Source organism: Streptomyces sp. NPDC037301 (assembly GCF_055602785.1).
On record NZ_JBVJWD010000013.1, the window covers coordinates 84245 to 139068 of the forward strand.

General features: G+C 69.3%; 56 protein-coding genes, 1 tRNA gene and 4 pseudogenes (1 of these 61 cut by a window edge). 26 read left to right on the forward strand and 35 right to left on the reverse strand.

Annotated elements, in window-relative coordinates:
• Positions 1-103: 103 nt before the first annotated feature.
• A pseudogene (locus ACZ7IB_RS21595) lies at positions 104-775 on the reverse strand (ABC transporter ATP-binding protein); the annotation flags it as partial.
• The gene (locus ACZ7IB_RS21600; RefSeq protein WP_470914627.1) at positions 772-1866 is read right to left on the reverse strand and encodes an ABC transporter permease; all 1095 of its coding nucleotides are present in this window, start codon (positions 1864-1866) and stop codon (positions 772-774) included. The gene ACZ7IB_RS21600 and the pseudogene ACZ7IB_RS21595, both read right to left, overlap by 4 nt.
• Before the next feature lie 110 nt (positions 1867-1976).
• Between ACZ7IB_RS21600 and ACZ7IB_RS21605 the strand changes: the two genes are divergently transcribed.
• Positions 1977-3194, forward strand: a complete 1218-nt coding sequence (locus ACZ7IB_RS21605; RefSeq protein WP_470914630.1) for a sensor histidine kinase — start codon at positions 1977-1979, stop codon at positions 3192-3194.
• The gene (locus ACZ7IB_RS21610) at positions 3191-3823 is read left to right on the forward strand and encodes a response regulator (protein ID WP_470914634.1); all 633 of its coding nucleotides are present in this window, start codon (positions 3191-3193) and stop codon (positions 3821-3823) included. Before ACZ7IB_RS21605 ends, ACZ7IB_RS21610 begins: the two co-directional genes overlap by 4 nt.
• A 17-nt stretch (positions 3824-3840) precedes the next feature.
• Here ACZ7IB_RS21610 and ACZ7IB_RS21615 read toward each other — a convergent pair whose 3' ends face one another.
• On the reverse strand, positions 3841-4155 hold the full coding sequence (locus ACZ7IB_RS21615) for a DUF5955 family protein (RefSeq protein WP_470914637.1): 315 nt from the start codon (positions 4153-4155) through the stop codon (positions 3841-3843).
• Positions 4156-4392: 237 nt separating this feature from the next.
• Between ACZ7IB_RS21615 and ACZ7IB_RS21620 the strand changes: the two genes are divergently transcribed.
• Complete coding sequence (locus ACZ7IB_RS21620) at positions 4393-4998, forward strand: nucleotidyltransferase family protein (RefSeq protein ID WP_470914640.1); 606 nt, start codon at positions 4393-4395, stop codon at positions 4996-4998.
• Between the two features lie 234 nt (positions 4999-5232).
• A complete protein-coding gene (aceB, locus tag ACZ7IB_RS21625; protein ID WP_470914642.1) occupies positions 5233-6852 on the forward strand; it encodes a malate synthase A in 1620 nt (539 codons plus the stop codon).
• Positions 6853-7186: 334 nt separating this feature from the next.
• On the opposite strand, the gene ACZ7IB_RS21630 is transcribed toward aceB, so the two are convergent.
• Positions 7187-7507 carry an ATP-binding protein gene (locus ACZ7IB_RS21630; RefSeq protein ID WP_470914643.1) on the reverse strand — a complete coding sequence of 107 codons (321 nt, stop codon included), beginning with the start codon at positions 7505-7507 and terminating at the stop codon, positions 7187-7189.
• Between ACZ7IB_RS21630 and ACZ7IB_RS21635 the strand changes: the two are divergent.
• From ACZ7IB_RS21635 to ACZ7IB_RS21645, 3 genes and pseudogenes are all read left to right on the forward strand, one after another.
• Positions 7507-7923: pseudogene (locus ACZ7IB_RS21635) on the forward strand (DUF5753 domain-containing protein); the annotation flags it as partial. The gene ACZ7IB_RS21630 and the pseudogene ACZ7IB_RS21635 sit on opposite strands and share 1 nt — an antisense overlap.
• Positions 7920-8126 carry a DUF397 domain-containing protein gene (locus ACZ7IB_RS21640; protein ID WP_470914646.1) on the forward strand — a complete coding sequence of 69 codons (207 nt, stop codon included), beginning with the start codon at positions 7920-7922 and terminating at the stop codon, positions 8124-8126. The pseudogene ACZ7IB_RS21635 and the gene ACZ7IB_RS21640, both read left to right, overlap by 4 nt.
• Positions 8127-8237: 111 nt before the next feature.
• Positions 8238-8885 (forward strand): hypothetical protein, encoded by a 648-nt coding sequence (locus tag ACZ7IB_RS21645; RefSeq protein WP_470914649.1) that lies wholly within the window; start codon positions 8238-8240, stop codon positions 8883-8885.
• Here the strand turns inward: ACZ7IB_RS21645 and ACZ7IB_RS21650 are convergent.
• Entirely contained in the window at positions 8777-9283 is a 507-nt protein-coding gene (locus ACZ7IB_RS21650) for a cellulose binding domain-containing protein (protein ID WP_470914653.1), read from the reverse strand. The two genes, ACZ7IB_RS21645 and ACZ7IB_RS21650, sit on opposite strands and share 109 nt — an antisense overlap.
• Positions 9284-9638: 355 nt before the next feature.
• On the opposite strand from ACZ7IB_RS21650, the gene ACZ7IB_RS21655 reads away from it, so the two are divergent.
• From ACZ7IB_RS21655 to ACZ7IB_RS21675, 5 genes are all read left to right on the forward strand, one after another.
• A tRNA-OTHER gene (locus ACZ7IB_RS21655) sits at positions 9639-9714 on the forward strand.
• 104 nt (positions 9715-9818) lie between these two features.
• Positions 9819-10955: a leucine-rich repeat domain-containing protein gene (locus tag ACZ7IB_RS21660; protein WP_470914656.1), complete on the forward strand. Its 1137-nt coding sequence runs from the start codon at positions 9819-9821 to the stop codon at positions 10953-10955.
• 38 nt (positions 10956-10993) lie between these two features.
• Positions 10994-12706 (forward strand): ankyrin repeat domain-containing protein, encoded by a 1713-nt coding sequence (locus ACZ7IB_RS21665; RefSeq protein ID WP_470914658.1) that lies wholly within the window; start codon positions 10994-10996, stop codon positions 12704-12706.
• Entirely contained in the window at positions 12703-13941 is a 1239-nt protein-coding gene (locus tag ACZ7IB_RS21670) for an AAA family ATPase (protein WP_470914661.1), read from the forward strand. The genes ACZ7IB_RS21665 and ACZ7IB_RS21670 overlap by 4 nt, the downstream gene beginning before the upstream one ends.
• A gap of 55 nt (positions 13942-13996) precedes the next feature.
• Positions 13997-15154, forward strand: coding sequence for a vWA domain-containing protein (locus ACZ7IB_RS21675; RefSeq protein ID WP_470914982.1), 1158 nt, complete (start codon positions 13997-13999; stop codon positions 15152-15154).
• A gap of 243 nt (positions 15155-15397) precedes the next feature.
• Here the strand turns inward: ACZ7IB_RS21675 and ACZ7IB_RS21680 are convergent, their stop codons facing one another.
• Positions 15398-16237: an alpha/beta fold hydrolase gene (locus ACZ7IB_RS21680; RefSeq protein ID WP_470914984.1), complete on the reverse strand. Its 840-nt coding sequence runs from the start codon at positions 16235-16237 to the stop codon at positions 15398-15400.
• 203 nt (positions 16238-16440) lie between these two features.
• Positions 16441-17013: a RidA family protein gene (locus tag ACZ7IB_RS21685; protein WP_470914663.1), complete on the reverse strand. Its 573-nt coding sequence runs from the start codon at positions 17011-17013 to the stop codon at positions 16441-16443.
• A gap of 207 nt (positions 17014-17220) precedes the next feature.
• Between ACZ7IB_RS21685 and ACZ7IB_RS21690 the strand changes: the two genes are divergently transcribed.
• Positions 17221-18198, forward strand: a complete 978-nt coding sequence (locus ACZ7IB_RS21690; protein ID WP_470914666.1) for an Lrp/AsnC family transcriptional regulator — start codon at positions 17221-17223, stop codon at positions 18196-18198.
• A gap of 270 nt (positions 18199-18468) precedes the next feature.
• On the opposite strand, the gene ACZ7IB_RS21695 is transcribed toward ACZ7IB_RS21690, so the two are convergent.
• Positions 18469-19461 (reverse strand): fibronectin type III domain-containing protein, encoded by a 993-nt coding sequence (locus ACZ7IB_RS21695; protein WP_470914668.1) that lies wholly within the window; start codon positions 19459-19461, stop codon positions 18469-18471.
• Positions 19462-19573: 112 nt separating this feature from the next.
• Here ACZ7IB_RS21695 and ACZ7IB_RS21700 point away from each other — a divergent pair.
• Both ACZ7IB_RS21700 and ACZ7IB_RS21705 read left to right on the forward strand, forming a co-directional pair.
• Positions 19574-19795: pseudogene (locus tag ACZ7IB_RS21700) on the forward strand (amidohydrolase family protein); the annotation flags it as partial.
• Between the two features lie 40 nt (positions 19796-19835).
• Positions 19836-20447 carry a TIGR03086 family metal-binding protein gene (locus ACZ7IB_RS21705; protein WP_470914986.1) on the forward strand — a complete coding sequence of 204 codons (612 nt, stop codon included), beginning with the start codon at positions 19836-19838 and terminating at the stop codon, positions 20445-20447.
• Positions 20448-20539: 92 nt separating this feature from the next.
• Here ACZ7IB_RS21705 and ACZ7IB_RS21710 read toward each other — a convergent pair whose 3' ends face one another.
• Positions 20540-22669 carry a serine/threonine-protein kinase gene (locus ACZ7IB_RS21710; protein WP_470914672.1) on the reverse strand — a complete coding sequence of 710 codons (2130 nt, stop codon included), beginning with the start codon at positions 22667-22669 and terminating at the stop codon, positions 20540-20542.
• Between the two features lie 246 nt (positions 22670-22915).
• On the opposite strand from ACZ7IB_RS21710, the gene ACZ7IB_RS21715 reads away from it, so the two are divergent.
• Positions 22916-24130 carry an IS110 family RNA-guided transposase gene (locus ACZ7IB_RS21715; protein ID WP_470914673.1) on the forward strand — a complete coding sequence of 405 codons (1215 nt, stop codon included), beginning with the start codon at positions 22916-22918 and terminating at the stop codon, positions 24128-24130.
• Between the two features lie 18 nt (positions 24131-24148).
• Here the strand turns inward: ACZ7IB_RS21715 and ACZ7IB_RS21720 are convergent, their stop codons facing one another.
• On the reverse strand, positions 24149-24400 hold the full coding sequence (locus ACZ7IB_RS21720; RefSeq protein WP_470914676.1) for a DUF7660 family protein: 252 nt from the start codon (positions 24398-24400) through the stop codon (positions 24149-24151).
• Positions 24401-24535: 135 nt separating this feature from the next.
• Positions 24536-25219, reverse strand: coding sequence for an alpha/beta fold hydrolase (locus tag ACZ7IB_RS21725; RefSeq protein WP_470914678.1), 684 nt, complete (start codon positions 25217-25219; stop codon positions 24536-24538).
• A gap of 120 nt (positions 25220-25339) precedes the next feature.
• On the opposite strand from ACZ7IB_RS21725, the gene ACZ7IB_RS21730 reads away from it, so the two are divergent.
• Positions 25340-26119, forward strand: coding sequence for a chitosanase (locus tag ACZ7IB_RS21730; protein ID WP_470914988.1), 780 nt, complete (start codon positions 25340-25342; stop codon positions 26117-26119).
• 272 nt (positions 26120-26391) lie between these two features.
• Positions 26392-27270 (forward strand): chitosanase, encoded by an 879-nt coding sequence (locus ACZ7IB_RS21735; protein ID WP_470914680.1) that lies wholly within the window; start codon positions 26392-26394, stop codon positions 27268-27270.
• 93 nt (positions 27271-27363) lie between these two features.
• On the opposite strand, the gene ACZ7IB_RS21740 is transcribed toward ACZ7IB_RS21735, so the two are convergent.
• The 7 genes and pseudogenes from ACZ7IB_RS21740 to ACZ7IB_RS21770 form a co-directional block, all read right to left on the reverse strand.
• The gene (locus ACZ7IB_RS21740) at positions 27364-28812 is read right to left on the reverse strand and encodes a nucleobase:cation symporter-2 family protein (protein ID WP_470914683.1); all 1449 of its coding nucleotides are present in this window, start codon (positions 28810-28812) and stop codon (positions 27364-27366) included.
• A gap of 248 nt (positions 28813-29060) precedes the next feature.
• Positions 29061-30458, reverse strand: a complete 1398-nt coding sequence (locus tag ACZ7IB_RS21745; RefSeq protein WP_470914685.1) for an 8-oxoguanine deaminase — start codon at positions 30456-30458, stop codon at positions 29061-29063.
• Positions 30459-30499: 41 nt separating this feature from the next.
• A pseudogene (locus tag ACZ7IB_RS21750) lies at positions 30500-30907 on the reverse strand (solute carrier family 23 protein); the annotation flags it as partial.
• A gap of 62 nt (positions 30908-30969) precedes the next feature.
• Entirely contained in the window at positions 30970-31926 is a 957-nt protein-coding gene (pucL, locus tag ACZ7IB_RS21755; protein ID WP_470914689.1) for a factor-independent urate hydroxylase, read from the reverse strand.
• A 7-nt stretch (positions 31927-31933) separates the two neighbouring features.
• On the reverse strand, positions 31934-32323 hold the full coding sequence (gene uraH / locus ACZ7IB_RS21760) for a hydroxyisourate hydrolase (RefSeq protein ID WP_093895922.1): 390 nt from the start codon (positions 32321-32323) through the stop codon (positions 31934-31936).
• Positions 32323-32835, reverse strand: coding sequence for a 2-oxo-4-hydroxy-4-carboxy-5-ureidoimidazoline decarboxylase (gene uraD, locus ACZ7IB_RS21765; protein WP_470914691.1), 513 nt, complete (start codon positions 32833-32835; stop codon positions 32323-32325). Before uraD ends, uraH begins: the two co-directional genes overlap by 1 nt.
• 87 nt (positions 32836-32922) lie before the next feature.
• Positions 32923-33243, reverse strand: coding sequence for a hypothetical protein (locus tag ACZ7IB_RS21770; RefSeq protein ID WP_470914692.1), 321 nt, complete (start codon positions 33241-33243; stop codon positions 32923-32925).
• A gap of 3 nt (positions 33244-33246) precedes the next feature.
• On the opposite strand from ACZ7IB_RS21770, the gene ACZ7IB_RS21775 reads away from it, so the two are divergent.
• From ACZ7IB_RS21775 to ACZ7IB_RS21800, 6 genes are all read left to right on the forward strand, one after another.
• Complete coding sequence (locus ACZ7IB_RS21775; RefSeq protein WP_470914695.1) at positions 33247-33369, forward strand: hypothetical protein; 123 nt, start codon at positions 33247-33249, stop codon at positions 33367-33369.
• A 9-nt stretch (positions 33370-33378) separates the two neighbouring features.
• Positions 33379-33552 carry a hypothetical protein gene (locus ACZ7IB_RS21780; RefSeq protein ID WP_470914697.1) on the forward strand — a complete coding sequence of 58 codons (174 nt, stop codon included), beginning with the start codon at positions 33379-33381 and terminating at the stop codon, positions 33550-33552.
• Positions 33553-34170: 618 nt separating this feature from the next.
• Positions 34171-34749, forward strand: coding sequence for a hypothetical protein (locus tag ACZ7IB_RS21785; RefSeq protein ID WP_470914700.1), 579 nt, complete (start codon positions 34171-34173; stop codon positions 34747-34749).
• A 613-nt stretch (positions 34750-35362) separates the two neighbouring features.
• Positions 35363-35725: a hypothetical protein gene (locus ACZ7IB_RS21790; protein ID WP_470914704.1), complete on the forward strand. Its 363-nt coding sequence runs from the start codon at positions 35363-35365 to the stop codon at positions 35723-35725.
• Positions 35726-35993: 268 nt separating this feature from the next.
• On the forward strand, positions 35994-36203 hold the full coding sequence (locus tag ACZ7IB_RS21795) for a hypothetical protein (RefSeq protein WP_470914706.1): 210 nt from the start codon (positions 35994-35996) through the stop codon (positions 36201-36203).
• 700 nt (positions 36204-36903) lie between these two features.
• Positions 36904-37140 (forward strand): helix-turn-helix transcriptional regulator, encoded by a 237-nt coding sequence (locus ACZ7IB_RS21800; protein WP_470914708.1) that lies wholly within the window; start codon positions 36904-36906, stop codon positions 37138-37140.
• 288 nt (positions 37141-37428) lie between these two features.
• Here the strand turns inward: ACZ7IB_RS21800 and ACZ7IB_RS21805 are convergent, their stop codons facing one another.
• From ACZ7IB_RS21805 to ACZ7IB_RS21830, 6 genes are all read right to left on the reverse strand, one after another.
• Positions 37429-38241 (reverse strand): exonuclease/endonuclease/phosphatase family protein, encoded by an 813-nt coding sequence (locus ACZ7IB_RS21805; RefSeq protein WP_470914710.1) that lies wholly within the window; start codon positions 38239-38241, stop codon positions 37429-37431.
• Positions 38242-38404: 163 nt separating this feature from the next.
• The gene (locus tag ACZ7IB_RS21810; RefSeq protein WP_470914713.1) at positions 38405-38572 is read right to left on the reverse strand and encodes a hypothetical protein; all 168 of its coding nucleotides are present in this window, start codon (positions 38570-38572) and stop codon (positions 38405-38407) included.
• A gap of 339 nt (positions 38573-38911) precedes the next feature.
• Positions 38912-39364: a hypothetical protein gene (locus ACZ7IB_RS21815; protein ID WP_470914715.1), complete on the reverse strand. Its 453-nt coding sequence runs from the start codon at positions 39362-39364 to the stop codon at positions 38912-38914.
• Between the two features lie 87 nt (positions 39365-39451).
• Entirely contained in the window at positions 39452-40294 is an 843-nt protein-coding gene (locus ACZ7IB_RS21820) for a helix-turn-helix domain-containing protein (protein WP_470914718.1), read from the reverse strand.
• Positions 40291-40827, reverse strand: coding sequence for a DUF6879 family protein (locus ACZ7IB_RS21825; RefSeq protein WP_470914721.1), 537 nt, complete (start codon positions 40825-40827; stop codon positions 40291-40293). Before ACZ7IB_RS21825 ends, ACZ7IB_RS21820 begins: the two co-directional genes overlap by 4 nt.
• Position 40828: 1 nt before the next feature.
• Positions 40829-41032 (reverse strand): hypothetical protein, encoded by a 204-nt coding sequence (locus tag ACZ7IB_RS21830; protein WP_470914722.1) that lies wholly within the window; start codon positions 41030-41032, stop codon positions 40829-40831.
• A gap of 204 nt (positions 41033-41236) precedes the next feature.
• Between ACZ7IB_RS21830 and ACZ7IB_RS21835 the strand changes: the two genes are divergently transcribed.
• Positions 41237-41437, forward strand: coding sequence for a hypothetical protein (locus ACZ7IB_RS21835; RefSeq protein WP_470914723.1), 201 nt, complete (start codon positions 41237-41239; stop codon positions 41435-41437).
• A gap of 410 nt (positions 41438-41847) precedes the next feature.
• On the opposite strand, the gene ACZ7IB_RS21840 is transcribed toward ACZ7IB_RS21835, so the two are convergent.
• The 11 genes from ACZ7IB_RS21840 to ACZ7IB_RS21890 all read right to left on the reverse strand — a co-directional run bounded on the left by ACZ7IB_RS21840 (position 41848) and on the right by ACZ7IB_RS21890 (position 52189).
• Positions 41848-42105: a hypothetical protein gene (locus ACZ7IB_RS21840; RefSeq protein WP_470914724.1), complete on the reverse strand. Its 258-nt coding sequence runs from the start codon at positions 42103-42105 to the stop codon at positions 41848-41850.
• Entirely contained in the window at positions 42102-42332 is a 231-nt protein-coding gene (locus ACZ7IB_RS21845; protein ID WP_470914725.1) for a holin, read from the reverse strand. Before ACZ7IB_RS21845 ends, ACZ7IB_RS21840 begins: the two co-directional genes overlap by 4 nt.
• 13 nt (positions 42333-42345) lie before the next feature.
• The gene (locus tag ACZ7IB_RS21850; RefSeq protein ID WP_470914726.1) at positions 42346-43209 is read right to left on the reverse strand and encodes a peptidoglycan-binding protein; all 864 of its coding nucleotides are present in this window, start codon (positions 43207-43209) and stop codon (positions 42346-42348) included.
• The gene (locus tag ACZ7IB_RS21855; RefSeq protein WP_470914728.1) at positions 43209-43508 is read right to left on the reverse strand and encodes a hypothetical protein; all 300 of its coding nucleotides are present in this window, start codon (positions 43506-43508) and stop codon (positions 43209-43211) included. Before ACZ7IB_RS21855 ends, ACZ7IB_RS21850 begins: the two co-directional genes overlap by 1 nt.
• 11 nt (positions 43509-43519) lie before the next feature.
• Positions 43520-43798: a hypothetical protein gene (locus ACZ7IB_RS21860; protein ID WP_470914729.1), complete on the reverse strand. Its 279-nt coding sequence runs from the start codon at positions 43796-43798 to the stop codon at positions 43520-43522.
• Between the two features lie 640 nt (positions 43799-44438).
• Positions 44439-45167, reverse strand: coding sequence for a glycine-rich domain-containing protein (locus tag ACZ7IB_RS21865; RefSeq protein WP_470914731.1), 729 nt, complete (start codon positions 45165-45167; stop codon positions 44439-44441).
• A 48-nt stretch (positions 45168-45215) separates the two neighbouring features.
• The gene (locus ACZ7IB_RS21870) at positions 45216-45698 is read right to left on the reverse strand and encodes a hypothetical protein (protein WP_470914733.1); all 483 of its coding nucleotides are present in this window, start codon (positions 45696-45698) and stop codon (positions 45216-45218) included.
• Positions 45699-45702: 4 nt separating this feature from the next.
• Entirely contained in the window at positions 45703-46707 is a 1005-nt protein-coding gene (locus ACZ7IB_RS21875) for a hypothetical protein (protein WP_470914736.1), read from the reverse strand.
• 60 nt (positions 46708-46767) lie between these two features.
• Positions 46768-48204, reverse strand: a complete 1437-nt coding sequence (locus ACZ7IB_RS21880; protein ID WP_470914739.1) for a hypothetical protein — start codon at positions 48202-48204, stop codon at positions 46768-46770.
• The gene (locus ACZ7IB_RS21885) at positions 48204-51407 is read right to left on the reverse strand and encodes a hypothetical protein (protein ID WP_470914741.1); all 3204 of its coding nucleotides are present in this window, start codon (positions 51405-51407) and stop codon (positions 48204-48206) included. The genes ACZ7IB_RS21880 and ACZ7IB_RS21885 overlap by 1 nt, the downstream gene beginning before the upstream one ends.
• 284 nt (positions 51408-51691) lie before the next feature.
• Positions 51692-52189: a hypothetical protein gene (locus tag ACZ7IB_RS21890; protein WP_470914743.1), complete on the reverse strand. Its 498-nt coding sequence runs from the start codon at positions 52187-52189 to the stop codon at positions 51692-51694.
• Between the two features lie 716 nt (positions 52190-52905).
• Between ACZ7IB_RS21890 and ACZ7IB_RS21895 the strand changes: the two genes are divergently transcribed.
• A protein-coding gene (locus tag ACZ7IB_RS21895; RefSeq protein ID WP_470914746.1) for an NACHT domain-containing protein crosses the window boundary here: on the forward strand, positions 52906-54824 show its 5' portion. It continues 256 nt past the right edge of the window; 1919 of the gene's 2175 nt are visible here — the first part of the coding sequence; it begins with the start codon at positions 52906-52908; its stop codon lies beyond the right edge, outside the window.

The following is a 54824-nucleotide window of genomic DNA, read 5'->3' on the forward strand; positions in this document are numbered from 1 at the left end:
ACAAGACGTCCTGCCTGGACGTGCACCCGCGCGCGCCCGCGGGGGGGGGGGGGCCCCCCCCCCCCCCCCCCCCCCCCCCCCCCCCCCCCCCCCCCCAGGCCGGTGCGGGCACCGTCAGACGGCCGTCGTCCATCGTGACCGTGCGGTCCACCCGGTCCAGATGGGCCCGGTCGTGCGTGACCATCACGGTCGCCGTCGACCGCTCCGTCGTCAGCCTGACCAGCAGCTCGAGCACTGCCGCACCCCGCTCGTGGTCGAGTGCGCTGGTCGGTTCGTCGACGAGCAGCACCGCCGGGTCGTTCATCAGAGCCCGGGCGATGTTGATCCGCTGACGCTGTCCCCCCGACAGCTGATGGGGTCTGCGGTCGGCCTTGTCCGCGAGGCCGACCGCGTCCAGCAGCTCCAGCGCCCGGCCGCGGGCTCCGCGTACGGCGCCGCCCGACAGATGGGTCATCACCTGGAGCTGTTCGGCCGCGGTGAGGGACGGCAGCAGGTTGGGCTGCTGGAAGACGATGCCGATGCGTTCGCGGCGCATGGCCGCCTTCTCCGCACGGCCGAGGCCCGCGGTGTCCGTACCGGCGACGACGACCTGTCCCTCGTCCGGGGTGACCAGGGTCGCGGCCACCGCCAGAAGACTGGACTTGCCGGAGCCGGACGGTCCGACGACCGCGGTGAGCGAACCGGCGGGCACATCCAGCGAGACGCGGTCCAGGGCGGTGAGCCGGCCGTCGCCGTCGGGGTAGGTGAGGGTGACATCGGCGAGGGTGAGGGTCATCGGGCACTCCCGAGTGCGGTGAGCGGGTCGACGGCGGTGATCCGCCGGATGGACAGGGCCGCCCCGGCGGCGCCGAGGACGATCATCACGGCCGCCGGGACCAGGACGGTCGCCGCGTCGAGGACGAACGGCACGGCCCCTCCGCTGACCAGCGCACCGATGCCCGAGGCGAGCGCGGTGCCCACCCCCGTACCGATGGCGAGCATCACGACGGCCTGCCCGAGTGCGTCGCGCAGCAGATACGAGGTGGAGGCGCCGAGCGCCTTGAGGACGGCGACATCACCGCTGCGCTGGATCGTCCAGACGGTGAAGAAGGCGCCGATGACCAGGGCGGAGATGGCGAAGAGGAAGCCGCGCATCATCTGGAGCGAGCCGTTCTCGGCCTGGTAGGAGCCGATCGCGGTGAGCGACTCATCGAGGGAGAGCGTGCTGGTGCCCGCCGCCTTGTCGCCTGCGGCGAGGTCGGCGCCGGCGGTGGTGGTCAGGGCGATCACCGTGGCGTGCTGCGCCCGGCCGTCGCCGTCCGCCCCGAATCGCTGCCAGTCGTCGAGCGAGGTCCACACGACCGGCGTATGGCTGTACGAGGCATCTCCCGCGACCGCCACGACGGACACCTCGGTGCCGCCCAGCCGCAGCCGGTCTCCGGCCCCGGCGCCCAGGTCGTCGGCGGCCTGTTCGGACAGCACCACCTTCCCCGTGCCGACCCGCGCGCCACCGATGGGTGCCAGGCCCCCGTCCGGCTCGACGCCGAACGCCGATACGGCGGCCGTGTGCTCCCCCTCGACGGTGGCGGCGTTGAGGGTGCGGATGCCGAGCGGCTCCGCGCCGCTCACGCCGGGCCGCTCCGCCCACTTTTGCCAGGTGCTCTCCCCGACGGTCGAGTTGGTGAAGGACACCGACTGCCCGTCGGGCGGGGCGGCGAACGCGAGGTGGTCCGCGTTGAGCCCTGTGACGGCCGAGGTGTTCTCCCGGGCCAGACCGGCCGTCAGGCCGGACAGCAAGCCCACGAGCAGCGTGATCAGCACCACGACCGTGCCCATGAGCGCGAACCGCCCCTTGGCGAACCTGAGATCTCTCCATGCGACGAACATGCTCCCAGTCTCGGTACGCCGGCCTTCGGAGACATCGCTCGGCGGTGGGGCCTGACATCAACCTTTCGATTGACCGGGCGGGGGCGCCGTCCGTCTACGCTGGACGAATCATGAATTCCCGTGCCCACCCTCCGGTCGCCGCCGCGCTGCGGCTGTGCCTGCACGCGCTGCTCGTGGGGCTGCTCGCGCTTGCGGCGGTACAAGCCGTCCGTGACGGCGCCCCGCACACCGCCGCCGTCATCGTGGTCACCTGTGTGATGGCCGCCGTGTACGCGGCGGGCGCGCTCATCCCCGCCGTACAGCCGCACAGCCGAGCGGCCGCCCCGTGGCTGGCGCTGCTGGGCGCCGTCTGGCTGGTGCTGCTCGCCCTGTCGCCCGACGCCCTGTGGGTGGCGTTCCCGCTCTACTTCCTGCAGCTGCATCTGCTGCCGACGCGCTGGGCCCTGCCGGCCGTCGCGGTCACCGCTGCCGCCGCCATCGCCGGCTTCGTGCTGCACGGCCAGGCCGTCACGCCCGGCACCTTCATCGGTCCGGTGCTCGGCGCGGCGGTCGCGGTCGCGACGGTTCTCGGGTACGAAGCGCTGTTCCGGGAGAACGAACGGCGCCGCGAGCTCATCGAGGAGCTGATGTCGACCCGGGCGGAGCTGGCCGAGGCGGAACGCACCGCGGGCACGCTGGCCGAACGTGAGCGGCTGGCCCGCGAGATCCACGACACCCTGGCGCAGGGCCTGTCCAGCATCCAGCTGCTGCTGCGCGCCGCCGAGCGCACCCTGTCCGCCGATGCCCCCGCCACCGCGCACGTCCGCCGGGCCCGCGAGGCCGCGCAGGACAATCTCGCCGAGGCCCGCCGCTTCGTACGCGCCCTGTCGCCGCCCGATCTGGAGAACGGCTCCCTGGCGGCCGCACTGGAACGCCTCTCGTCCCGCACCACGGGCCCCGGCCTCACGGTGCAGTTCGCGGTCAGCGGCTCACCGGTGGAGCTGCCCACCCCGTACGAGGTGGCATTGCTGCGTACCGCCCAGTCGGCGCTGGCCAACACGGTGCGGCACTCCGGGGCGCAGCGGGCGGAGATCACTCTCAGCTTCATGGACACCTCGGTGTCGCTGGACGTCGTCGACGACGGCCGCGGCTTCACCCCGGGGCGCGGGCCGGCCGTGACGGACGCCGACACCGGAGGCTTCGGACTGCCGGCGATGCGGTCGCGGGCCCGTTCGCTGGGCGGCACGCTCAGTGTCGAGTCGGCGCCCGGTCAGGGCACGGCGGTCGCCCTCACCCTTCCGCTTCCCGTTCCGCTCCCCGACAGCCGGCCAGGACAGGACGCCGCATGACCACCCCCATCAGGCTGCTGCTCGCCGACGACCACCCGGTGGTACGGGCGGGGCTACGGGCCGTGCTCGACTCCGAACCCGACTTCTGTGTGGTCGCCGAGGCGGCCACCGCCGAGCGGGCCGTCGCGCTCGCCGCGACCGGCGAGTTCGACGTCGTCCTCATGGACCTCCAGTTCGGCACGGGCATGCACGGCTCCCGGGCCACCGCGGCCATCACGGCACAACCGGACGGGCCCCGGGTCCTGATCCTCACCACGTACGACACGGACGCCGACATCCTGGCCGCGGTCGAGGCGGGCGCCGCCGGCTATCTGCTGAAGGACGCCCCGCCGGAGGAACTGGCGGCGGCGGTACGCACCGCGGCGGCCGGCCGGTCGGCGCTCGCCCCGGCCGTCGCCCACCGGCTGATGGACCGCATGCGGGCTCCGGCCGAGGCGCTGACCAAGCGCGAGCTGGAAGTCCTGCAGCTGGTCGGCGAGGGCCTGTCGAACCTGCAGATCAGCAAGCGGCTCTTTCTGAGCCAGGCGACGGTGAAGTCCCACCTGGTGCACATCTACGCCAAACTGGGCGTGGACTCCCGTACCTCTGCGGTCGCGGCGGCGACGGCCCGTCGGCTGATCCGCCGCTGATTCCCGGCCGCCGTACGTCAGCGGCGCGGCGGCTCGCCGAAGAGATCCACGGCGACCCGTACGTCCCTGAGCGCGGAGGCCAGTGCGCTGACCGAACCAATCGCCCCCGCGATCAGCAGCAGCGAACGGCGCAGGCGCGGAATCGCGGGTGCGCCACTGACAGCCATCGCATCCAGCGCGGCCAGCTCGTCCTCGGCGATCCCCCGGTCCCGGAACTCCGCGGGGTGCCCCGCCAGCTCTCGGCGGAGTCGGGAGACGGCCGTACGCAGCTCCGTCACCCTCGGATCCTCACCACTGCCGGTCACCCGCGTCTGCCCCACGCTTCGCAACAAAGCACTCCCCCTCGCACATCCTCGTGCCAGTGTTCCGACCGGGTCCCGGACCGCGGCCAAGTGTCCGGGGATGCCCGCAAGTTAACGCCATGACAGGTGTCGAGCGCCACTCCGCAGACAGAATTCAGGGTGTCCCGAAAGGGTGACGTGCATGTGGCTCCGGGGACGGCACCGCCCGTCCGTACCCTCCTGGGGCCCGCTTGCGCGAGGAGGGCACATCTGAGGTATCCAGTCCGCATGACTCGGACAACACAGACCCCGGTGGTCGCCGGGCTGCTGCTCGCCGCGGGCGGCGGACGACGACTCGGCGGGAAGCCCAAGGCACTGCTCGAACACCGCGGCCGGCCGCTGGTGGAGCACGCGGTACGCATGCTGCGGGAGGGCGGCTGCGACCGCGTCCATGTGGTCCTGGGCGCCGCGGCGGAAGAGGTGGGAGCACGCGCCGACCTCGCCGGCTGCACGGTGACCGTCAACCCCGAGTGGACCGAGGGCATGGGCTCGTCGCTGAGGGCGGGGCTCGGGGCGCTCTCCGGTACGGGAGCGGACGCGGCGCTCGTCCTCCTGGTCGACCAGCCGGGCATCGGCGCGGACGCGGTGGCACGGGTGCGATCGGCGTACCGCTCCCGGACGAGTCTCGTGGCCGCCTCGTACGACGGTGAACGCGGCCATCCGGTGCTGTTCGGGGCCGACCGGTGGGCGGGCATCGCGGCGGAAGCGGTGGGCGACCAGGGCGCTCGGGCGTATCTGCGGACGCACCGCGATGCGATCACGCTCGTCGAGTGTTCCGATGTGGCTCAGGCGTACGACATCGACACGGTGGAGGACCTCAAGCACCTTGAGTGAACCTACTGGCACCCGGCGCCGGCACCGCCCCGCTTCTGTCGACCCGGAGAATCTCGACATCAACAAACCATTGAACTTCCACCATGAGGAAACTACTATCCACTGGTCAGAAGCCCTCTGCACCCCGGACGGCGCCCCCGGCCGTATCCCGGAGCCCTGGCACGCCGTGCCGTTTCAGGCGACCCGGCGGCCGTGAGAAGCCGCCCGCACCGCCCGCTGAAGGAGTGACAGCTCATGTCCGCACCAGCGCCGTCCCCGCTGGCCATCGTCGATGCCGAGCCCCTGCCCCGGCAGGATGAGGTCCTGACCCCCGCGGCCCTCGCGTTCGTGGCCGAGCTGCACCGGCAGTTCACGCCCCGCCGTGACGAACTGCTCGCCCGCCGGGGCGAGCGCCGCGCCGAGATCGCCCGTACCTCCACGCTGGACTTCCTGCCCGAGACGGCGGCGATCCGCGCGGACGACTCCTGGAAGGTCGCGCCGGCCCCGGCCGCGCTGAACGACCGCCGGGTGGAGATCACCGGTCCGACCGACCGCAAGATGACCATCAACGCCCTGAACTCGGGCGCCAGGGTCTGGCTCGCCGACTTCGAGGACGCGTCCGCCCCCACATGGGAGAACGTCGTCCTCGGCCAGCTCAATCTGATCGACGCCTACACCCGCAACATCGATTTCACCGACCCGAAGTCCGGCAAGTCGTACGCCCTGAAGCCCGCCGACGAGCTCGCCACGGTCGTCACCCGCCCCCGCGGCTGGCAACTGAACGAGCGTCACCTCCAGCTCGACGGCGCCCCGGTGCCAGGTGCGCTGGTCGACTTCGGCCTCTACTTCTTCCACAACGCCCAGCGGCTCATCGATCTCGGCAAGGGCCCGTACTTCTACCTCCCGAAGACGGAGTCGCACCTGGAGGCCCGCCTCTGGAACGACATCTTCGTCTTCGCCCAGGACTACGTCGGCATCCCGCAGGGCACGGTCCGCGCGACCGTCCTGATCGAGACGATCACTGCCGCTTACGAGATGGAGGAGATCCTGTACGAGCTCCGCGACCACGCCTCGGGGCTGAACGCGGGCCGTTGGGACTATCTCTTCTCCATCGTCAAGAACTTCCGCGACGGCGGTTCCAAGTTCGTCCTGCCGGACCGCAACGCGGTGACGATGACCGCCCCGTTCATGCGCGCGTACACCGAACTCCTCGTCCGCACCTGCCACAAGCGCGGCGCGCACGCCATCGGCGGCATGGCGGCCTTCATCCCGTCCCGCCGTGACGCCGCGGTCAACAAGGTCGCCTTCGAGAAGGTCAAGGCCGACAAGGACCGCGAGGCCCACGACGGCTTCGACGGCTCCTGGGTCGCCCACCCGGACCTGGTCCCGATCGCCATGGCCTCCTTCGACGCGGTCCTCGGCGAGAAGCCGAACCAGAAGGACCGCCTGCGCGAGGACGTCTCGGTGGCGGCGGGCGACCTGATCGCCATCGACACCCTGGACGCCAAGCCCACGTACGACGGTCTGCGCAACGCCGTCGCGGTCGGCATCCGCTACATCGAGGCCTGGCTGCGCGGCATGGGCGCCGTCGCCATCTTCAACCTCATGGAGGACGCGGCCACCGCGGAGATCTCGCGCTCGCAGATCTGGCAGTGGATCAACGCGGACGTGGTCTTCGAGAACGGCGAACACGCCACGGCCGACCTGGCCCGCAAGGTCGCGGCCGAGGAACTCGCAGCGATCCGCGAGGAGATCGGCGAGGAGGCGTTCACCTCCGGCAAGTGGCAGCAGGCCCACGACCTGCTGCTCCAGGTCTCCCTGGACCAGGACTACGCGGACTTCCTGACGCTGCCGGCGTACGAGCAGTTGGGCTGAGGCGGACGGGGAGGCGCCGTACCCCCGCGTGTCACCGCGCTGGGGTACGGCGCCTCCGGCATGCGGGCAGGTCGGCGGCGACCATGCCTGCCGACCCGAGGGCCGAAGTGCCTCTGCGCCCAAGCCGAAGGAATCGCCCCGCTGCCGCTTGGCACCACGTCGTCACTCACGGTCTCCCCAGTCTCTCGGCACTCCCCACCTGTTTGACATGGGTGGAAGACACAGACAAGGGCACGAACCGGCCGGAGCCGCATGGGCGGATCTGCTCCTCCGGCGCCGTCCGACGCGATGAGGACCTCGACCGTCGCGAACGAGAGAAGAGAACCCACGTCGCTCAAGCCGGTCGTAACGGCGCGGGTTCAAGGCTGATTTCCGCCCATACGCACTTGCCCGGAGCTCCGGGTCGGGGCGCCACGCTCCAGCGGTCCGCCAGCTGGGACACGAGGTACAGCCCGCGGCCGGACTCCTCGTCGGGCGTCGGGACGAGTGACTCTCCCGATGACGGCAGACGCTCGGTACGGGTATCCGTCACCTCGACCCGCAGCGTGTTCAGCATGTTCCCGCATGACTCGGTGAGCCGCAGGTGGAAGTCCCGTCCCGGTACCAGGCCGTGACGCACCGCGTTCGATGCCAGTTCGGCAGCGATGAGGGTCAACGATCGAGCAGCGGGTCTCGGCCAGGCAGGCGCGGCAGGAGATCTTCAACCGCTGGCCGGCGCCGCTGCTCAGCTTCGTGATGGAGGAGTATGTGCTCACGCGCGGGCTCGGCGGCAGGGCGGTGCGCCGGGGGCAGCTCGAACAACTCCTGCTGATCGGGCAGAAGCGCAACGTGGAGCTCCAGGTCATGCCCTCGGACCGCGAGGACAACGCCGGTGTCGACGGGCCGTTCACCGTCATCACCCGGCAGAACAGCGACCAGATCGGCTACCTCGAAGTGCAGGGCAAGAGCACACTGGTGACCGGGCGGGAAGAGGTCCGCACGCTGTCGGCCCGCTATGGGATCATCCGATCGCAGGCTCTCACTCCGTGCGAGTCTCTGGCCTTCATCGAAAAGTTGCTGGGAGAGGTATGAACGTCGAAGTGACCACGGATTCCGTCGCCGCGCTGCACTGGTTCAAGAGCAGCTACAGCGGCGCCGAGGGTGGCGACTGCCTTGAGGTCGCGACGCGCCCCGGCATCGTCCACGTCCGTGACTCCAAGGACAGGAACGGCCCGGTCCTCTCCCTGACTCCGCGCGGCTGGGCCGTCTTCGTCGCGTTCTCCGCCCGGAGCTGACGCGCCGACAGCCGGCCGTCCGGTGAACGGGCGGCCGGCCTGTACGCGTTTGTACCCGAACGCGACCGTCCCCGCTTCGTCCACGTATCAACAAGGGAGCACGCACCCCACATGCCGGTGCACTCGCTGGCCCACTCACCGCTCTCCCCCACCGCCGTGCGGGAGTTGCTGGCCATGCCCACCATGACAGCAGTCTCCGAAGAACAGTTCATCGACTACAGCGAGACGGAACTCGGCTGGGAGTTCACCGATCTCGTCTGCGATGCGGTCCGCACCCGGCACAACCACGTCCTCTGGTACGAGGGCGCCCCGCTGGGCGACCCGGAGGCCACGCTGGTGCTGACCTTCGGTGAGGTGTATCCGGTCAACCCGGACGATCCCGAGGAGCGTGATCACGACTGGCTCAGCGAGCTCGTCGAGGACTGGGCCGAGCTGCCGGGCTGGACGCACCTGGAGACGCCCACGGAAACGCAGTGCGAAGACGTGCTCGCACGGGCGGCTGGCGTCCTGGCCGACGAGCTCGGTCCGCCCCTTCGTACGTTGCGGTCGGACGACTGGCTCAGCCTGGGACCGCACCTGCTGTGCCGGATATGGCGCATGGGCAACCACGGCGTCGTGCTCGCCCCGCGGGAGGACGGCGGCCCCTACGGCTACCTGACCCATCTCGTCCTGGCGGTCCATCCCTGGCCTGCCGAAGTGGAGTTGCCGACCGCCGACGCGGACTGTCTCCGATGGGTACGGGACCACATCGTGTTGTGATCGCACCCGTCGTACGCCACGGGGAAGTCACCAGCCGTGGCCGCCGTCCAGGACAGCGACGCGGTGCGGGCGGTGACATCGGTCCGCTTCAGCCCGCTCGGCGCGCCCAGCGGCACACCCGCGGAGCCGTCGCACTTGTCGCCGTTGATCCGGCAGCCGGTCGGCGCGGTGATCGGGCCGGTGGCCACGAACCAGAAGCTGTACGGCTCGGTGGTGCTGTGCGCGGCGACCGTACCGTTGTAGTGGGCTTTGACCGCGGTGATGTGGCTGCCCCGATTGGTGACGGTGCCGTTGTAGGAGGTGTCGATCGCGACCCCGGCCGGCAGGTCGAACTCGACGCTCCCGCCGGTGACGGCGGTGTCGGTGTCGTTGTGCAGGACGTAAGTCCCTTCCGCCACGACCGGTTTTCGGCCGAGGTGAAGGTGGCCGTCGGCTTGCCCGCCGCGTGTGCGGGTGCGGTCTGTAAGGACAGCAGTGCGAGCAGGAGTCCGAGGACGGCGACGAGGGCGGTCGCCGTTCTTCTTCCGAAGGTCATGTGCTCGAACATGGTTCTCCCTTGAGGCAGGGACCGATGGAGCACAGGGGAAACCAAATGGTCTGGACCAACTCGCCAATAGGGACAGACCATTTGCGGGCCCGGGCGCACAGGGACCGGTGGCTTCGTGCCAGCCGGCGGTGAAGCGAGGACTCAGGGGATCAATGCGGGTACTGGTGTGCGAATTAGATGCCGCTGCGGTTAGGATCACGCGCGGCAAGGCTGTAGCGCAGAGGTCGTCGCGCCCTCGCATCAAGCTGGAGGACGTCGGTTCGAATCCGACCGGTCTTGCCACCTTTTCGTGGAGGAGATTCGATGGCGTCGGTTCGTCCCGAGCGGGCGGAGAACGCGGTCGCCCTCTCCTGGCCGGGTACCGACGGGGGACCTGGGGAGTAGTGATGTTGCAGCCGATGCCCGTGCGCTGTCCCGCGATCGAGCACCCGGACATTCCGCTCGCCGACGTGGCCCTGCTGGATCCGCTGCTGGAGCGACTGGGAGCGGCGCACCCTGTCGAGGCCGACGAGAGCTTCGCGCTCGGCGCGCTGCGGGCGGACGGGCGGGTCGATCTCTGCAAGCAGGGACTGGGAGTGGCAGGTGCGGTCCGGGTGATGCCCGCCGTTGCCCGCTCCCCGCACGCCGCGCATGTACTGCTCGGCACCAACTCGCTGGGCGACGAGGGGGCGCGGGCCGTCGCCGACGCACTGGGCCGGGGCGGTCACGGGCTGCGGACGGTCTATCTCGGCTGCAATCGCATCGGAACCGACGGGGTCACCGCGCTCGCCGGTGCGCTGAGCGAGGACGACACCGTCAGGGCGTTGTGGCTGAAACGCAATCCCGTCGGTGACGCCGGTGTCCGGGCGCTCGACCCGATGCTCCGCCGCAACACCGTTCTGCGCACCCTCGACCTGGTGAACAGCGGACTCACCGCCGACGGCCTCACGACGCTGCTGGCCGTGCTGAGTCAGCGGTCCCTGCCCGTGGAGAGGCTGTTCCTCGGGGGCAACGGCCTCGGCGCCGAGTCCGCCCCGCTGCTGGCCGCGCTGATCCGGGACGCGGGGGTGCGGGAGTTGTACCTTCCGGCCAACCACCTCGGTGACGCGGGGGCCGCCGCGCTCGCGGCCGCCGCCGACCCCGCCCGCCCGGTCCGGCTCGGCCTCGGCGGCAACGGGATCGGGCCCGCCGGGGCGCGCGCCCTGGCCGACGCGCTCGGCGGGATCGAGGCGCTCGATCTGGGGCGGCCGCCTTCGGAGCGAAGCCTCGGGGCCCGGTCCAATGTCACCGGTGACATCGGAGCCGATGCGCTGGCAGGGGCGTTGCGCGGCAGTCCCCTGCGGCGGCTGGAGCTGTGCCACACCGGGCTCACCGGGCGGGGTGCGAAGACCCTCCTCGCGGCCGTCGACGCCGACTCCCGTCTGGAGTACGTGGGGTTGGGCCCCGGGCTTCCCCGCAAGGTGAAGCGGTCCTTCGCGGCGCGGCTGCGCCCGGACGGCGGCGCCCATGCGGACCTGCGCGCGGTCAGGAGCGTCTACCGGTGAGTCCGGACGCGGTAGCCGGGTTCCTCGAGCCTGACGAGATGGCGAGCCGACGGCAGGTCCGCAGGTACGCGGTGCCCCAGTGGATGATCGAGGAGTCCGCCGGGCGGCGGGCGGCCGGGGACTGGCATGGTGCCTGCGCGGCGGCTCGGTTCAATGTGACATTCGACCTGTCGGAGGTCTCCGCGCAGTACGGTCCGGACGTGGCCGGAGCGCTCGAGTCCGATCTCCTTCATCTGGTGCCCGACCTGGTGCGCTGGCATCTGCCGCGAGTACTGGGCGGACGCTCGACGCTCGCCACCGACCGGACCGTGGTCCTCGCGGGTTACGGAGTCACGGCGGACGGGCCCGGGGCGACGGCGCCGTACCTGTACCTGCGCACTCCTCCGATGGTCGACGGACCGCAGCGAATCCCGCTCCGGTTCGGGGCGGTGCGACATGGCGCGGCACCCGGTGTCTTCCGCTGGCACGTCGAGGACTGGCGGGCTTGCCGATACCTGTGGGACGCGCGCCGTGCCGACGGACTGCGGGCACGCGCCGGCGGTGCGGACCGGTTGCCGTTCCTCCAGGCCGACGGCACACCTCGCGGGGCGGACGAACTGCCCGACAGGGACCCGGGCACCGGTGATCCGGTGGCCCGTGCCGAGTGGGTGACACTGCTGTACCAACAAGGCCAAGTGACCGAGTCGCTGACGGCGGTCGGCATCGACTTGGATCCGTCCATGCCCGAAGTACCTTCGTGGTACCGGGCGACGCCGGAAACGATCCTGGCCCGGCTGGCGCTCGATGTTCCCCGGCTGGAGTCGGAGGCCGGACGGTACGCGGAGCTGAGCACGGCGGAGCGTTTTCGGATCGGCGAGGACTGGCGCGCCTGCGTCCTGCTGGAGTTCACGGGCAGCGACAGAAGGCCGCGGATCAGGCTCGTCGAGCGGGAGGCGGCCGGAGACGCGGCCTTCCTGCCCCAGGCGCTCCGGCAGCCGCTGCCGGATCTCGACCTGCTGCGGGTCGGCGGTGTGGCACCCGCGCAACTGCATCCGCTGGTCGCCGGGTCCCTCTTTCCCGGCCTCGGCACGGCAGTGGGTCCGCCGGGGCCGACGCCTCCCGCGCCGGTACGGGTCAGGTGCCGTGGTGAGTGGCATGAGGTCGTCTTCCGCGACGGGAAGCTCGACTCCCCGCACAGCCCGCAGGAGCGACAGCGCGAGAACGCGCTGCGGGCCTTCGGCGGCGCCGTCACCGGCTGCTTCGCCGTGGAGCACGCCTGCACCTCCGGTACGGGCCGGCTTCCCAAGGCCCTGCGGGCACAACGACGGGATCTCTTTCTGCGCGCCCAGCACGGCGACACCCCGGGGGTCCTGGAACTCCTGGACGCGGGCGTCGACCCCCGGGTGCGGGACGGCGGCCGGCGCAGCCTGCTCCATGTGCTGCACCTCCTCGACCACGAGCCCCTGCTGCCCCGGCTCCTGACAGCCGGACTCGATCTGGAGGCCCGGGACCACCGGGACCGCACCCCGCTCTGCGTGGCGGTCGGCGATGGCGGTTCGGCGGCACTCGTGACGGCGCTGATCGACGCAGGGGCACGGATCGACGTCGTCGACCGGATGGAACTCTCGCTGGACCAGCTGATCCGCAAGTACCGGCGGACGGACCTGGACTTCCTCAGGGAACGGGTGGAGAAGGAGCATCCGGACATCGGGGCCGACTGGTGGGACGAGTGGGAAGAAGAGAAGGACGACGAAGACGAAGAGGACGGGTGAGTACCATCGCCCCCAGCACACCGGGACAGCCACCCGCACCGCCGCCTCCGGCCGCCGCTCGTGGGCCCCTGGACGCCGCCGACGAGCTCAATCGCAGGCTGCGAACATCGCGCACCGAAGCCGCCACCAATCCTCAACTAGAGGCACTGGCACTGGCAGTGACGGCCAATCAGCCGGTACTGCTCTGGGGTGAGCCGGGCATCGGCAAGTCGGCCGGCATGGAGCAGCTCGCTGCCGGGCTCGGCCTCCCGCTGGAAACGGTCATCGCAAGTGTGCACGAACCCTCCGACTTCGCCGGTCTGCCCGTCGTCGGCGACGATCCGGCCGTGACCGGGGTGCCGATGGCCCCGCCGGACTGGGCGGTCCGGCTCGCGCGCACGGGCCGGGGACTGCTGTTCTTCGACGAGTTGTCCTCTGCTCCGCCGGCCGTGCAGGCGGCGCTGCTGCGCGTCGTGCTCGAACGGCGGGTGGGCAGCCTGACGTTGCCGGAGTCCGTGCGCATCGTGGCGGCGGCGAATCCGCCGTCGAGCGCGGCGGACGGCTGGCACCTCAGCCCACCGCTCGCCAACCGTTTCGTACACCTCCAGTGGACGCACGATCCGCGCACCGTGGCGCGGGGCATGGCCGGTACGTGGCCGAAGGCCGCGGTGCCGGTCGTCGACGCCGCCAGGGTCGCGGGCTCGGCGGCACGGGCCCGGGGTGCGATCTCCGGCTTCCTGACCGCACGCCCCGGCCTCGTCCATCACATTCCGGCCGACGCGGAGAGCCGGGGCCGGGCCTGGCCGTCCCCGCGGACCTGGGACATGGCGCTGCGGCTGCTCGCCACCGGGTACGCGACGGGCGCCGGGCGGGAGGCGATGGCGGCCGCGTTGACCGGGGCCGTGGGGGACGGTGCGGGCATCGAGCTGCTGTCCTACCTGGAGAACCTCGACCTGCCCGACCCCGACCGCGTACTGGCGAACCCCGCCGCGTTCGCCCTGCCCGAACGCGGCGACCGGCAGCTGGCCTTCCTCATCGCGGTCGTCGCGGCCGTCCAGGGCGACCTCACCCGCTCCCGCTGGGAGGCCGGCTGGGCGGTGCTGGCGAAGGCCGTGGACGCGGGTGTGCCCGATGTGGCGGCCAGGGCGGCGGTGGACCTGGCGGCGATGCGGGACGCCGACTGGCCGGTGCCCGAGGGCATCGACGCCTTCGTGGAGCTGCTGCAGCTGTCCGGCGCGCTGCCGCAGAGCAGCTGAGGCGGGCACGTCGGTGCCGGAACCGGAAGCCGCCCCTGAACGGCCCCAGCTGGACATGACGAAGCTGCTCGCCGCCCGCTACCGGGCGGCGACCGACCGGCCCTACCTGGCCTCGGCGCTGTACGCCCTGTCGGTGGTGGCGAGCGCTGAGGTGCCGACGATGGGCGTGGACCGGCACTGGCGTTGCTATGTGTCGCCCGCCTTCGTCGACGCGACACCGGTGGCGGAGCTCGCGGCGGTGTGGGTGCACGAGGTGGCGCATCTGCTGCGCGACCACCACGGGCGGGCGGAGCGGCTGCCCGCCGCCGACCAGCGCGACCCGCACCGCGTCAACGTCGCCCAGGACTGCGAGATCAACGACGATCTCATCGCCGACGGCCTGTCCCTGCCGGCCGGCCGGATGGAGCCGCGGCTCTTCGGCCTGCCGAACGGGCAGCTCTTCGAGGCGTATCTCCCCGGTCTGCCGCCGGGCCCGCCCCCGCACAACTGCGGGTCGGGCGCCCATGGACAACCGGTGCCCTGGGAGCTGACCGGGGCCGACGGGCCGACACGTCTCGGCCCGGTCGAGGCGGATGCGCTGCGGCGCCACACCGCGGAGGCCATGCGCGCTCATCGGCGCAGCCGGGGCAGCCTCCCCGCGGGCTGGCAGCGCTGGGCGGACCAGGTCCTGGAGCCCACGGTCGACTGGCGGCAGGCGCTCGCGGGCGCGGTACGGGAGGCCGCCGCGTGGGCCGCCGGGGCGATCGACTACACCTACCGCCGCCCGTCCCGCCGCAGCGCGGCGCTCCGCGGCGTCGTCCTGCCCAGCCTGCGCCGACCGTTGCCCCGTGTCGCCGTCGTCATCGACACCTCGGGGTCGATGGGTGATGACGAGCTCGCCGCGGCGCTGGCGGAGGTCACCGGAGTGCTGCGGGAGGTGGGCATCCGGGGCAACCGCGTCACCGTGCTGGCCTGCGACGCCGATGTACAGAGCGTGTCCCGGGTGACGGCCGCCGAGCAGATCACGCTGAGCGGGGGCGGCGGCACCGACATGCGGGTGGGCATCACCGCCGCCCTCGCGGCGCGGGACCGTCCGAACATCGTCGTCGTCCTCACCGACGGCTGTACGCCCTGGCCTGACGAGGCCCCCTCGTGCCGGCTCGTCGCGGCACTCATCGGCCCGGACGCCCCGCAGCCCCCGAGGTGGGTGGAGACCGTGCGCGTCACCGACTGATCCGGGCCACAAGAGCTACCCGCGCCGCAGCCCGAGCGTCACGTCACCCCCTGTCGGCCGCCAGTGATCGGACCGGATCAGACCCATGTCTGGAAGGCAGGACGTCTCTGGAAGGCAGGACGTCACGTGTCTCCGGAAACTGAAGATCTCAGTAGGCCGAATGACATGCGAGGTCGAAGCATCGAGCCAACGGCAGACGGCCCGTCCGTAAGTGGACGGGCCGCCGCAATTGATCGAATACGTTCAGCGTGTACCGCGATCGGCTGCCTTGATCAGCCTTTCGACCGTGTCGGGTTGGCTGACCATGACGGAGTGAGACGCCCCGGGAACCTCGACCGTCCGGCGAGTACCAGCGCGCTGGTACTCGAAGCGCTGCAGCGCCGGAGGAATGGCCTTGTCCGCACCCGCGACGAGCCCCCAGGAGGGAATATCGTGCCAGGCGGCGGCCTGAGTGACGTCAGTGAGGTGAGCTGCACTGGCCGGCCTCTGAGCAGCCTGCATGACATTGGTGACCGACCGGGGAAGGTCCGCGGCGAATGCGCTCCGGAACTTGTCGGCCTTGAGGTAGATGTCGGTACCGGTCGTCCCGTCCGGGTTCGAGAAGGGCACCTCGTTGATCGCGTCCGGGATCTCGCTGCCCGGGTACTTGCTGAGGAGGTCGATGACCTTGTCGCCCTTGTCGGGCACGAAGGCCGCAACGTAGACCAGAGCCTTGACGTTGGGATTGTCGACCGCAGCGTTGGTGATGACCGCGCCGCCGTACGAATGGCCGACGAGGATGACCGGGCCCTTGACGGACTTCAGGACGCTCGCCAGGTAGGGCGCATCGGTGGACTGGCCACGAAGCGGGTTGGCAGGCGCGACTACCGGGTAGCCGTCGCGCTGGAGCCGCTTGATGACACCGTTCCAACTCGATGACGCGTCAGCAAAACCACCGTGGACGAGTACAACCGTCGGCTTGGCGGTGTCCGTGTGGCCGGGCGCCGGGTTCGCGGAAGCTGTCGTCGCCAGAACGGCAACCACCACGGTGGCTGTGGCACCAGCCGCGACCAACCCGCGACGTAGGGTCTTCTTCCTGTACATGGCCAGGGCCTTCTTTTCTATGAGGTTGCTCTGCCCGGCTGACGCTGTGAGTGCTGCGCAGCGTGGACGTGCGGCATGGAGCCGGAGCATGAATTCATTGAGGTGCGCGCAGATTTCGGGATGGAACACCGGGAGAGAACGGCCTCTGAAACAACAGAGGGCCGCACAGGGGTTGTGATGGCCCTCCCGGTCAACGCTGCGGCTCAGCGCACCGCGACCGCTTCGATTTCGAGGAGGACACCAGGCCGGGCGAGGCGCTCGACGCCGATCGCGGCGCTGGTGGTCTTGATGCCGGCATCGTCCAGCCGGTCGATGACCTGGTCGAAGTGCTTGAAGAACAGATCCTCGTCCGTCACCGAGTAACGCAGCTGCGTGATCTGGTTCGGCTGATACCCGGCGTCCTTGACGTATTTCTCCACCTGGTCGAAGACCCGGTCGATCTGCTTCTCCATGTCCCACGCGTAGAGGTAGGTGTTGCCTTCCTTCGCCGTCTGCCCCGCCACGAACAGGATGCCCAGCGGATCGCGCACCTCGGAGGTCTGGTAGAGGGCGGTTCTGCCGTCGAACTTCCACGGCTCGCCCAGCTTCCGCCGCTTGTCCTGCCCGTCCGCCGTGCTCGCGGACTGCGCGGGAACCTCTGCGGAGACCCTGGTGGAGGTCTTCCCCTCCGGCCGTGCCGTCTCGGTGGCGCCCGCCTGGACGCCCCACGTCAGACCGGCGAACGCCATCGCGCTGACGAGAGCGAGGGTGACCGTCACCTTGCGGTTCTTCTCCATAACGTTGCCTCTTTCCGGCGGGTGCCGTCTGGTGGTGTACGGACGCCAGTGAAGACCACCACCTGGTCCAGGAGGCCCAGGCCGGGTTCCGGAGGCCCGTACGTGCAGGATTTCGCCGCCCACGTCCACCTGCCGTCGGATAATCGTCACCGCGGGCACATCCGCCGCGATCTATACGGACCAAAGCCAATCCGGGGGACGGCAACGATGGATGAGACGGACAAGCTGGTGGTCTCGGCGCTGCTGGCCAACGGGCGCGCCTCCTGGACGACGATCGCTCAGGCTCTGGATCTCAGCGAGAGCACTGTCCGCAGGCGGGGCAGCCGACTGCTGGATTCCGGGCTCCTCGCGGTCACCGCCCTGGAGAACCCTTACCGCGCCTGGGGTGGCTGGCCCCTCATCCTTGTCCTGCGCACCCGTCCCGACCGGACCCTGCGCTTAGCCCACTATCTCGCCCGCATGTACCCGGTGAAGACCGTATGGGTGCTCGACAACAACGAGATCTTCGCCCTGGTCCACCCTCGCAACCGCGATGAGCGCAACGAACTGACCCTGCGCCACCAACCGATCACCGGTGATCTCCTCGATCTGCGGGCCCTGCCCGTCCTGCGCGCCTACACCCTGGCCGGACCGCCGCAGCCACCACTGCTCACCGCCGCCCAGACCCGCACAGTCCGTCACCCTTACGGTGATCCGAGTCTTGCACCCGGACCCCGTCTCGACGCCGACGAACACCACCTCGCCGAAGCCCTCGCCGTAGACGGCCGCATGAGCCTCGCCCGGCTCGCATCGTGCACGCACACCTCCGCTGCGACCGCCCAGCGTCGGCTTCACCGGCTGAGACTGACCGGCGGGGCCGAAATCGCCACCGTCGTCGACCGCTGCCAGGTCGGCCTGGAGATCCAGGCACTGTTTTTCATCCAGAGCGACCCCGTATCCCTGCCCGACGCCGTCAAACAGCTCACGGCCCGCACGCCGGTCCACCTCGCCACCGCAGTGACCGGCCCTGACAACCTCATCGCCGCCGTCGCCGTACCCCACACCGACGACGTCTACCGCCTCCTGGCCGAAGAGCTCCCCTACCTGCCCGGCTACCGGCACGCCCGCGTCCACCTCGTCACCGCATTCATCAAGGAAAGCGGCATGATCTTCCACGATGGACGCTGGCAGCCCGTCGAACCATGAACCACGACCGACGGCAGACTCCACGCCATCCGGACGCAGGTCGAACCGTCACGCCCGTGTCCCAGCGACACGAGAGCAACGGGACAGGGCGCTCGCAGGAAAACGCCGACAGCACCCGTTCATGGGGCGCGTGCAGGTTTCACATGCTGTCCTGGGCGCCGAAGAGCAGCACGGTCGGGGCGTCGGGGGACGGCGGCGGGACCTCGGCGACGATGACCGGCGCAGTGTCGGGGAGGGATCGGCTCCTCGCACGCCGTGTCTGTAAGGCCGTCAGTCGCCGAGGACGACCGTGCGCTGGGCGGAGAAGTCCCCCCACTTCCCGTCCGGCAGCTTGGCGCGGATCTTCATCGAATAGCGGGTGCCGCGAGGGTCGCTGACGGTGAGCCGGTAACTCGCCCGGCCTGTGGGCGGGGTGGAACCCCACACGATCGTGGTGGTCAGCCGGCCGTCCATGAAGAGCTGGTACGCCGGGATCTCGCCGCCCGTCTCGGGCTGCTTCCAGTTCAGGTCGATGGCGTACTCCTTGCCCTGGACGTGGTTACTGATCCGCAGGTCGGTGGGAGCGGTACCGGCCGGTGCGCCCGGCGCCGACGCGGTGGTGAGGTCGAGGGCGTTGCTGTCGGACGAGGAGGTGTCGGCGGCGTCGCGGGCGCGGACGGTGAAGGTGTAGACGGTGCCGGGGCGCAGTCCGGTCAGATGCGCCGTGGTCTGTGTGCCGGGCACGCTGTGGATCCGGGAGTCCTCCTGGTAGATGTCGTACGAGGTGACGCCGACGTCGTCCGTCGAGCCGCCCCAGGAGAGGTCTGCCGCCCGGCTGCCGTCCGCCGTGCCGCGCAGTTTCACCGGGCGGGTCGGCGGCTCGCGGTCGGCGGGGGTCGGGGCGGGTGTGATGACGTTTGCGGCGGCGCTCGGCGCGGAGAGGTTCCCGGCGGCGTCACGGGCGCGGACGGTGAAGGTGTAGGCGGTCGAGGCGGTCAGCCCGTCGACGTCGATCATCACCTTGGTCGCCGCGACGGATTTGACCTGCTTGCCCTTGCGGTAGACCTCGTAACCGGTGACCGCCTTGTTGTCGGTGGCCGGCTCCCACATGACGTGCACGGAGGTGGCGCTGCTGGCCTGTGCTGTCACATGGCCCGGTGTCGTGGGTTTCTGGGTGTCCGCTTCCGGGGCGGAGCCGCAGGCGGTGAGCGCGGCGAGGAGCAGGGCGGCGGAGCAGGCCGACGCGGCGGTTGCGTGGGGGCGTTGCACGGTCGTGCCTTCCATCCGGCAGCAATGGTCCAGACCTGTATCGCATGGCGCGGGGGTCGCCGACAAGAGGGTGGAGCGGAACCTTCCGCAATGTGCCGGTGTGCGCAGGTGATCGTGGGCCGTTGGCGGGACGGTCGCCGGCGAGATGGACTGGCTGGTACGGGCCGGGCTGCCGGCCCGGGCAGCGCTCGGCGCGGCGTCCTGGACGGCGAGGGCCTGGCTCGGTCTGCCGGGGCTCGTGGACGGCGCACCCGCCGACGTCGTCGCGTACGCCACCGAGCCGACCCTGGACCCTGCCGCGCTGGATCACCCGAGCCGGATCGTGCTCCGGGGACGCGTCGTGCGATGAGCGATGAGTTCTGGGCGCCGGCGCAGTCCACACTGTATGGATACGCACACGGAGACGACCACCCACGATTCCCACGATCGATCTGGAACCCGCGGCCCGGCAGATCGCCGGCCTGCTCGACGGCATCGCCGAACAGCAGCTGGCAGGCCCGACGCCCTGTCCCGACTACGCGGTACGGGAGCTGCTCGCCCACGTGGTCGGGCTGACCACGGCCTTCCGCGACGCGGCGCGCAAGGACTTCGGACCGACGACCGACACCGCCCCCGACGCCGCACTTCCGATCCTGCGTGACAGCTGGCGCGAAGCGCTGCCGCCGTTGCTGGACGAGCTGGTGACGGCCTGGCGCGATCCTGCCGCCCGGCAGGGCATGACCAGGGCGGGCGGCGTCGACATGCCGGGCGAGGTGGCCGCAGTGATCGCGCTGGACGAGCTGGTGATCCACGGCTGGGACCTGGCGCATTCGACCGGCCAGAAGTACGAGGCGGACGAGGCGAGCCTGCGCGTCTCGCTGGCCATGCTGACCCCCAGCGACACTGTCCCCCGGTCCGAGCGCATCTTCGGTCCGCCGGTTCCGGTCCCGGCCGACGCACCCCTGGTCGACCGGGCCGTCGCCATGAGCGGCCGCCGCCCGGACTGGCAGCCGGGCGACTGAGCGGCGGGCAGCTGAGGCCGCTGGGCCGGGGCGAAACGGGGCGGCCCGAGGCGCTGGGCCGGGACGGCTGGTGGCCGGACCCGGCCCCCGGGTCAGCTCAGCATGCGCGCCGCCTCACGTGCCTGCTCACGCAGTCGTTCGTCGGCCGGGGCCATCCCCGATTCCAGGCCCGAGGCCGTCACCCTGAGGTCCCGCTCGGCAAGAGCCGTCAGGCGGCGGCGGTGGTCTTCGGTGAGGGCGGTGCGGCCGAGGGCGACGAGCGCCTCCAGCGCGGTCACGGCGTCGGCGTCCTCCTCGGCGGAGTCCAGGACCAGACCGGCCAGACGGGGGCCGTCGAGGGATTCGGGCGCGATCGCGTGCAGCGCGAGCACGGCGGCCGGCGTCTGCAGCCGGTCCGTCAGCAAGCCTTCCAGCGCGGGAACCAACGGCCGGGCCGCGTCGCCGATGCGGGCCGCCGTCCGTGCGGCACGGGTGAACGTCCAGCGCATCCAGACCGGTTCGACCTCGGCGAACACACCGGCCAGCACCGGCACCGCCTCTTCCGCGTCACCGGTGATCCGCCACAGGGCTGCGGCGATCTCGACGTCGCTGTCCAGCCGGGGTACGTTGCGGTCCTCCTCGGGCGCGCTGAGCGCGGACCGCAGGGCGGGCACCAGCCCGGCCGCCTCGGGGCCCAGCTCGGCGGCAAGTCCTGCGGCCTCCCGCGCGCCATGGCCGCCGCGGCCCAGCTCGGCGGCAACCGCCGCCAGCAGGGGGCCGGTCTCCCCGGTCAGTCGGCGCACGGCCTGTGCCGCAGCGAGCCGGCCGTCCTCCGGTCCGGAGCGGGCCGCGGTGGTCAGGAGTTCTGCCGTCGCCGCGCGGTGTTCCGGTGGGCAGACCGCGGCCAGCGCCTTCGGCACCACCTTCGGGAATCTGGGCAGCGCGGAGCGCAGTTCGGGCAGGGCGGCGGACGCCCTGCTCCCCCAGGCACCGAGCAGGGCCGTGAGCCGGATGGGCTCGTTGCCGTCCAGGTCGTCCGCGCCCAGCCGGGTACGGATCGCGTCCAGCAGTGCGGAGTCGTACGGGAACGAGGTGTCGGCCGTCCCTCCGATCAGGAAGCCGCACGCCGCACCGAGCGCGCGCGGGCGCTGCCCCAGGTCACGGGCCAGGAGGGGCGCGGCCAGGTCCGGGTCCACGGCGACGAGCGCCTCAAGGGCCCGGTCCGCCGGATCACCCGGTCCTGCGGCGAGCCGGGCCAGCACCGGAGCGGCAGCCACGGCATGTGTGCCCAGCTTCTGGAGGAGCGAGTACACCGCCGGTACGGAGGCCGGGTCGGCGGCCAGCGCCGCCACGGGGGCGACCAGCCGTTCCGGCGCGCTGCGCGAAAGCTGACAGGCGGTCTCGGCCGCCCACAACGCCTCGGTACGCACTTCGGGCACCGCACTGCGCAGTGCGGCATCGAGCAGGGTGTATGCCGCCTCGCGGTCCTTGTCGGTGTCGCGGAGCAGCAGTGTTTCGACGACATACTGCAGCGGTTCTTTGCGCTCCAGGTCGAGTCGGTCCCGGACGAGCTCGTCCGCGGGGAGGAGGGACAGCATCGCCTCGTGGTGCGCGGAGCTCCACGGCAGTCCGGCGTCCACACAGGCCAGCAGTGCCGCGATCCTCACCTCGCCGGGCTCGTCCGTGCCCATGGCTTCGGTTGCCGCAGCGGCCGTTCCCGCCGGATCCAGATGCGCCATGGCCCCGAGGAGTTCGGCCCGAACGAGGGGGTCCGTCTCCACCATCCGGCGCGGCCGGAGTACCGGCAATACCTGGCCTGCCGCCCCTGTCATCGCGGCGGCCCACACCGCGGCCCGCCGCAGCCCGGACTCCTCGGCGTCGACCGACGCGAGAATCAGGGGCAGTTGACCGACGACGGCCGACCGGCAGGCGGCTTCGTCCGTGTCGCCGTGGTCCGCCCCGCCCTCCGCTATCCCGCCGAGCAGCACCAGCAGGTCCTCCGTGCGGTACCCGGCCCCGGCGAGCTGTGCGATGTACGGCACGGCACGGGCCGTGGCCTCGTAGACCGAACCCTGATGCAGGATGCTGCCGTACAGCTCGGAGATCGCCTCGGACGCCGCATCCGCGTCGTCCCCCGCCAGTGCCCGCAGGCAGTCGGGCACGTCGGCGGCGCTTCCGTAGGCGTGCTGCAGTTCGGCCCACGGCTGGGCGTCGACATCGGCGAAGAACAGTGCGAGTTCCATGCAGCGGATCATGGCACCCGGCACTGACATTGATGCTGATACTCAGGTTCCGGTGGCCGTGGCTCGGGCACTGACTGACGCCCTGCTGGGCTGTCCTCAAGTTGTTCTGTCCGGCCGCCGGGACCTGTTCTCATGGCTCCGGCCGGGCGGAACATGACCTGATAGGAGCTTGGTCAGAAGCCCCCTCAATGTCCTGTCTGCGCCACCCGGCCGGCGCCCACCTTCGGCTGGGAAGGCAGTATCAGCATGACATCAGAGGTTGAGGAAGGCGCCGCGGACCAGGTCGTGTTCGGCGGGGTCGACTCCCATGCCGACACCATTCACGTCGCAGTGATCAGCGACAACGGCGGCCACCTCGCGGACGCCGAGTTCGCCACCGCCGCCGCCGGATATGCCGCCGCCCTGGCCTTCCTGAACGCCCACGGCCGCGTGAGGGCGATCGGTGTGGAAGGCACCTCGTCCTACGGGGCCGGCTTCACCCGTGCTGCGGTCTCGCGCGGGCAGCATGTCGTTGAGGTCAACCGTCCCGACCGGGCCGAACGCCGTCGCATCGGCAAGTCCGACCCCATCGACGCCTACGCCGCCGCCCGCGCCGCCCTGTCCGGACGGGCCTCCAGCGCTCCCAAGGACGACACCGTCGCCGGGATACGCGCCCTGCACAACGCCGCCCGCTCCGCCGTCAAGGCCCGCACCGCCGCCCTGAACCAGGTCGGCAGCATCCTCGTCACCGCCCCCGAGGCCATCCGCGCCCGATACGGGCAGCTCAAAGGGAGTGACCGCACCGACGCCCTGGCCCGGCTGCGGCCGGCCGGGGACGCCGTCCACACCGCGGTCCTCACCGCACTGAAGAGTCTCGCCCGGCGCATCAAGGAACTGACCGCCGAGCACCAGGCCCTGGTCAAGGCCCTGGACAACGTGGTGAGCGTCCACAACCCCGGCCTGCGAGCCGCCTACGGAGTCGGCCCCGACACCGCCGCCCAGCTCCTGGTCACCGCGGGCGGCAATCCCGAACGCATGCGGACCGAGGCGTCCTTCGCCGCCCTCTGTGGAGCCGCACCCGTCCCGGCCTCCAGCGGCAGAACCAACCGGCACCGTCTCTCACGCGGAGGCGACCGGGCAGCCAACGCCGCCCTCTACCGCATCGCCCTCGTCCGCATGTCCAGCGACCCCCGCACACGCGACTACGTGGCACGACAGACCGCCGCCGGCCGCACGAAGAAGGAGATCATCCGGCTGCTGAAACGGGCCGTTGCCCGGGAGATCTTCCGCTGCCTGACCACCACGGTCGCCGTCCCCGCCATTGCCGACCTGCGGCCGCTGCGGCAGTCCAAGAACATCACCCTCACCGCCGTCGCCCGTCACTTCGGCGTCTGGCCCGCCACCATCTCCACCCTCGAACGCGGAATCCGCCGAGACGACAACCTCACCCACGCCTACCGCGACTGGCTCCACGCGGCCTGACCGTTAGACGCGAACACTTCACTCATAGACAGTGGCGGCCTGAAGCGCTCTGGCCAGGAAGGTCCAGTCCCCGCCTTCTGGGAGCTCCTTCCCAACCTTCTGGTACCAGCCCGGCGAGTCATGCATCCATGCCGCAAGAGCCTCAAGGAAGCGGTCGAGGCTCTGGTTCTCCCATTCGTGTCCCCTGCGGAGGTAGTCCTGACGCAGTTCTCGAACGAAGGAGACCAGTTCGTCGCGGCTGCGGACTTCGTCGTCGGGAGTCAGTGACATGCAGCGAAAGTACCTTGCGCCTCGTGCCTCAGAACGCTTGACGAGCAATAGGAGCATCAACGCCCCGGCCGCGGGCGGAGCCGAAGGGCAGCACACGCGGCGGGGCCGGGCGGTGGGCCGACAGCCGCAGGTCTTTCAGCTGGTGAAGAACTCCGTGATCTGCTGTGCGACCTGGTCGGGGTGGATCTCATGCACCTGGTGACCGCCCCCGATCGTGATCAGCCGGCAGTCCGGGATCAGCGAGGCCATGTCCTGCAGGCGCCCCTGGGGCATGGTGGACTCCGGGCCGCCGGCGATCATCAGCGTCGGCGCGACGATCTCGCCGAGGCCGGCCGCCCACTCGGGGTCGGGGTCGGCCATCTCGGCCCGGACGGGAGCGACGACAGCCCAGTCGTAGTCCACCGGCCTCTCCGGTTCGGCGGCCGGCTTCAGCTCGCTCGGGAACGGCGGCGGGGTCTCCACCAGCACCAGCCGCTCCACCCGGTCCGCGTGCTCCTGGGCGAGCAGATGGGCGACGACACCGCCCATCGAGTGGCCGACCAGGCCCACCCGGTCGAGCTCGCACTCGTCGAGGAAGCCGAGGACGTCGTCCCGCATCAGCTCGACGGAGTACTCGTCCGGCCAGTCGCTCTCGCCATGACCCCGCAGGTCGATGGCGTACACCCGCCACTGGTCGCCGAGCAGACTCCCGGCCGCCTCCCAGCTCGCGGCGGAGCCGCCGAGGCCGTGCAGCAGGACCACGGGCGAGCCGAAGGGGTCGCCCCAGGTCCGATACGCCAGCCGTACATCGCCGACATCCACAACAGACTGATCTTCCATACCCATGACGCTACAGCCGAATGAGCGAAGACATTTCCCCGCCGGCTCCCCGCGGCCTGGCAGGATTGAGGGGTGAACGTCGTTCCCCGCCCGCTGCTCATCGCTGTCGCCACTGCTGTCATGGCCGTCTCCGTGCTCTCCGGCTGCTCGGCGGCCGGGTCCGCCGAGGGCGGGCCGGAAGCCGGGCTCGACGATCCGGCGAAGAAGGAAATCGCCATGCAGCTGGTCTCCAGCGCGGAGAACTCCTCGCTCGACTGGAAGGCCCAGTACAAGTACATCGAGGACATCGACGACGACCGCGGCTACACCGCGGGCATCATCGGCTTCTGTTCCGGCACCGGCGACATGCTGAAGGTCGTCGAGGGGTACGCGGCGGCGCGTCCCGGCAATCCGTTGCAACGGTTCCTCCCTGCCCTGCGCGCCGTACGGGGCAGCGATGCGCACGACGGGCTCGGCCGCCCGTTCACCGAGGCCTGGGCCGAGGCGGCCGCCGACCCCGCCTTCCGGTCGGCGCAGGACGCCGAGCGCGACCGGTCGTACTTCGACCCGGCTGTCGCCCGGGCCGAGGCGGACGGACTCGGCGCCCTGGGGCAGTTCATCTACTACGACGCCTATGTGATGCACGGTTACGGCGACACGGACGGCACGGTCGGCTTCCGTACGATCCGCCGCGAGGCGATCGCCGCGGCTGCGCCACCGGCGCGCGGCGGGGACGAGGCGGCCTATCTGAACGCCTTCCTCGATGCCCGTGTCGCGGCGATGCGTAAGGAGCCCTCGCACTCCGACACCAGCCGGATCGAGACGGCCCAGCGGGTGTTCGTGAGCGAGGGCAGATTCGGGCTGGAGACACCGCTGCGGTGGCGGGTGTACGGCGACAGTTACCGGATCGACGCCCGTTAAACCCTTGATCGACGGGCGCGGGAAGCGTCCGCCCCGCTGACTGCGTACGCCGGTGCACATGCGGGCGTCTGGATCCACGCGGCCTGTCTCGACTGCTGAGGCCGGCACACCTCGGCCCCGCACCGCGCCTCCCGCGCAGTGCGGGGCCTTCCCGTGTCCTGGCGCCGCGCTCCCAACTCCCTTGTGTCGAAGGGGTATACGGCGGTCACTCCACTCTGATAGGAAAGCTTCCTAACAGACTGATGGAACGACGAACTCCCTTTGGAGGACTGGTGCACACTCCCCACGCACGCACCGCACGTCGCAACACCCGCTCCACACGCATCGCGGTCATCGCGGTCGGGCTGACCCTCACGGCGATACCCGTCACCGCCTACGCCGGTTCTCCCACGCACCCGGCGATACATCAGCAGACAGCGGTGGTTCAGCACGCCGCCGCCGCGACCGGGCTCGACGATCCGGCGAAGAAGGAGATCGCCATGCAACTGGTCTCCAGCGCCGAGAACTCCTCCCTCAACTGGAAGTCCCAGTACAAGTACATCGAGGACATCGACGACGACCGCGGCTACACCGCGGGCATCATCGGCTTCTGTTCCGGTACGGGCGACATGCTCGACCTCGTCGAGCTGTACACCGAGCGCAAGCCCGACAACGTCCTCGCCAAGTACCTCCCCGCGCTGCGGAAGGTCAACGGCACCCCCTCGCACAGCGGTCTCGACCCGAACTTCACCAAGGACTGGGGGAAGGCCGCCTCCGACTCCGCGTTCAAGAAGGCGCAGGACGACGAGCGGGACCGGGTGTACTTCAACCCGGCCGTCAAGCAGGGCAAGGCCGACGGCATCGGCACGCTGGGCCAGTTCGCGTACTACGACGCCATCGTCATGCACGGCGACGGCGGCGACAGCACCAGCTTCAGCTCCATCCGCAAGCGGGCCCTGGCGAAGGCGAAGCCGCCGGCCCAGGGCGGCAACGAGGTCACGTATCTCAACGCCTTCCTGGACGCCCGGGTCTGGGCCATGCAGCAGGAGGAGGCCCACTCGGACACCAGCCGGGTGGACACCGCTCAGCGGGTCTTCCTGAAGAAGGGCAATCTGAACCTGGATCCGCCGCTCGACTGGAAGGTGTACGGCGACAGCTACCACATCGGCTGACGCACACCCGGGTCACGGCTGTGGCGCGTACGACAGCACCCGTCGGGGTCTCCGTACGCGCCGCAGCGCCCTACCGGCCGAAGCCGGCTTCGGTCAGTGTGCGGCCACCGCAGCCGCCGGGCTCTGCCCCTGCTGCGACGGATCCGGATCCGGCTTCCTGCCGAGGTGGTTGAAGGCCAGGTTGAGTACGATCGCCACGACGCATCCGGTCGAGATCCCTGAGTCGAGCACGACGAGCGCGTCCTTCGGGAACGCGTGGTAGAAGTCGGGTGCGGCGATCGGGATCAGGCCGATGCCCACGGCCGCTGCCACGATCAGCGCGTTCTCGCCCTTCTCCAACGCGGCGGTCGCCAGTGTCTGGATGCCGCTCGCGGCAACCGAACCGAAGAGCACGATGCCCGCGCCGCCGAGGACGGGCAGCGGGACGAGCGCGATGACGGATGCGGCCACGGGGACCAGCCCGAGCACTATCAGGATGCCGCCCCCCGCGGCCACCACGAAGCGGCTGCGGACCTTGGTCATCGCGACCAGCCCGATGTTCTGGGCGAAGGCACTGCACATGAAGCCGTTGAAGAGCGGACTGATGGCACTGCCCAGGGTGTCGGCGCGCAGGCCGCCCTCGATGGTCCGCTCGTCGGCCGGACGGTCGACGATCCTGCCGAGAGCCAGCATGTCCGCGGTGGACTCGGTCATACAGACCAGCATCACGATGCACATGGATACGATCGCGGCGACCTCGAACTGCGGTGCCCCGAAGTGGAACGGCGTCGGGAAGCCGACCAGGTCGGCGTCCTTGATGGCGCCGAAGTCGGTGATGCCGACCGGGATCGCGATCAGCGTGCCGACGACCAGTCCGAGCAGAATGGCGATCTGCTGGAGGAAGCCGCGCAGCAGTTTGCGCAGAGAGAGGACGATCACCAGCGTGACCGCCGCCATGGTGATGTTGGTCGTCGAGCCGTAGTCGCCGGCCGTGGCGTTGCCGCCCTGGGACCAGTTGAAGGCGACCGGCAGCAGCGAGACGCCGATCAGCGTGATCACGGTGCCGGTGACGACGGGCGGGAAGAAGCGGACCAGCTTGCAGAAGTACGGGGCGAGCAGGAAGCCGAGCAGGCCGGCGACGATTATCGCGCCGAAGATGACAGCGATGCCGTCGTGTCCGCGGTCCTTTCCTATCGCCACCATCGGGGTCACCCCGGCGAACGAGACACCGTTGACGAACGGCAGCCGGGCGCCGATGCGCCAGAAGCCGAGGGTCTGGAGCAGGGTGGCCAGGCCCGCGGTGAAGAGGCTCGCCCCCATCAGAAAGGCGGTCTCCTTGGGGGTGAGGCCCACGGCGGGTCCCAGAATCATCGGCGGGGCCACCACACCCGCGTACATCGCGGCCACGTGCTGGAGGCCGCTGGTGAACATCCTCAGCGGGGGAAGTGTCTCGTCGACCGGGTGTTTCCGGTCCACCGAGGCCGAATCGCGGTCGGGGTCGAGGTGGGGGTCGGCATCGGGTGCTGCGACTGCGTCGTTGCGAAACCTGGGCGTAGCTGCCACGGCGGTTCCTCCGGTCGGGTGCACGTCTGCGGCGACGTGGGTGTCAGGGAGGTGGTGCAAGTGGTGCATTTGATTCAGGTGGGGCAGGTCGTGCAGCTGGTGCGGGCAGCTTTGTTCACCGGTCCGGGGGCGCGTACGTGCAAGTACCCGCCCCCTGCACCGGTTGCCGTGGGCCCCGCTCGGGTCCACGGCGGCCGGCCGAGGGCCGTCCCCCTCGGCCGGCCGGTATCGGGGGGTGCCCCGGAGCGTCAGGCTCCGGCGGCGATCCGCGCGAGGCGGCGGGCCTCGTCGCGGGTGGCGCGGGCGATGGCGTCCTCGTCCGCGGTGATCAGGTGGTTGCCCTCGACGACCGGCTTGCCGTTGACGAGGGAGAGGGTGACGGGGGCCGCGGCGCCGAAGACGAGTGCGGTCACCGGATCGGCGATGGAGGCGTGGGCGAGGGTGTCCATCTTCCAGAGCACCAGGTCGGCGAGCTTGCCGGGCTCCAGGGAGCCGATCTGGTCGGCGCGGCCGAGTACCTGGGCGCCGCCGTACGTTCCCAGGCGCAGGGCCTGACGGGCATTCAGGGCCTTTTCGCGGTGGGCGCCGAGGCGGTTGATGAGGAGGGCGTTACGCAGTTCGGTGTGGAGTTCACCGGACTCGTTGGACGCGGTGCCGTCGACACCGAGACCGACCGGGACGCCCGCGGCGAGCATGTCGGGCACCCGCGCGATGCCTGCGGCGAGCCGGGCGTTGGACGAGGGGCAGTGCGCCACGCCCGTTCCGGTGCGGGCGAAGGCGGCGATGTCGGAGTCGTTCATATGGACGCAGTGCGCCATCCATACGTCGTCGCCGAGCCAGCCGGTCGACTCGAAGTAGTCGGTCGGGCCCATCCCGAACAGCTCGTGGCAGAACTTCTCCTCCTCCACGGTCTCCGATCCGTGGGTGTGCATGCGCACTCCCTTGCGGCGGGCCAGCTCGGCGCCCTGTCGCAGCAGTTCGGTGGAGATGGAGAACGGGGAGCAGGGTGCGACGGCGACCTGGGTCATCGCGTCGAACGAGGCGTCGTGGTGCGCGTCGACGGTTGCCTCGGTTCCGGCGAGCGCGCCGTCGAGGGTCTCCACGGCGAAGTCCGGCGGCAGCCCGCCGTCCTTCACGCTGCGGTCCATGGAGCCGCGGGCGAGGGTGAACCGTACGCCCATGTCACGGGCTGCCCCGATAATGGCGCCGGACAGATCGCCGGTCCCCTGCGGGTAGACGTAGTGGTGGTCCATGGCGGTGGTGACGCCGCCGCGGGCCATCATGGCGAGCGAACCCTGCGCGGCGGCGCGGACCATCGGTTCGTCGATGCGCGCCCACGTCGGGTACAGCGCGACCAGCCAGTCGAACAGGTTGTGGTCGGTGGCGAGGCCGCGGGTGATCCACTGGTAGAAGTGGTGGTGCGTGTTGATCAGGCCGGGGGTGACCAGATGCCCGGTGCCGTCGATGCGGCGTACGACGTTCTCCAGGCCCCCGGGTGCCCGGCCCGCGCCGACGGATTCGATGCGATTGCCCGCGACGACGACATGGCCCGAGGCGTACTCGGTGTCGTCGGCGTCGACGGTCGCGATCGAACAGTTCTCGATGACGATGCGTTCCAGGTGCTCAGGAGCTGCCGATGCTGCCATGGCTTCCTCTTCTTTTCCGGCGATGCGGGCACGGCAGGACCCTAGGAGGATTTGAGTGCCACAGCCGGGCGGCCGTGGGTGCCGAGATGGTGGAAGAACAGATTGAGCAGGACCGCGACGAACGCTCCGGCGCTGATGCCGGAACCCAGGACGGTCTGGGCCCAGGACGGGAATCCCGCGTAGAAGCCGGGCGCGGCGAGCGGGATGATGCCCGCGCCGAGCGCCACGGCGACCAGGATGATGTTGGAGCTGTCGTCGAGTCCGGCCTCGGAGAGCGTACGGATGCCGCTCACTGCGATCGAGCCGAACAGGACGACACCGGCGCCGCCGAGCACGGGCAGCGGCACGAGGGAGACGATCGCGCCGAGCACCGGGAAGGCGCCCAGGACCAGCAACGCACCGCCTGCGACCGCGACGACATAGCGGCTGCGCACCTTTGTCATGGGGACTCCCTCCGGTCCGGCCGGTCCCCGCCCGGCTGTGTGCGGGCGGGGACCGGCTCGGCGCCGCGTCAGAGGTTGGTCATGTCGACCGGGATCTGCGGCTCGGTGCCGTCCCGCAGCACGGTGGCCTCGATCAGGCCGTACGGGCGGTCCGCCGCGAAGTAGACAGCGCCGTCATCGGTATCGTTCTTCAGACCGAACGGCTCCAGGTCCACCAGGAAGTGATGCTTGTTCGGCAGCGAGAAGCGGATCTCGTCGACCTCGCTGCGGCTGTTGATGATGCGCGAGCCCATCTGGTACAGGGTCTGTTGCAGGGAGAGGGAGTACGTCTCGGCGAAGGCCTGGAGCATGTGCTTGCGCGTCTGCTCGTAGGACTTCTCCCAGTTGGGCATCCGCGCGTCGTCGCTGGTCCAGTTGTACCGCCACTTGGCGGACACCTCGGTCGCGAGGATGCGGTCGTACGCCTCCTTGAGCGTCGTGTACTTGTCCTTGGCGTAGCCCCAGAACTCGGAGTTGGTGGAGTTCATCACCACGAGGTCCTTGAGCCCCGAGATGACCTGCCACTTCTCGCCGTCGAAAGTGATCTGAGTGGTGCGCGTCTCCTGGCCCTTGCGCACGAAGGAGTGCTTGACCTCGTCGGCGCCGATGAACTGTGAGTTGGCGTCCGAGGTGGCTATGCGCTCCCAGGCGTACTCCTCGATCCGGATCCTGGCCGTCCTGATCGGCTCCTGCGACGTCACGAAGTGGCGGGCGAGGTGGATGCCGAACTGTTCGGCCGACTCGATGCCGTGTTCCCTGGCGAACGCGTACACCGTGTTCTTGGTGGTGTCGGTCGGCAGGACGTGGGCGTTGGAGCCGGAGTAGTGGACATCGTCCATGTCGCCGGAGAGGGCGATGGAGACGTTCAGGTCCTTGATGTGGTGGGTGTCGCCGTCCCGCGTGATCCTGACGACGCGGTTCTCTGCCTTGCCGTACTGGTTCTGGCCGAGGATCACAGGGCGGGGGCGGTGGGAATCGGCGGTCATGTCGGTGCTAGCTCCCTCGGTAAACGGAGTAGCCGAACGGGTTGAGCAGCAGCGGTACGTGATAGTGCTCGCCCGGCCTGACGGCGAAAGTGATCGCCACCTCCGGGAAGAACGCACCGCTGTCCCTTACGCGGGGGGCGTCCTGCTGCGCCTCGGCTTGCTTCTTGGAGAAGTACGTCTCGACCTCGAAGTCGAGTCGTACGTGAGTCGTGCCTTCCGGCAGCGCCGGCAGGTCCTTGCACCGCCCGTCCGCGTCGGTCGCGGAGCCGCCGAGCGCCACCCAGGCGGCTTCCGGGCCCGAGCGGGCCGCGAGCGAGACGGCGACACCCTCGGCGGGGCGTCCGACGCTGGTGTCCAGGATGTGCGTGGACACCGATGCGGTGGTTTCGGTGCTCATCAGTCCTTGTCCTCTTCCACGAGACGGGTCAGCCGGATTCGGTTGATCTTCCCGAGTTCGGTGCGCACGATGTCGCGCTCCTGCTCGGGAGAGTTCCCGATCCGGGACTTCACCGCGTCGCGCATCCGCTCACCGGTGGCTCCGGTGGCGCAGATCAGGAAGACATGTCCGAACCGCTCCTGGTAGGCCAGGTTCAGTTCGAGCATCTCGGCCTTGAGTTCCTCGGTGGCGTCCGCCATCCCCCGCTGTTCGCGGGAGGAGGTCGGATCTCCGGGCTTCGGGCGGCCGATCGGCGGGTGACCGGCCATCGCATCGGCCAGTTCCTCCGGGGTCAGTGCGGCCGTGGCGGCGTCACCGGCAAGGAGAAGGGCTTCCGCGGTGGCGTACGGGCGTCGGGAGAGGATCACTCTCCCCCATGCCGCACTGGCACACACCTCGTGCAACGCGGCGGCGGCCTCGTCGTCCGCCAGGGTGTTGAACCGGGCGAGGCCCGGTGTGGAGCTCGAAGTCACGGGAGCCTCCGTGGCTGTTTTCGCTGTGCGTCTCTTCGCGCCGCGTCGGTCGGGCTGCGGATAGCTAACGCCCTCCACAACACAACGTCAACAGTTTGTTGAAATTACGCGAACGCAAAAGGCCGTCGCCCGATGCTCCGGACGACGGCCAAGCCGCGCTTGTGAACGCATGTTCGATTCATCGCCCTGGCGGCGCGGCCCCGCCCAGACCTCGGTGTCCAGGACATGCACGCCGAGCCGGTCGCGGATGATCCCAGCACTCACCGCACCAGTGGTGAGCGGCTTCTTGCACCAGATGCAGGCGCGGCCCATGGACTGGTCCCAGGTCAGCGTCCCCGGATTGGGAAGTGGCAGGCACAGGGCGCCCGGCCGGCCGCGGCCCGCAGCATCGCTGACCTCCGCAACCAAGGCGTGGTCTTCCTCGACGGGCCGGACGGGTACGAGTCGCACCCTCCGAAGCAGGGCAACCCGCAGGCCTACCCCTGGCATCTCGCCCTCGACGCGGTCGGCGCGGTTGTCAGTCCCACCTCGTAGCCTTCTCTCATGTCGATCACCCCTTCGCCTGCCACCCCTGTGCGCTCCCCCGCCGCGGTGAACGCGGACATCCGCGCGCTGTGGGCGGCCGGCGCGCTGTCGCCGGAGGGTGAGGCGGAGTATCAGCGGCTGCTGGTGGAGTGGGAAGCCGCAGTCCAGGCTGACGTCGTCACAGCGGCCTGACCTGCGCGGCTCCGAGGGCTAACGCACGTGCGCCCCACCCGGGCGCTGTTCCGGGCGGGGCGGTCTCGTAGCTGCGCCCAGCCATAGGCGCGAATGTGATGAGTCCACGGTTCCGGGCCGGTATGACAACCGGAGCGGCCCGCGGTGACGGCGGGCCACGGCCAGTGTGGCAGGAGACGGGCGCGCAAGGTGGTCTCCACAGGAACTTGAATCCGATCAGCCGGCCTGCTGACGCGTAGCGCCTTGCTTGCGGTGCTGCGCACCGCAGTTGGCGAGCGGATTGGGGGCCTGTGAACTCGCGCTATCCCACACATGACTCCGGTCCTGGACCTCTGGCTGGCCAGTTCCACATACACCGAAGGCGCGGGGCGGGCTCCATTCGCCACTTCCGCCGTGTCCGCACGCGGCCGACAAGGGGATACACCTGCTCGCACCTTTGTCCTGAAAGGACTGTTGGTGCAGTACGCGCGCTATCAGTGCAATTCATCTGAAGGTGTGCTTTGCATGTATCGCCCGGGCGCGTCGTCGCTGCCGCCGACACCATCCGAAGTGTCGGGCCCGCCTGCTCACCAGCGCGGGAACCGGCTCAGCGCGGATCCACCGAAGAGAGGACCAGTGATGGCGAACGAGTTGCGTTACGGCGACCGGCTGCACCTGCAGAACCTCTATCAGGGCGACGGGGGCTACCTCGACACCAACGGCACTTCAAGCGCGCCAGGGGCCAAGCTGGCGGTTTCCACAGCCCCCACCGCCACGCGCGCGCCGGGCACCGGTACCTGGGAGATCGTCTCCGGTTCCTGCCAGGCCGCCGGCTCCCCGGTGAAGAGCGGCGACATCATCTACCTGCGCAATCTCTGGGACGGTAACGGCGGCTACCTGGACGTCAACGGCGCATCCAGCGCCGGCCAGCAGAGCTCCGGCGGCATCTACGACGTCACCACCGCCTGGGGCAAGGACCGCGACGAGAACAGCAGCCGCTGGCAGATCTTCGACACCACCTCCGCGCCCCTGGACGGCCTCGTCCGCTTCAACGACACCGTCCAGCTGTGGAGCACCTACCACAACAGGGGCGGTTTCCTGGACACCAACGACGTCAGCACCGCGACCGGCGCCCGGTACGACGTGGACACCAGCGCCTACTCCAACCGCGCCAACGCCGACGTCGCCTTCTGGAAGGTCCTGCGACCGCAACCCTGACCTCCACTCCCCAGCCGGCCTCACCCCGGCGGCGAACGACACGAAGCCCTGACGGCCCACACGAGCCGTCAGGGCTTCTTCGCGTTCGAGCTGGCGGCTCCTCATTCCTCCCGCCAAGCGGAACGAGTCATCAGCCGGCCTCGACCGCTCAGTCACTCCATCGGATTTCTGCGGGAAGCCCTGCGGTCCGGGGCAGCAAGCAGCCCCGCCGACGGGGGACGCGGCGGGGCCGAGACCAGTGCTTGGCCTTCTTGGCAGGTGCCTTCTTCGCGGCCGTCTTCTTGCGGGGCTTCATCCCGTGGACCGTGGCGCGCTCGCCCTCGCCGCGGGATTCCTCGGCCTTCTGCACCGAGGCGTTCGGAGCGGCCTCGAGGCCGATGACACCGCCTGGCGCCCCCTCCCCCTCCTCGGCCGGCTCGGACAGGGCCCTGCCCTCAGCCTTCGCAGCGATGAGCGCCTCCGGCGCGTCGCGGTGTGGTCGCGCTGGCTATTGATGTCGCCAGGCGTGCTCCACGTCCGCTCAAACCGGGGGTTTGACCCCGGTAAGTGACAAAGAGAACTTTCACGTGAATACCGTGTGGTGTGTCGTGCCCCTGCTGAGCAAGGAGTACCTGTGGCTAACAGTTTTCAACTCGGTGAGATCCCGCACGGCTTCGCGTTCACCGAGACCGGCGGTCTCATCCACTACAAGCACACCATCATCCTGACCGTGCCGCCGCCCAACGCCGGCCCGTGGGGCGACTCGTGGCTCAGCTTCGGCTGCGCCTGGGCGGACACCAAGCTCGGCGTGAGCATCTACACCGGCAGCAGCTGGGGCGGCGTCACACCCCGAACCGTCCCGGACAACGGCAACCGCCTCGGCGAGCGCCTCCCCGCCGGAACCCAGAAGGTCGTCATCGGCCGCATGAAGAAGGACGGCGGGGACTCGGCGGACGACGTACCGATCAGCTGGCTCCTCGAATGTCTCGGGACCTGACACGCCCCGCCGATGCCCCGCCTCAGGCCCTCCCCGGGCTGGGCCGGGGCATCGACCTGTCCGCTGACAGCGGCCGTCCCGCAGCCGGTTCAGCGTCGACTGCCACCGGGTGCGAGCAGGCTGGCGTCCTGGTCCTGGCGGTAGTGTCGCCGCTTACGGCTGGTGACAACGTCCCTACCAGCACGTCCGGATGTGCCCGCCGTCACCCCGGGCACGCGCCCACCCCGCCCAGCGGGCACCAGCCGCCGAGCGGGCGCACCTTGAAGACATGAGTGCCCCGATAGTCGTCCACGGTCTGTCCCGCTCCGGCGGGCGGAGCGTCACCATCAACGGGCGGATTGCCGGGCTCGCCCACGATGACCGCGACCTCGTCGAATTCCTGAGGCGGGCCGGACTCGACGACGCCTGGGATCTCCTCGACGACCCGCACTGGATTGAATGGCGCGGCCGGCGGGCGCACCGGTACGAAGCGGCATGACGAAAGCCCCCGCGGTTTTACGGGATTCGAGCCTTTCACCTGTGTGGATATCGCTTCCACATCAGGCGTCCTTTTCCCTGTTGAGGTAGTTGTGGCATCCGCGACCGAACGGGCTCGACATGTAGATATGCGCAGGTAGATGGCTACACATCGCTGCCTCACCGTGGGATCCACAGAGGCGCGATGACCTCAAAATCCACATAGCATCCACAACACCGCTTGGCGGCTGAGTAGCTCGAAGGAATGAGGGGCGCCAGGCCCGTTCCGGTTACACGGTTTCGAACCTAAGATCATGACCACCGGGGAGGGGGAGCGCAGCTCCGCGCAATCCCTGATGCACCCCCACGCGTAGACCGGTGGGGTAGATGGTCGACAGGGTTTCAGCCCCGTCGGTGGAGCCTCAACCCAGCCGGGAACGCCCCCGCCGTGAGAATCGGCGGGGGCGTTCTGCTGTCGAGAGTAGACCGCCCCGACCCCCGCAGGGGGCCGAGGCGGGACGCCTTGACCAAGTCATGGCGTCAGGCGACCAAGGCGCGGATGCACTACGCGCTCCGACCGCCCGTCGCGCCAATGCGCGACGCTGCGCGGCGCAAAGGTTCCGCGCCGATGAATGCCAGCGAGACCGGCTAGCTCGCCGAGATCACAGAAAGCATGCCTGCATAGGCTGACTCATGATCGTTCGCAGTTGAGCGTTTGTCGAGTGCCTCGCGAACCTGAACCCGACTGGATCCTTGAGCAGCGACGGACCATCGGCGATCGAGTCCGTGCGCATCGCATCCACGCCAACCTCACACAGGAGAGACTGCGCGACCTGTCGGGCGTAGAGCGGCTAACCATCCAGCGGATTGAGTCCGGCGCCACAGACGCACGCATCGGATGGCTGCTCCGCATCGCTAGGGCGATGGACATACACATCCGTGATCTCATCGACGAGTAATGCCCCGGAAACCGGGTGACTGGTCGCCGGGGCAGTGGTTTGCCCGGGTCCTGGAGAAGCCCGGCAACCCGCCCGCGCCCCGGTCGCCACAGCGAACGGGCGGGAGTCTCGTACCTGTGTCCCGTCAGATCGGGCGGTGTATGGCAGCGAACACAACCGCCACGTAGACGAGCACGAGCACGACCGCTGCGGTGATGAGCGGTCGACGGTGCGCCGAATCGGATCTGGCTCCAGATCGGCGCGGCGAAGGATCACGCTCCGGTGAGCTCGGCGGGTGGGCATCCGGCCTCACGTGACCGCGCCGGCAGCATGGGCCGGGACAGTGACCGGCAGCGGCGCCACCGGCCGCAGAGCCAGATTCAGCGACAGCGCGGAGTGATTCGTGAGCCGGGGTTCACTGGTCCGTGGCTCGTGCACGTACGAGCAGCCGTAGACCGAGGTCACGAGGTCGAGCGAGACATGGGCGTGCTCGTAGCGGTAGCCGTCGCCGGTGGGCCCCACCCACGAGTGATCGATGGCATACGGGTGCATCATCCGGAACGCGTCCCGGTAGCCGACGCCCCCGAGCCACCCATAGAAGTCGTACTCAAACTGGTGAAAGCACCGGTATCGCGGGATGTGGTCGGGCTCGATGATGTTGAAGTCCCCGATCACCGCCCGGTGGCCACTGGCGCCCACGGGAACGCCGGCGCGGCAGCCCTCCAGGAACGTCCGCTTACGGGTCGTCCTCCTCACGGTGGCGTCACGTGAGGGCACGTACAGGCCGGTGACATCGACCGGCCCCTCGTCGGTCTGGACAGTCACCGACACGGCACGGTGCGGCAGATACGCAACCGATGCCAACCCGGGCCCAAGGGCGACGCGGCTGACAATCATCACCCCGCACTCTCCCCGCGGCGGGCGGGGGAACACAACCTGGTACCCAGCCGCACTGAACCGGGACTCCAGCAGGTCACATCCGGCGCTGTCGGCCGTCTCAGTCAGGACGAGGACCGACTCCGGCCGGGCCGCGAGGTACTCCAGCTGCCGCTCAGCCCGCTCCCTCGACGGGTTGGTCAAGTTGAACGTCAGCAAGTCCAGCGTGCCGGTATGCCTGGTCACGAGCGTTTCCTCATCCACAATTCTCTGATCGCCTGAACGACGGCGTGGGCCGTCCGTCCAGGCCAGGGCGGAAGTTGTCCCGCCCGCACCCCGACCACCGCCGGCCTCGGGTACGGGCGTGCCCCGCCCGCAGCTGGTCGGCGCGATCAGCTGCGAGCGGGAGTCATTTGGCCGGCCAGGACCTGCCCGGCTGGTCCCACGAGGAGCGTACGTACGGCGTGAAGTGGTCCCGCGTTTCCTCGTGATTGGGCTCCAGCGTGCAGCGCGCGCCTGTCTCGGGGTCCATGTCCCAGCAGCAGTGCGTGATGATGCCGCTCGACTCGGTCTTCATCGGCGGGCCTCCCGCCATGCCCGTGTGAGCCGGACCGCTGTGGGGCAGGACGCCTTCACGCGGCACGACGCACATGCGTAGGTATGGCCGATGAGGGCGAGGTAGGCCTCATTCCCGCGCATGGATCGGCTGGCTGGCGTCACTGACACATCGGCTCCTTCGGGCAGGTACGGCAGCGTCGGGGAAAGATGAAGACGGACGACCCCGGTCCCTCGGGACGGGCACCGAGGTCCACAGCGGTCGTGGCAGTCAGCTCGACGGCGCACCACACACAGGAGGCGCCACGGCGCTGGGATGCCGACATTGACTCGACGGGCGGTAACTCCGCCAGAGGCGCGGTCAACAGAACGCCTCCGCCGGTAACCGCAGGCTGCAGCCAGGCCCGAACGCGGCCCCCAGCGCGGCCGGGTCCGTGAGGTCACGGGAGCCGTCGGGTTTCTCCAGCCACCCCCGGCCGTCGATGTACCGCTCGGCCGGCGGACACCGCAGCATCCACCCCTTGGGCTGGACAGTGAGCCGTCCGAGATCGGTCAGCACGTCCTCAGCCCCACAGGGCACGAGCCACCAGGCAAGGTCGGCTGACGGATAGACGAGCACAGGGCCGAGACGGTCCGGCCCTATGCGCTGCATCGCGGCGACAGACCGCATGAGGTCGGCTTCAACCGCCAGCCAGAGCCGACCTGAAGGAAGCTGGGCCAGCTGATCCTGCGCCCATACCCGATGAATTCCCACCGGGTCCGGGGCGGAAAGAGCCAGCCACTCCGAGCCCGGATTGCGTGTCCGTGGGGCCATGACCAGCACCGTAGGGACGCTGGTATCGAGTTCGCCTGTCGATTGCGCGGGATTGCGCGCGTGGGTCGTCGGATTGAATCCGGTTGCTTACGTGAGGTCCAGCGAGGCCCTCGCTCGGGCGATCAGCCGGCGCGCCTGCGGTCCGTGAACCGCCGCTTCGGCGAGCCAGTCCCATGCCCGTTCGTACAGGGCGATGTTCTCCTCGTCGTCGAGCCACATCTCCGCATTGATCGTCTCGACAATGACGAGCCGCTGGTCGTAGATCCAGAAACCGTGGGTCGGCGCCCGCCGCAACTGGGCACCGAACGGGATGACACCGATCTCTACGGTGTCGAGGCCAATCAGCCCTGCGAGCCGCTCAAGCTGTGCAGCCATGACCTCGCGCGGGCAAGTAAGGACGTGGAGGGCGCCCTCCCAGACGATGAACCGGAACAGACGTCCCCGCTCGTACAGGGCATCCTGACGGCGGATGCGGGCCCGTACGGCTTCCTCGACGTCCCGAGGGGTCTGCCGGAATTCCGAGTTCGCCTGGAAGGCGTGCCGGGCGTAGTCCGCAGTCTGGAACAGACCAGGAATGCGGGAGACTTCCACCCCACGAATCATCTGAGTCGCCGCAGTCTCCGCAACGGCCAGTTCCTGCCTAGCCCGATGCCCGCCAGCCAACTGCCGACGCCACGAACGGTACTGGGTCTCCAGACCGGCCAGGCGGCCCTTCAGCTCCTCGGACATGTCGGGACGGCCCACCGCTTGCGACCACGCCATGAGATCGGCGGCCGAAGGAGTCTGCTTCCCGTTCTCCAGCCGCGACACCTTCGAACGCTGCCAGCCAAGCACTTCGGCCACGCCCTTGCCGTCGAGTCCGGCCTCGGCACGCAGCTCGCGTAGCCGTGCGCCGAGGGCGACCCGGGCGGATTGAAAGTCGGTGCTCACACGCTGGAACGTACCGCCCTGGCGAAGTCGGCGGTACGGATTGCATGATGCCAAGCGGCGTCCCGGGCCTGGCACGCTGCCACGACGTCGACCGGGTCGTCCGTGAGGACCACGCCGAGGGTGATGTCGTCTTCATCGAACACGAAGCGCATCACAGTGCGGGAGTCGAACAGCCAGAAATCGAAGTCCGGCAGGCCAAGCTGAACGGCATCCGTTCGGTACAGGTTGCGGATGTCCTCACCGGCCGCCACGTTCCTGGGGGCTCGCGCAAGCAGGAACTGCTGCCCCTGAGTGGGCGGATCGTCGACCAGGCGCACCCGCTCGAACCGCGCGCCGGCCGCTGTCTTCGCTGCCACGTTCCGGCGCCAGGCGTCCGGCGGGTCCTGGCTGACATCCTCACCGCTCCGCCAGCGGCCCCAGTTCGGCCCGTTCCTGTCAGAGGCATAGCCCTGGCGGGTTTCCAGGCGCCAGGCAGTGTGTTCGAAGCCCTTGAAGAGGTACGTGGCTTCCTTGAACGGAATCAGGTCCGGCACGTCACTCCTTGGGGGCGAAGCGGGTCAGCAGCTCCCGAGGGATCACTACGAACGTCTCCGACGGCTTCACGTCGCGGAGCTGCTCCAGGTGCTCGGGGTCGGTGAGCCTGTCGCCCTGGACCACGAAGTCGCCAGTCTCCTCGACCTCGTAAAGAGTGGGGCAATCGCCGTCGTCGCTGGTGGTGCCGATGAACTTGAGCGTCATGTCGCCTTCCATCTGCGCTGGGTGGACGACCAGGATGCGACGGATAGCCGGCGCTCGTGTGGTGATTGCAGCAGATTGCAGATCTTGGTCCTGGCCGCCTCATTGCGCGCAACGTGAGTGGCGCCACCTCGGCGAGAGCGCCCGTCCAGGTCCGGCCGCGTGGTGGGGCAGAGCGATCAGGATCAGCCAGTACTATCCGGACACGTGGCAATCGAACTGAACGACGAACTGATCGAGCTAGAGCGCAAGGCGTGGGTTGAGCAGCAGGAAAACCGGCTAACGGTCGAAACGGCCGCCGCCGTACAGACGGCGATCACCACCCACGCCGAGGCGACCGGGCAGAGCCGGTACGAGGTCGAGCGAGAGCTGAAGCGGATCGTCCGGCACGCGGACGAAGATGGCTGACCAACTGTCCGGACACCATGTCCGGACACAACACGGACACCCCAGACAACGGCACGGACATACTGTCCGCCCCCGCCACAGACACCAGCCCTGATCAGCGCGGACACTGCCCTGACAGCGTGTCCGGGCACACGCCAGACATGGGGGCGCCCCGCCCAGGTTTCCACCGCTGGACGGGGCGCGCGCAGGTCCGCACTGACGAGGCCCCGCCGATACGGGGGAGGTCGGCGGGGCATCTGCTCCCAGCATGGCAGGGAAGGTGTGATCGGGGCAGGTTTCGGTGTAATGCGGCATGAACAACTCCAGCACCCCGGTGCAGAGCCCCAGGACGCCAGATAGCAGAAAGCCCGCCCCGGAGCCATGGGGCGGGCCTTCCGTCAGGGTGCCGTCGGCGCGACGCCGACAGCAGATCACCGGAAGAGCGCGACGAGACCGGTTGCCGCCCCGGCAACGCCGGTCACCGCAGCGATCGCCGGCAGCGGCCAGCGGCCACGCTCCAACGCGGCAACCCGGACCTGCAGCGCGTCGATGTCCGACTCAGTCGCCTCCGTCCGCTGAAGCGCCAGGTCGAGGCGGCCATTCAACTCGGCGAACCCCGTACGGATCTCCCCCCGCATCTCGGCCAGTTCGACGGCGACCCGGTCGCCACCCGACGATGACGGAGTCATGCGCGGGTCCGCACGGTCTCCGTGAGCCCCGGCCCGTCACCCCTCCCAGACGTGGCGATCGCGGTGAGGACGGCGAGGAGAGCGGCGCTGCCGGCGAGCGAGAGGCCCTGGCCCCAGTCGACGTCGAGGACACCCACGGTGTCGAGGCCGAGCGACGCGACCAGCGTCTGAGCGGCGGTACGAACAGTGCGCTCAGCGGTGGCGAGCCAGAAAGCGGAAGTGAACATCGTCAGATGCCTTTCAGGAGAACAGCAGGAACCAGGTGAGGGGGCCGGGGTAGCCGTCGGCGTCGCCGCTCAGCTGCTTGTGGGCGCGCTGGAAGTCGGCGACGTTGAGGCGGTCGGCCTCGCCCCAGGACTTCGACGGCCCGACCCGGTAGTGCTTGCCGAAGCCGCGGCGCACCAGCTGCTGACCGAGCAGCAGGACCGACGCGTTGACTTTGCCAGGGCCGAACGCGCCACGGCCGGGGAACGCGGGCCGGGGCACGGGCTTCGGCGAGGTCGGCTTCGGCTTGCTCCCGAGACGGTCACTGATGCCGTCACGCATCCCGTCCATGTCGAAGCCCCGGGGGTCGACCTTGCCCGGCTGCCACTCCTTGTGGCCAATCACCGAGCGGGAGCTCCAGCCGTGGTGACGGCAGATCGCCGCACTGACTTTCTCGATCGCTTCGAGCTGGGCGGCAGGCCAAGGGTCCTTGCCGTCGCCGAGGTTCTCGCACTCGAAGCCGTAGAAGTGCCGGTTCCCGTCGGTGTTCGCCTCATTGTCCGACGGCAGGCGCTTTTCGGCGATGACCGCCTGGAGCACGTCGCCGTCACCGAGGCCGGCATGGTTCGTGCGGCCGTAGCCGATCAGGTGGACCCGGCCGTCCTTCGCGATCATGCCGTGGCACAGCGGTCCGGGCAGGTCCGCATACCCGTGGCGCACGATCCCGACCGTCGTCGCAGTGCCCTTGGTCACGGTGTGATGGATCATCACCCCGTTCACCGGACCCCACGCCCCCTTCGAGTTCCGGTTGTGGGTACGCCAGTTGCCGACCTCGACAACGTCCAGGCCCTCACCGCGGAGAGCCCGGAGGAACTGGTCGGCGCTCATGGGTATGGACATCAGCTCTCCTCCAGCGGAACCTGGTACCCGGACATGCGGGCGGCGGTCTCCGCAGGGATACCGGCCGCGATCAGCGCCTCGTAGTCCAGGCGGGCACGCTCCTGCGCAGCCGCTTCGGCCTGGGCGAGTGCTTCGGTATTCGCGGCCTCTACCGCGGCCACGCCCTCGTTGTACTCGACTTCGGTGATTTCGACAGCGTCGGCAGGGACTGCACCTGTTCCGTCTTCTCCCTCTTCGCTCTCCAAAGTCAATTTGGAGTATGAGCCGTCGGGGTACTTGTAATAGTGAACTGATTCCATGTCTCCTGCTCCTACAGTACGAAGAGAAAGGACCGAATGGCCCACTGAATGCGGGTGTACTGCGCGCCCCCGAACCCGCGCCCCATCTCGACCTTCATCGCCTCAGAAACAGTCGTGTTCGCCGCGACGTTCACCCGCCACGTCTTGGTGACCTGGGCGTGCGTACTCACTACCGCCGAGCTTCCCCCATTCCCGAGGAAGACCATTGTGTCGCCGTTGAATCCGTATCCGCCCCCGGAGTTCGGAGGGAGCTGAAGGTCAACGTCAACCTCGGCAGTGACGATCGCCATGCCCGGACGACAATGGGGATTCACAATGTCCAGTGCACGACTCAGCACGGTTGCGTCATTCGCTGGAACTGCTCTCGCCGGGTTGATTTGGTTATCGGACGCGGACTTGTACACAGTCCGCCCCCGAGGCTCCGACCGGACTTTTCCTGTGCTGTCGCAGTAGACCAAACCGGCGTCAGTGTCCAGATCGCATGAATAGGGCCACGGCGAAACCGCAACCGCTACGGGACTACCAGTCGACCCGTCGCCCGTCAGCCCGCACGCCGTGGCTACGGTGCCGCCAGTACCCCCGACGACAACAAGCCCGTCGGGGCCGCACTTCAGCAAGTTGGCGGGGCTAGGGTCCAGGCGCGGCGACGCCTTGAGCGGGGCCGCGGTGGTGCCCCCGCCGCTCAGGGCGATGCAGCCGCTGTCAGCGACGACAAGTGGGACCGGCTTCGCCGAGACCACGACGGGATTGGATGGGCTACCGGCGCCATCGACCTGGATGCCGTCGCCCGCGACAATCACGCAGCTGCATCGGTCTGTGCCACACCCGCATCGAGCCACTGGACCACTCCAAACTCAGAGACGGCCCGGCCCAAAACCAGCAGCACCACAAGCGTAACCGCACCCCGAAAACCCCTGAGGTAGCGGAGCATCAGCCAAACAATTCCACGATCACGATGCCGGTTCCGCCAGCCCCGCCGTCGTATCGCTTGCCGTCCGACGAGAAGGCACCGCCCGCACCACCGCCGCGCCCCCTGCCCGCCGTACCGCTTCCGCTCGTCGCTCTCCCGTACCCACCGAAGCCCAGCCACGAGTCACCGCCGCGCCCAGACATTCCCCGCGTCCCCATGCGAAACGCCCCTTCACCAGCACCACCGCCACTGCTGATCTGCCCGCTCGCGCCATTCGGCCCAGAGACCCCGCCGGACGTCGTATTCGAGGTACCACTGGCCATGCCATCCGTGCCGGCGGTACCGCCGATCGCGGTCACCGTGCCACCGAAACTCGAAGCACCGCCTGCGGAGCCCGGATTGTTGCCGCCGCCACCGGCACCGCCCTCACCGACGACGACGGACTCCACATCTGCAAGAGCCCCGACCTCGATCAACGACTCCGCGTAGCCGCCCCCGGACGCGCCGGGCCTTGCGATCAGCTGCTTCGCCGCCGCCTCAGCACCAGCCGACCCGCCGCCGCCAGCCTGGACCTTGACCCGCACACGGGCCAACCACGGGTAATCCGCCTTTCGGAACTTGTACGTCCCAGGCGTGTTGAACTGCACGGTCTTGCGGAGGCCCATCGTGCCCGGATTCAGGCACAGTTCACCGGTCTCATCCACATTGAAGTACTCGCCGCACGCGCAAACACTCGAGATCGGACTCACCCCAAAAAGCGAAGTAAGCCCGGCCCAAAACCAGCGACTGCATCAAGCCTAGCCCTCGCTCGTCTCACCACCAGGCACCCCGGCACGCGCGGTTGCCGTGAGGTGGACATCAACGCCAGCAGCGGGGACAGCGGGCAGTAGCCCAAGGCCGAGGACGGGCCGAGTACGCCACACCCGCACCCCGACGGACATCTCTGTGACCTCTTCCACGGTGACGGTGAGCGGCCCACGCTCGCCATGCCCAGGGTCGACCGCAACAGCACCGACGACAGGGGGCACTGGCAACGAGGTGTCGAACGTCCAGGTGGCGCGCCCGTGCCGGTCGGTGACGGCGACCGTCGCGGCCGGGACTGGACCAGGTGGGCCCGGATCCCCCTGGGGGCCTCGCTCGCCGGTCTCGCCCTTCGGGCCGGGCTCGGGGCTGGACTTGGGCTGATGCTCGATGCTCCGGGTACGCCGGTCGAGGTCCCGCAGGACGCCGGCGAGCGGATTGTCCGGGGTGCGCCTCGGCGCGGAGCCGCGGAGTACCACGTCGTCACACCCCTGCCGGGGTGAGCTGCAACGACACTGTCTCGCCGCTGGCGTCTTCTTTCACCTTCACCGTGGCGATCTTGAGGCTCTGGGAGATGGTGCGGCAGGTCTGGGTGGTGGTGACGTCCACACACCAGCCGGGCACGAGGGCCGCTACGTCCACACCCGCCTCCGGGGCCAGGGTGGCTTCCTGGGAGTCGATAAACACCGGGGCCGGAGACGAGGCGGCGAGGCGGGATCGGGCTGCCGCCTCCGCCGAGATGTCGTCCAGGATCGATGTTTCCTCCGCGACGCGTTCGATCAGCCCGTAGTAGGGGTGGATGCCGCCCGCTACGCCCTTCACCCCGTCCTTCCCGTGGATCACCCACCGGGTCGCGAGCGCCAGGCCGTCCTCGGCGACGACGAGCTCGCTCGCGAAGTCCTCGTCCGTCAGCGATCCGACGCGGGCGTAGTGATCCTCGGGGAGGATGATGATCTGTGACCCGAGCGCGGTGAAGTCAATGCCGGTCGCGGCCAGGTCCCGCAGATGGTCACCGGTCTGCCCCACATCGGCCTGGTAGGAGCGGTCACCGCGGATACGGGACGGGCCGATGATCTCCACACTGTGGCCCGGGTCGTCCGGCTCGAACGCATCATGGACGAGCCACTCCGCGATCTCAGTCAACTCGTGAGCCACGAACCGCTGGTCGGTGTGCGGGGTACGCCGGTCGACCCATCCCAGGAAATCGACAGCACTGATCTCGACCCCGTCGGCCGTCCACTCCGGCGCAGTGATCGGCCCCTCCCACACAGGTGCGGTGTCCCGGTAGATCGCGAGCTTGTGGCGCCAAGAACGGACGCGGGACAGGCTGGTGCAGCAGTCCGCATCCGGGGCGATGAGGACGCGGGCCGTCGAGATGTCGTCCAGCGTCCGGGACCATTCGACTTCCAGCAGGACATCGGCCGTGGAGACCACGGCTCCGTCCCGGTCGATGATCTGCGCCGTATGCGACGAGCAGCCAGCTGCCACAGCAACCCCCAGGGTGGTGGTGGTGCCCGGCCCAGAACCAGCAGCGTTGCGAGTTTACGGTCAGTACTCCCGGCCGCTCAGGGACACCTTTACCGTCGCGTCGTCGGCCGGGGGAACGATGGCGTCAGCGGACACCTCGACGCAGTATCGGTCGCACGTCAGCAGCGGGAAGGCGAGTGGTCCGCCGTTGCGTCCGTACGCGTCCGTGGTGCCCTCGCACCGGCCCAAGCACTCCACAGTCGCGCGGCCGACCTGCCCGTCCAACGTCATCGTCCCGCCCGCCGCCACGAAAGCGATCTCGTACGTGCTGTGCGGGTTGCAGCGCTCCAGCTCTACCACCTCGTCACACGACAGGGCCGCGTGCTCCGCCGTCCGCTCATACAAGGTGATCGTGACGCGCCGCAGGTCTCTGCTCCCCGCACTGACCTCAATGATCGGCACGGCACCGAACCACCGCGGCCAGGCACTCAGGTCGAGTTCGTACGTCTCGGTATTGACGGCCAGGGCGTGCCGGAAACACGTCTCCGGCGGCGGCAGCACCGGCGGCGTCGGCGTCCTGCAGGACGGATTGCCGCACAGGTCTTCCGGGTCCGGGCACGCTGCCAGGCGGCACGTCGCGTCACACGGATCAGGTACGGGCTCCAGTGCCGGCCACGCCACCTCACACGCCGCGTCGGTGAGTTCGGCCGTCACCGCGCCCGGGGTCGCACAGGCTGTGTCGCCTGGTTCGATGCATACAGGGTCTGGCGGTCCTTCCGGGCCGCGGTGGATGCACCAGGTGATGCACTCGGTCCCGTCATCGGTCGGGACCGGGGCGTCGAGCACGGGCACGGGGTCGGTCCACAGCCACGGCGTGCCGGCGGTCAGGACGAACTCGACCGTCAAGATGTCCGCGCCGCTCTGACACGCGCCGCTGCCCGTGCACCCGTTGCCGTTGCGGTCGATGACGCGCGGCCCGTCGGTCAGGGCGACGCGGCGCAGAGTCCGCCGGTGCCGCTCCGTGAACTCGGCCGGGTCTTCGTCCTCGGGCGGGCAGCAGTTGTACACGGTGAGGCAGTCCCCGCCACACCCGTCCGTACATCCGGCCAGGGCCTGGGCCAGCCACCGCAGCCCGTACGCGACACCGCAGCACGTAGCACCCAGGAGCACCCCAGTGACGGTGATGGTGCGCGGCTGCACGCGAGGTTTCCCGATCGCGGCCCCGCCGGTGACCGACCTGGTGACCGTCCGCGTGACCGGGTGGTCGTCCATCCCGTCGGCGCTCAGGACGAGCAAGCCGACGAAGTCTCCGGACTCGGGCACGTCCTCGTCCCACCACGGCGCCTCGTCCTCCCACGGCGTGGTGTACGGCTCATCCCCGACGTGCTCGGCGTCGAAGGTCGGGCACCCGCAGGACCCGACGCTGTCGAGCGGAGACCCGACGCTCGCAAGATACGCCTGCAGGCGCGCCGAGTTGAAGAGCTCGATGCCCCCCAGGTTCATGTAGTCGGTGAACATCACACCACCCCCGCGGCGAGCGTCATCCGGTTGAGCACGCGCCTGGCAGTCATGTGGGCATCCCCCGCCTCGTGGATCGTCCAGTGATTCGTGATAGTCGCCCCCGGCCGGGCCGCGCTCCCCTGTGGCGCACTGGTCGCGGCGAGGAAGTCCGCGAGGCCGGACTGCTCTGCCAGCTGCCGGGCACGCGCCGGCCGGGTGAGCGGGATGACGACCTCGGGCCCGGCCTCACCGATCAGCGCAGGAGTGGGGCCGGTGACGATTCCACCGTTGGCAAAGGGCAACAATCCCCTGACCGAGCTGGGCAGACCGCCCTTGATTTTCCCCATGATCTTCGACCCGATGTCGCCGATCGCCGCGACGATCTTTCCGCCGAGGCCGGAGAACATCCCGACGATGCTGGAGATCAGCGAACTGACCGCGGACCGTGCCGACCCGAGCGCGCTACGGAACGCCCCGGCGATCTTCGAGCCCAGCGATGACAGTGCCGAGCCGATGCGCCCCGGCAAGCCGGCGAAGAACGTCACGACGGACGTACCCAGGGATCGGGCCGCGGACAGGGCTGAGGTCCCGGCACTTCGGAACATCGCGAGGACGCGGCCAGGCAGCGCCGCCAGCGCCGCGCCGATACGGCCAGGCAGCGCCATAAAGTACGCCACAGCGGACACGGCAAATCCGCTGATGGCACTGGTCGCCGCATTGAACGCCGACACGAACACGCTCAGGAGCGACGCGCCCAGCGAGGTGAGCGCTGACGCGATCTTCCCTGGCAGCTCGGTGAAGACGAACACGACCGAGGCCACGGCGGTAAGCAGCGCAATTCCCAGCGCAGCCATCGCCGACGTGAACAATTCGACGAGGAGACCGGGGAGCGCAGAAAGCGCAGTCATAATCATTCCTGGCAAGCCGGTGAAGAAACCGATCACGGCGGTAAGGCCGGTCTGAACTCCGGTCGTAATGCTCTGCCACAGCACGACGAAAAATCCGGAAAGCGTCGATCCGAGGGACGACAAGGCGCCGACGATTTGCGACGGCAGATTGACGATGAAATTGACCACCGAGGTAAGGGCGCCGGAAAGGCCAGTCAGCGCGGACACGACGAGCGAAACGATTGGAACGACGGTTTTGATAATCAGCCACGATGCGAATCCGGCCGCGATTTCGAGGATCGGCGCGGCAATGCTGATCAGGAGCGACACGATCGGAGTCAAGGAGGCGACCAATTCGGCAATTGGCGGCAAAAGCGGAACGAGTGCAGCAACTAGGGCATTAAAGGCGTTAACGATCGGCGGCAAAATCGGCAGGAGCGCGACCAGGACCTGACTGACGAGCGGCACCAAAGCCGCAACGAGTGTCGTGGCCGCAGTACCGACCGACGTCAGGAGCGGGGCTAGCCCCTGGGCCGCACCCCCAAGCCCTCCGCTCCCCCCAAGTGCAGCTGCAACCTGTGTGACTGCAAAAATCAGAGGGGTAAGCGCAGATAGGAGCCCGGACACGATTTCGACGACGGGGCCAAGCAGCGGGATAACGACCTGGACGGCGGAACTAAGAACGGCACTGAACAGGCCCGCAAGTTGAACGACCGCCGGACCCAAGCTCTCGACAAGCATCGACACCAACGGGGCTGCCGCGGCCACGAGTTGAGTAAATGCAGGCACAACCGAACCAGTAAGAATGGGTAGAATTGCGGAAAATGCACTCCCCAAGGCGCTACCAATCTGGGCGGCGGCGGGCCCAAGCGCGGCGAAGAGTCCTTGAAAAGCGCTGGTCAAGCCAGGGATGAGCGGCATCAAGGTACTGGAAATCGCGCTGACCACGGGCCCGATCGCAGCCGCCGCAGTCGACAACGCACCGGACAGAACAACCGAAAAGAGTTGGGCGAGCTGGGTGATCAACGGCAGAAGCGGCTGAATCAGAGACCGGGCAGTAGTCAGTACCTGGGTCAGCCCACCGAGCGAACCACCGCCTCCGGCCGACAGGGCGCCGAAGACGTCCCCGAGGATGCCGCCGACCTGGGCGACCACTCCACCCAACTGCTGGAACACCTGGAGGGCGCCCTGTACCCATGCGACGGCCTGCCCGCCCTGCGCCGCCTGCTGGAGGAAACCCCCGAGCCGTGCCCCCAAGGAGGCGATCGCGTTGCCGGTCTGGGCCCCGAACGCCTTGGACACCGCGCCGGCAACCTGGGTGAGTCCGGAGACCACCGGGCCGATCGCAGCAGACAGCCCACTGGTGGCCTGGGTGGTCCCCTGAAGGATGCCTTGGATCGACTTGATACCGGTGGCGCTCTGGAGGAAGTTCCCGACCCGCTGCGCGGCCAGGCCGAAGTTCCCCGCAACAGCGGCCAGTCCGGACTTGAGAGGCCCGCTCAAGGCCTGCGCGACACCGGTGATCTGCCCCTTCAGCGGGGCGAAGAACGCGTCCTGGACGGTCGACTTCAGTGAGTCGAACCCGGGCTTCAGCGCTCGGACTTCACGGGCGGCGGCTTGGGCCGCGGGCGACAGGCCCTCAAGCGCTTTCGTGAACTTCTCGGCGTCGTCACCCAGGGCTGCACCGAAGGCATCGCTCACCCCCGACAGGGCCAGCTTCAGAGCCGAAGTCGCGACGACCACGCCACCGATCACTGCTGGCAGCGCAGCGACGATCCCGACCGCCGGCGCGAGCGAGGCAACGAACGAGGAGATCCCGGCAGCCGCGGCCAACGCCGCACCACCGATCGCCCCGAACTGCAACGCACTGGCCAGGACAGACCCCGCGCCGCTCGCGAGGGACGACAGCCCCCGCATTGCCCGCGTGAACCCGTTGACATCCGGGTTGACGGGGACGTTCAGCGTGGGCATGTTGTGCGCCCGCAGCCGCGCGTCGAACGTCGACAGGTCAGGGACGGCCGGTATGGACAGTTCCTCGCCCGCGAGCGCCGCGCGCAGCCGCTCCACGAACCCCGTCAGGTCCGGTGCCACCGGCAGATTGATGGAGTCCAGCGACCGGAGACCGGCCAGGAGCTGGGCATCGAACCGGCGCAGGTCCGGCGTGACAGTGATCTGGACCGCACGCAGTTGCCGTTCCAGGTCACGCCCAACCCCGCGCATCCCGCGGTCGATCGCACCCCTGATCCGTACACCGAGCGCGCGCGCCTCAGCAGCAACACCGGAATCATCCAGGGTGATCCGGATCCGGGCCGAGCCGTCGACGTCGTCAGCCATCGAGCAACCTCACGAGACCTCGTGGTGGTTGCTCGGCCCAGAACCAGCAGCAATGCAAGCCTATCCGCGACCGCCGCTCAGCCTCGCGTCCTCCGCCTCCAGCTGCGCCGTCAACGCCGACGCCTGCGCCCGCGTCATTCCCACCCCGGCCCCGGCCGGCCTTTCAGCGGGCCGTCGTCGAGCACCCGGCGGCGGCGCGTACAGCCTGGCCCGGTTCCGCTGCCGCTCCGCGTCGTCGGCCGCGGCCTGGTCCATCGCGGCCTCGGCGGCGTTCAGTAGGCGTGTCAGCGTCCACGCGTGGGGGTCGACCCCTTGGAGCGCGAGTTGCCCGTCGAACGAGTCCCACGAGGCGGCGACGCTGTGGCAGAGCCGTTGGACGACGTAGGAGGGCGCTGGCCACCGTTGCCCCCGTAGATCTCCAAGACCCACTCCAGCAGCGCGACGACCACCCGGTGGGGCAGCCTCATCGTGTCGAACTGGGCGGCCGACTCCGGCAGCATCAGACCGGCCAGGAACGTCTGGACAGCGTCTGTCGTCGTGCGCAGTTGAGTAGGCGTCATGCCAGCCGCGTTGTTCGGGTCGACGCCGAGCTCGGTGTAGGTGTCCTGCAACGCCTCGTAGGCGTCCAGGAACTCGTCGCCCATCACTTCGGGCTGGAACTCCAGCTCGATGTCATCACCGATCTCGGCGACGTGAGGCTCGGTCCGGAGGGCAAAGGACTTCCTGGCCATGTCGGGCTCCCATACGTCGTGCAGCGCCCGGCCCAAAACCAGCAGCAGCACCAGAGTATCCGCGCCCGCACTCCGCCGGTCGGCTGCTCACCGGGCCTCTCAGTGGTCGGTTCGTGAAGTGATGTCCGTTTCGGTATGAGGGTTGCGCCAGGGGTACTGGTCGTGGCGGTGGCTATTGCTTCCTGGCGAAGCTGCCGGTGGCGGCTTCGGTGTGGACGCTGAGTTTGACCAGGCGTTTCAGCTTGGCTCGGGTGCCCTCGACGTTCTTGGGCAGGAGTTCGTGGCCGAGGGCCTGGCAGACGCCCTTGGCCCGCTGTGGTCCGGTGGCCTCGTTGAAAACGGTGAGGATGCGGGCGTAGTCCGGATGCTCGGGCAGTTCCGGTGGGGAGGCGGGGATCCGGTCGGCGAGGCCGGTGACGGTCTTGCGGTGATCGCGAGGTGTTCGAGGTGTGTCTCGGCCTCCCGTAGCCGGTCCTGGAGGTCTTCAATCTGCGTGCGGAGGCCGTCGTCCTGGGCCCGGGCGGCCTCTTCCTGGATGTCCAGTGCCTGAAGGAGCGGCTGGATGTTCACGCTGCTGCCGCCGGTTCGCGCCAGGCGGGGGTGATTGCGCCGGTGGGGCGTCGGACACTCACGAACCACCCGCTCAGGGTTGAGCCTCCAACAGACCCGGACCGCTTCACTTCACTGATCCAGAGACTCGTGACTGTTCCCTGAGGCAGGATGTGCTCATGATGCGTCGGGGGCGTGCCGGGGCATTCTCGGCAGTGATGTTCAGCGTTGCGGTGGGCTTGGCCGGTCTGTGGTGGACGGTGGACGCGCTGCCGAAGGCGAAGGAGGGCTCCGACCCGGCGGGGGTGCTGGCCCTCTTGCCCAGCCTGGCGGGTGTGGTTCTCGGGGGATGGGGAGCGTGGGCGGGAGTCCGGGCCCTGCAGGACCAGCGCACGGCCCCGGTGATCGCGGAGAAGCTCGCCAGACTGGTGGCGCGGGCGGAGGGCGCGCAGTACCGGCAGTTGCTGGGCAGTGGGCTGGCAGCGCCGGACGGGCGGATCGACCTCACTTTCACGGTCATGGCCACCGGGATGAGCGGTTCGCGCGCCGACGGAACGTTGGAGGGGATCGCCGACTACTACCGGGGCCTGCGGCCTGGGCGGATGGTCATCACCGGTACACCGTCCGGCGGCCGGGACGGGCGGACCGGCGGTGACGCGGGAACAGGCAAAACCGTGCTCGCCCTGTCCCTGATCCTGGGCTTGGCCAAGGAACGTTCCCTGCAGGATCCGGTGCCGGTACGACTGGCCGCGGCATCCTGGCCCGGCAGCGACATGCGTGACTGGTTACGGACACACCTGACCGACGTCTACCGTCTTCCCCGCCGCGAAGCCGCCCGCCTAGTGGACGCAAATCTCGTACTACCGGTCATCGACGGCCTGGACGAAATGGACCCGGGCACGGCCCCCGGCTACACCTCACGCGCCGCCGCCCTCCTCCGCTGCATCAACCGGTTCGAGCACGGTGGCACACACTGCCCGGTCGTCGTGACCTGCCGGCACGCCCACTATCAGGCCCTGGTGGAAGCAGGGACGGAACCCCGGATCGTGGCACGCATTGCCGTGGCCCGCGTCGACGCCTCCAGCGCTCACAGCTACCTGTCGCAACGCGTCGCCGGTACGGAGCGGGGCCGGGCCCGCTGGCAGCCGGTCCTCTCCGCCCTGGACATGGTGGCGGCGGGTCCAGCCGGCACCGTCCCGCCGGAACCCACCCTGCTGGCCAAGACGCTGGACACGCCCTGGCGACTGACCCTGGCCGCCACCGTCTTCGAGGAGCGCACCGCCGACGGGCGATACCTGCGTGACCCCGCCGATCTCCTCGTGCTGGCTACCGGCGGGCATCTTTACGAGTACCTCCTGGACCACTACATCGGTGCCGCGGTGGCCGCACCCCACCGGGGGGCGGACGACACCTCCCGGCCGTCGGGCACCGACACCCGTCCGCGACTGGATGCCGACACCACCTGGCGCCGCCTGGCATTCCTCGCCCGCTACCTCAATGACAACAGCGGCCCTGGAGACGGCTCACCCCGCCGCGTCGCAAGGCGCACGCTGAGCAGCACCGACCTGGTCCTCCACGAACTATGGCCCCTGGGCGGGAAGCACCGGACACGGTGGACCGAACGCGTCCTGGCTGCGGCGGCGCCACTCCCGGTCGCGCTGGTGGCATGGGATGACGTCTTTAGTGCGATGACGATGTGGGCGTTCTTCCTCTGTTTCGCGGTGCTCTACCGCCCAGCATGGCCGAAGCCACGGCGGATCGACCTTGGCCGTCTTCGCACCCCTGCCGGCCGACGCGCTCTCACCCTGGGGTCCACGGTCGGTTTCGCGATCGTTCTCCTGATCATCGTCGGCACGAGCCAGGCGACGAGCGGGCCTTATGACCCATTCGTGCTCCAAGAAAGTCTCTTGTTCGGCCTAGCTTTCGGGCTCCCGATCGGGCTCTCGATCGGTCTCGCGCGCGGACTCATGATCAAGCCGGAGCAGGGGGCAGTCGTTCCGCGTCACCTCATCCGCATGGACCTCATTGCTGCAGTCGTGTTCGGACCCGTGACAGCGGTCGGGGCCATGCTCATGTACGGGCTCGTACTCCTGCTCGGAATCACTTACGGCCCCGACCCCGATTGGGAGCTTGAATT

Coding starts and splice junctions, on each gene's coding strand:
- ACZ7IB_RS21600 (WP_470914627.1), bottom strand. CDS start 1,866: ATGTTCGTCGCATGGAGAGATCTCAGGTTCGCCAAGGGGCGGTTCGCG.
- ACZ7IB_RS21605 (WP_470914630.1), top strand. CDS start 1,977: ATGAATTCCCGTGCCCACCCTCCGGTCGCCGCCGCGCTGCGGCTGTGC.
- ACZ7IB_RS21610 (WP_470914634.1), top strand. CDS start 3,191: ATGACCACCCCCATCAGGCTGCTGCTCGCCGACGACCACCCGGTGGTA.
- ACZ7IB_RS21620 (WP_470914640.1), top strand. CDS start 4,393: ATGACTCGGACAACACAGACCCCGGTGGTCGCCGGGCTGCTGCTCGCC.
- aceB (WP_470914642.1), top strand. CDS start 5,233: ATGTCCGCACCAGCGCCGTCCCCGCTGGCCATCGTCGATGCCGAGCCC.
- ACZ7IB_RS21640 (WP_470914646.1), top strand. CDS start 7,920: ATGAACGTCGAAGTGACCACGGATTCCGTCGCCGCGCTGCACTGGTTC.
- ACZ7IB_RS21645 (WP_470914649.1), top strand. CDS start 8,238: ATGCCGGTGCACTCGCTGGCCCACTCACCGCTCTCCCCCACCGCCGTG.
- ACZ7IB_RS21660 (WP_470914656.1), top strand. CDS start 9,819: ATGTTGCAGCCGATGCCCGTGCGCTGTCCCGCGATCGAGCACCCGGAC.
- ACZ7IB_RS21665 (WP_470914658.1), top strand. CDS start 10,994: ATGGCGAGCCGACGGCAGGTCCGCAGGTACGCGGTGCCCCAGTGGATG.
- ACZ7IB_RS21675 (WP_470914982.1), top strand. CDS start 13,997: ATGACGAAGCTGCTCGCCGCCCGCTACCGGGCGGCGACCGACCGGCCC.
- ACZ7IB_RS21680 (WP_470914984.1), bottom strand. CDS start 16,237: ATGTACAGGAAGAAGACCCTACGTCGCGGGTTGGTCGCGGCTGGTGCC.
- ACZ7IB_RS21685 (WP_470914663.1), bottom strand. CDS start 17,013: ATGGAGAAGAACCGCAAGGTGACGGTCACCCTCGCTCTCGTCAGCGCG.
- ACZ7IB_RS21690 (WP_470914666.1), top strand. CDS start 17,221: ATGGATGAGACGGACAAGCTGGTGGTCTCGGCGCTGCTGGCCAACGGG.
- ACZ7IB_RS21695 (WP_470914668.1), bottom strand. CDS start 19,461: ATGGAAGGCACGACCGTGCAACGCCCCCACGCAACCGCCGCGTCGGCC.
- ACZ7IB_RS21710 (WP_470914672.1), bottom strand. CDS start 22,669: ATGGAACTCGCACTGTTCTTCGCCGATGTCGACGCCCAGCCGTGGGCC.
- ACZ7IB_RS21715 (WP_470914673.1), top strand. CDS start 22,916: ATGACATCAGAGGTTGAGGAAGGCGCCGCGGACCAGGTCGTGTTCGGC.
- ACZ7IB_RS21720 (WP_470914676.1), bottom strand. CDS start 24,400: ATGTCACTGACTCCCGACGACGAAGTCCGCAGCCGCGACGAACTGGTC.
- ACZ7IB_RS21725 (WP_470914678.1), bottom strand. CDS start 25,219: ATGGAAGATCAGTCTGTTGTGGATGTCGGCGATGTACGGCTGGCGTAT.
- ACZ7IB_RS21730 (WP_470914988.1), top strand. CDS start 25,340: ATGGCCGTCTCCGTGCTCTCCGGCTGCTCGGCGGCCGGGTCCGCCGAG.
- ACZ7IB_RS21745 (WP_470914685.1), bottom strand. CDS start 30,458: ATGGCAGCATCGGCAGCTCCTGAGCACCTGGAACGCATCGTCATCGAG.
- pucL (WP_470914689.1), bottom strand. CDS start 31,926: ATGACCGCCGATTCCCACCGCCCCCGCCCTGTGATCCTCGGCCAGAAC.
- uraH (WP_093895922.1), bottom strand. CDS start 32,323: ATGAGCACCGAAACCACCGCATCGGTGTCCACGCACATCCTGGACACC.
- ACZ7IB_RS21780 (WP_470914697.1), top strand. CDS start 33,379: ATGTCGATCACCCCTTCGCCTGCCACCCCTGTGCGCTCCCCCGCCGCG.
- ACZ7IB_RS21785 (WP_470914700.1), top strand. CDS start 34,171: ATGGCGAACGAGTTGCGTTACGGCGACCGGCTGCACCTGCAGAACCTC.
- ACZ7IB_RS21795 (WP_470914706.1), top strand. CDS start 35,994: ATGAGTGCCCCGATAGTCGTCCACGGTCTGTCCCGCTCCGGCGGGCGG.
- ACZ7IB_RS21810 (WP_470914713.1), bottom strand. CDS start 38,572: ATGAAGACCGAGTCGAGCGGCATCATCACGCACTGCTGCTGGGACATG.
- ACZ7IB_RS21815 (WP_470914715.1), bottom strand. CDS start 39,364: ATGGCCCCACGGACACGCAATCCGGGCTCGGAGTGGCTGGCTCTTTCC.
- ACZ7IB_RS21830 (WP_470914722.1), bottom strand. CDS start 41,032: ATGACGCTCAAGTTCATCGGCACCACCAGCGACGACGGCGATTGCCCC.
- ACZ7IB_RS21840 (WP_470914724.1), bottom strand. CDS start 42,105: ATGACTCCGTCATCGTCGGGTGGCGACCGGGTCGCCGTCGAACTGGCC.
- ACZ7IB_RS21845 (WP_470914725.1), bottom strand. CDS start 42,332: ATGTTCACTTCCGCTTTCTGGCTCGCCACCGCTGAGCGCACTGTTCGT.
- ACZ7IB_RS21850 (WP_470914726.1), bottom strand. CDS start 43,209: ATGTCCATACCCATGAGCGCCGACCAGTTCCTCCGGGCTCTCCGCGGT.
- ACZ7IB_RS21855 (WP_470914728.1), bottom strand. CDS start 43,508: ATGGAATCAGTTCACTATTACAAGTACCCCGACGGCTCATACTCCAAA.
- ACZ7IB_RS21860 (WP_470914729.1), bottom strand. CDS start 43,798: ATGGCGATCGTCACTGCCGAGGTTGACGTTGACCTTCAGCTCCCTCCG.
- ACZ7IB_RS21880 (WP_470914739.1), bottom strand. CDS start 48,204: ATGTTCACCGACTACATGAACCTGGGGGGCATCGAGCTCTTCAACTCG.
- ACZ7IB_RS21885 (WP_470914741.1), bottom strand. CDS start 51,407: ATGGCTGACGACGTCGACGGCTCGGCCCGGATCCGGATCACCCTGGAT.